Raw genomic sequence first — 57,671 nt, forward strand, 5'->3', positions numbered from 1 at the left:
GAATTTGGCGGATCGCGCCGTGCGGCCATAATGGCCACCATACCGGCCGCTGAACTGCGCCATGCGGCCCATCATGTCACTGACCGCACGCTGCGCCTCGGGCGGCAGCAGGTGACGTTCAAGGATTGCGCGCAGCCGGATGACATTCAGCCCGATGGTCATGGCCGACAGGATACCCTGCAGATACGCGTCGATAATCGTATCTGGCGTATTTTCGGCATTGGTCAGCAGGCGAACGAAACGGTCCACGTTATGTTCAACCACATACAGCGTGGTGGGCAGGTTGCGCGCACGCGCGATATAACGCAGCCCGCGCAGGATGCCGGTACGCATCTGCCAGCGCATGTCATTCGTATCGAACGGCAGGACCAGCCGGAACGACCACATGGCGTACCACAGCCCCAGCACAAGGGGCATGGCGGTATTGAAGAATGCGACTTCATCCAGTCGCGACTGGTTGCCCGGTCCCAGCAGGATGGGCAGGAACAGGTTGTACGACACCGCCCCCAGCACCAGCGCGGGATAGGCAAAGGCCAGCCCCCCCGCCAGCATGGGCAGGAACAGGCACACGGCCATGATTTCATACGTAGTGGGTTCAGCCAGGCGCCACAGCACCAGTATCCCCGCCACGATCGAGGCAATGATCGCCCCACCCAGGAACGCCCGCGTGGCCAGTGCCGGTTTTTCCAGCGTGGAGAACAGGCTGCACACAATGGAGACGAACATCATGAAGGTCAGCCCCGATGACCATGATGTCGTGACCCAGATTAGTCCCGACCCGAAAATGGTGACCGACGCCCGCAGGCTGTTGGTAAATGCCTGCTGCCAGTCACGGAAGGTCTTGAGCCGGTAGTGGAAATGGTCATGCAGCAGTGGATGGCGGCTGGCATCGAACTGGATCAGCGCCTGTTCCAGTTCATCCAGTATCTCGCCCAGCGCGTAATTGAGCATGCGCTGCTGCGACAGGATCTGCACCAGTTGCGGATCGGTGGGCGCGCTGCCGGGACTGCCCATTTCCTCATCCAGCGAGTCAGCCACGCTCTGCCGGCATGCGGCCTGAAGTGCTGCCAGGCGGGCAAGGACGGGATGGATGTCATCACTGGCTTCAAGCTGTGACGCCATGTCTTTGAGGAAGGCTTCCACCTTGCTTGATGTTGCGGAGAAAGCGGCATCGGGCATGCCGCATGGTCCCTGCATCAGGGCCGCCAGGTCCAGACCGCGTGACAGCAGCATGGCCACCCGGGCCAGGGCGGCGCGCGCATGGTCGCCTTCATGCCCACGGTGGGATCCCATCTCCACTTCCGCGAATTCGATCTGGTCGCTCAGGGTGGTGATATTGGAAAAGACGCCACGCGCCTTCTTGAGCACCTGCGTATCCCCCGACAGCAGGGAAGCAAGGGTCTGGGCCGCCCCGTTGATGGCCGTCAGGAAATTGGCGGCCAGGCGATCCTGCGCGCGCTCCTCCAGCTTGAACTGGAACAGGGAGGAGACGGTGCTCTCCAGAACGATGCCCAGCACGATATAGGTCGCGCGCGCCATGGCCGTCATGAAGATATGCTCGGGATCGGCAATCCCGTCGAGCGAGATGATGGCGTAGGTAAAGCCGCTCGCGCGCATGCCGTGGATACGGTAATTGGTCATGGTCGCGGGACCGGGCAGCAATGTCCCGATAAAGCAGAACGTGCCGATCCCGATCGCCAGCAGGAGAATGAACATGAGCGGCGCCTGTGGAAAGGCTGCCACCAGCAGCACGGCGCAGATCGTGCCGACCACCATGCCAAACAGGTGCCATCGCGCCTTGGCGACGCTCTTGCCACGCGTGCCCTGCGCCACCATCCAGACCGTAAGCGCCGCCCATTGCGGGCTGCCCAGTTCCCACCACAGGGCAATGCCCAGCGCGATGAGGGAGGTAATGGTGGTCCGCAGCGCGTAACCGAAGGTAAAGATGCCGGGCGCGTACAGCCAGCGCAGGTGATCCTGCCGCAGGGTCATGCCCGGCGGCCACAGGCGCCTGAAAAAATCACGGACCTGATTCTGAAAACGGATCAGGGAAAGCTCAAGACCTTTCATCCCGGCATCAGGCTCCCCTGTTCAGATACAATCCATCCACACTGTACATCATAGCGGCCCGGCGCACAGGCCAACAACCCGCTGGCAACATGGAAGAAAGCGCATGCCGCATACCATGTGCCCGGCGCTGCCGGTCTACTCGTCGTAGGAAACGAGGGTCTTGACCGGAACATCCAGCCGGCCGCGGCCACCAAGCCCCGTCAGTTCGATCATGGTGGCGGCCCCCACGACATCGGCCCCTACCTTACGCAGCAGCGCAACCGATGCCACCAGCGTGCCACCGGTGGCCAGCAGGTCATCCATGACCACCACGCGCTGCCCCGGCTGGATCGCATCGGACTGGATATGCAGCGAATCGGAACCGTATTCCAGGTCATAGCTGTGGGACACGGTCTCACCGGGCAGCTTGCCGGGCTTGCGCAGCATGACCAGCCCGCAGCCAAGGCGGCTGGCCAGCGGGGCCGCCGTCAGGAACCCGCGCGATTCGATGGCGGCCAGCATGTCCGGCGCCCACGGGGCGACCGCCGCGGCCAGACGGCCCATGGCAATCTGCCACGCATCCGCATTCCGCATCAGGGTCGAGATATCGTAGAACAGGATACCCGGCTTGGGAAAATCCGGGATGTTACGGATATATTGTTTCAGGTCGATCTTGGCAGTCGTCATGATCGGTGCGCAGTCCCCGTTGCGTGGTCATACAGATCCGGGACATGCCTGCCCCGTTCACGAAAATGTCGCCCCTGCGGACGGCCCCCCGCTGTAGCCGCCACACGGCGGGGCGACAACCCCAACCGGACGCGGGGCACATGCTTAGGCGCGCACGCCCGGGCCGTTGCAGACGGGGAAGACTTTATTCCTGCCCTGCCACCGTGCTGCCAGGGGGGCGTGCGGGACGCAGCAGCGCCATGACCAGCATGATCGCAGCCCCCATCAGCATGACGCCGGCCATGGGAATGGGGGAATTGGTCGGCAACATGCCGACGAAGGCCCCGGCCACCGCGCCCAGCACGTATTGCAACGTGCCCACGAATGCAGAGGCACTGCCCGCGAAACGCGGGTGATCGGCCAGCGCGCCGACCGTGGCATTGGGACCAATGATGCCCGTGGTGCCCAGCGACACCATCATGGTCAGGATCAGGCACCCCATCATCCACATCGGCGCATGGCCGCCGTGCTGCATGGCGAAGGCGATGACAATGGCCATGGCCGTCATGGCGATGGTCCCCACCAACGCGATCCCCACCGTAAATCCGAGGATACGGGTCGCGTCGATCCGCCCCACCAGCATGCCATTCAGCTGCGACGCCCCGATCATGCACACCGCGAATACGCCGAACAGCATGCCAAAATGCGCTGCCGACAGGCCGAACAGGCCACGGAACACCGACGGGGCCGCCGACAGGTAGGTAAAGGACATGAAGCACGAGAAACCGGCAATCATGGCATGCGTGATGAACCCGCGGTCACGCGCCAGCATCACGTAGCGGCTGAACAGGGTGACGGGCGAAAATTCACTGCGGTTTTCGGGTTTCAGCGTTTCAGGCAGCACGCGCCAGATCAGCAGGATGCAGATCAGCCCATATACCGCCGATGCCCAGAAGATCGACCGCCATGACGCAATCGACAGCACCATGCCCCCCAACGTGGGCGCCAGAATGGGCACGACCCCCATCACCAGCACCAGCCGCGACATGAGGCGGGCTGATTCATTGCCATGCGACATGTCGCGCACGCAGGCGCTGGGAATGATCAGGCTGGCCGATGCCCCAAGCGACGCGATCAGGCGGAAAAACGAAAAAGTGGGAATGTCGCGCGCCATCGCGCACCCGACCGATGCTAGCGTATAGACCAGCGTCCCCACCAGCATGGGCCTGCGCCGACCGAAACGATCCGACAGCGGCCCCATGGTGATCTGCCCGATCGCAAGCCCGACGAACCATATGGCCAGCGTCATCTGCGCCGAACCCGCGCGTCCGTGCAGCGTCGATTCCAGTTCTGGAAAGGCCGGAAGGTAGATGTCGGTGGAAACAGGGCCGACCGCGGTCAGGAACCCCAGCAGGATCGCAATCCACCCCAATGGGCGGACAGTCGTTTCCGGCACGGGCTTTTCCGCTGAATGGCCCGCCGTTGCGGATGAGCCCATGAGGCACTCCATATTGAAAGATCGTGCAGACTAGTAGACCAGCAGGGTCCACTTTTTCACCATCTAATTACGACATTACTGCAATTCGCTATCGCGATACCCATGCGGTGTCAGGGCGGCGCGCGCGCATGCGGTGCATAAGCCACAACCCCAGCAACGCGGACAGGGCGAACAGCATAACAGCCACCCCGATGCGCCATGGCCCCTCCAGCCGGATACCCGATCCCACCAGCACGAACACGACGGTCTGCGGCAGGCTGCCCAGCATGGTGGCCAGCACGAACGGCACGACCCGCACCCCCAGCATGCCCGAAGCCAGATTGAGGACAAGCGCCGACCCCACCGGCATGAGCCGCAACGTCAGCACGGATACAAAGGGTTCCTGACGCACGAAACCATCCAGCCGCGCCATGGTTGCCGCAAACCGCGCGGGCATGCGCGGCCGTCCCGCCCACCGTCCCCAGCCGTATCCGAACAGGCAGCCCGTAACAGTCGCCAGCGTGGCCAGCACACAGCCCGCCCCGATTCCATAGGCGGCACCCGCGGCAAAACACACCGCCTGACGTGGCAGGCCAGACGCACAGAACGCGCTGGCGGCCAGCACGAATATCGCCACCCCTTCTCCGCCCGCATGCATGGCGGGGCCAGCCGTCAGCATGGTGCGTACCCCCGGCAGGCGGCCCAGGACCACGGCCAGCCCGACAAAGGCCGCCAGCAGCACGATGGGCCGGACCAGCGCGCGCAACGCGGGCCGCGCAGGGGGTGCAGGCCGTGCGGCGTGCGATAATGTCATGCGTGCGTCCCGTTTTCCGACTGCGATTTGCTTCTTCGCGCCTAGCATCGCCTTGCGGCGGACTGCAAGGGCGGTCTAAATCCGGTTATGTCCGCATATTCCCGAAATGGCTCCCTGATGGGCCGTACGCCCCCGTCCGCGCAGGAGCTGCGCAACCGGCAGCGTATCTCGACGTGGCTGTTTGCAATCTGCTTCATGCTGGTCGGCATGATTGCGCTGGGTGGTTATACCCGCCTGACCGGATCGGGCCTGTCCATCATGGACTGGCGGCCCATTACCGGCATGATCCCGCCACTGAGCCACGCAGAATGGGAACGGCAGTTCGCGTTGTACAAAACCATTCCGCAGTACAAGATCCTGCATGACGGATTCGGGCTGTCCGGGTTCCAGCAGATATTCTGGGCGGAATGGACGCACCGGTTCTGGGGGCGGCTCATGGGGCTGGTCCTGCTGGTGCCGCTGGTCTGGTTTTCCATCACCGGCGCGCTGAACCGTGGGCTGGCGCTGCGGCTGGTCCTGTTTTTCGTGCTGGGCGGCCTGCAGGGCGCCATCGGCTGGTTCATGGTGGCGTCGGGCTTCAACCCCGACAGCACGGCGGTCGCCCCCGTGCGGCTGGTGCTGCACCTGTGCTGCGCCTTCGCGCTGTACATCGCCATCCTGTGGACGGCGCTGTCCGTGCGCACGCCGCGTCCCGCCTTCATTCCTGCAACGCCCGAGGTCGTGCGTGTTCACCGTCTGGTCTGGGCCATCTGCCTGCTGGTGGGCATCACGGTCATCGCGGGCGGCTTTACCGCAGGCACGCATGCGGGCTTTGCCTACAATACCTTCCCGCTCATGGACGGGCACCTGATCCCGCAGGGCTATGCGCGGCTGCACCCGTTCTGGCTGAACTGGTTCCAGAACATCCCGGCCGTCCAGTTCGACCACCGGCTGCTGGCCACCACCACGGCGCTGGTCATTGGCGGTACCATCGTGCTGGGACTGCGCACGCCGCAACTGGGTCAGGATGTCCATAATGCGCTGGCGGTACTGGGGTGGCTGGTGCTGCTGCAGTACGCACTCGGGATCACCACGCTGCTGCTGGTGGTGCCGGTATGGGCGGGAACGGTGCACCAGACCTGTGCCGCCATCGTGCTGACGGCAGCCATCATCACCCTGCATCGCCTGCGGGGGGTAGGCCACCCGTAACACCGCGTGTGTGGCGGCGCGCATGCCGCGCCACCACCGCCACGATCAGGGCGTTACGATGTAGGCCACGCCCTGCAGCCGTGCATGGGTATAGCGCGCGCGGATAATGCGCCACAGGTCCGTAAACTCCCAGACGTCTTCCTGCGTATCAAAGAGTGAATTGCTGACGAACGCCGCGATATCATGCCGGTCCACGACGCGCTCCAGCGCCGTGGCGTCATGCGTGACCGCGACATGCTGGGAATAATTGAAGAAATCCATCACCACCGGCTTGTGAGCCCAATAGCACAGGGCCAGCGTCTCACACGCAACATTGCCATCAATGGCGCGCACGGCGGCGACCGTTTCGTTCGATGCGTCGATATGCTCTGCGATGCTGGTCACGCTGACGCGGTACAAATAGGGGACATAGGCTGGCATGCTGACCATGACCGGCAGCAGGTTCAGCCCCACCATGCCGACAAGGACGGCGCGGGCGGGGACGCGGCCAGTCATCCGTGCCCCCGTTGCAAGGGACGACATGGCCAGCCCCGCGCATAGGCTGGCGGCGATCAGGGCCTCGAAACAGGCATTATGCGATACACCCATGCCCGTGCGCTGCACGATGGCCGATGCCGCCGCCAACCCCAGATACAGCCCCAGCAGCAGGCCGTACCGATGCCTCAGACGCCGCCAGGGCACGAATGCACATGATACCACCATGCCGCTCAGCCCCAGCACGTTACCCAGTCCCTTGAGCAGGCCATACGCACGGAAAATGCGCTTGTGACCAAGGACGCCCTGTACAAAATCCGGGCCGAAACTGGCGTAATACAGCCCCCCCAGCAGGCATAGCGACAGCAGGCATCCCCCCATCCACGCCACGGCATGACGCCGGTCGGTCAGCAGCAGCCACACCAGCACCGCCACGGGCAAGGCCAGTATGTTGTGCTTGAAGGTCAGTCCCGCCACCATGATGAAACCCGCGCAGAAAGGCCGCCACGCGCCAGACCGCCCCAGTTCGCGGCCATTGCCCAGCAGCACCATGAAGCCCGTCATGATGACGGCCTGCCCCAGCCATTGCGGATCATCCATGGCGACATAATCGCTGTAGAACACGGCGGAATAGATCATGACCAGCAGACCGGCCAGCCACGCCCCCGCCCGTGTTCCGCCACAGGCAAGAACGATGCGTCCCGTAGCCCAGGCACAATACAGCAGCGCCAGAAGCGAGATGATCCGCCCCGCCACGATCATGTCCCCCACAAGCCAGCCGAACAGGCCGACGACATAGAACGAGCTGGGCGGGTAATTATTGAACACCATCTGGTCCGATGGCGGGTATAGCGGCGCGTGGTCCAGCCCTATGGCACGCTGCGCCAGATAGGCATTCCACCCTTCATTGCTGGATAACGAGACATGCGCGGTAATAAACGCCACATGCGGGGCAAGAAGAACACATACAAAAAATACGCCAAGAAAAATCCATATAGAATTCTTGTTTCTTGTTTTTTCTACAACACGATTCATATTTTCTATATGGTTTTTATTGTTCATGGCACTTTAAATACATATGAATGCAGAAAACGGAGGGAATGTGGCGCATCCGGATATTTCTGTAACCCCACGGTGACAATGTCCTGATCCCGATATCCTGACAGATGCATGCGTGCCTCATGCTGACCCGAACCGGGTCCGATGGATACCGTTAGAACAGGCTGCAATAATTTCATATGCCACGTTGACCATTTTTTATGGTGTCATGCCCTGACCTGCGTACAGGTGCAAACCGGACGGAAAATACCTATATGGAGCACACGCTGCCCGGAACCGGACGGCAGGTATCAGGCAGCCCACCATGACGCCGGTTACCATGGGGCAATCCGGCCACGTGACAGGCCACGTCTTTTCCGGACGGGTGATTTTCTGCGATACATCGCATTCAGATATGCAGGAATGGAACATGCTCAAGCTGAAACATGTCATGACAGGTGCGCTGCTGGCACTGATCGCATGCGGACCGGTCGCCCATGCCGAACCGCATGGCGGGGGTGGGGGCGGCGGCTTCCATGGTGGCGGTGGCGGCTTCGGCGGCGGCCGGGGCGGCGATGGCTGGCACGGCGGCGGCCGGGGTGGCGGTGACTGGCGCGGTGGTGGCCGGGGCGGTGGCTGGCGAGGCGGCGGTTGGGGCTGGGGTGGATGGAGCGGCGGCTACTACCCCGCCTATGTCGGCTGGGGCTATCCATGGGGTGGATGGGGCGGCTGGGGTTGGGGCTGGGGCGGCTACGGCATGGGCTATGGTATGGGCGCCGCCATGGGGGCGGCCGCAGCCGGCGCCAGCTATCAGGCCGCGCCTGAAATCTATAACGGTACGGGCAATAACGCACCGGAAGATGATTCCGTTTATGACAAGGACCTGTCCACGCTCCTGACCGACCAGACTGCCCCGGCACAGCAGGGACAGCCGGCAACGGGCCAGCCCGCACCCGCCAGGTCCGTCACCTGCCCGAAGGGTCAGGTCTATAACACCCTGACCGAAAGCTGCGACCGGCCCTAAGGCCCGTGGTCAGGACGCAGCGCCCTGGCGCGGGACGACATTCGTACCCGCCCGGGGCACCCAGCCGCCAAGTTCCTGCCGCACAAGGGTTTCCAGCAGGTCGATGGCATCGGGGGAATCATTCAGGCACGGGATCAACGCCAGTTCCTTGCCACCAGCCCTGACAAAGGCATCCCCCGCCTCATTGCCGATTTCATCCAGTGTCTCGATACAGTCGGAAATGAAGCCGGGGGTGATGACGGCAATGCGTTCGATCCCGCGCGCGGGCAACGATTCGATAAAGGGCGCCGTATAGGGTTCCAGCCACTTCGCCGGGCCGAAACGTGACTGGAAGGTCAGCGGCATCATCTCCTCGTCATACCCCATGGCCTGACGCAGTGCCTCAATGGTGCGCTGGCACTCGGCGGCATAGGTGTCGCCTTTTTCCACATAGATTTTGGGCAGCCCGTGAAAGGACGCCACAATCATCTGCGGTCTGAAATCCAGCGTGGCCAGACGGGCCGAAATGGACCGGCCCAGGGCCGTAATATAGGCGGGATGATCGGCAAACGGGGGCAGTGTGCGGATGGCTGGCTGGTTGCGCATGCGCATGAGCGCGCGGAATGCCTGATCATTGGCGGTTGCCGTCGTGGTGGCGCTGTACTGCGGGTACAGTGGCGCCAGCAGGATCCTGTCGCATCCCTGCCCCACCAGGTCATGCAGCGCCTGTTTTATGGATGGCTGGCCATACCGCATGCCCCACGCCACCGGCACATCATCCGCCGCCAGCCGCGCCCCAAGCTGCTCGGCCTGTGCACGGGTGTATGTCCGCAACGGGCTTTCATTACGGTCATGGTGCCAGATGCGATGATAGGCCTCCCCCGACTTGCGGGGGCGAAAGGTCAGCACCGGCCCGTACAAAATGGGCTTCCAGATCAGCGGACTGGCTTCGATAATACGTCGGTCCGACAGGAATTCCGCCAGATAGCGGCGCACTGCGCCATAACCGGTGCCATCCGGGGTGCCCAGATTGCTCAGCAGCACCCCGGCACGCGACGGGGCATTTTCATGCCGTGCCGCACGATTTACGGTAATGAATGTCATGAAACGGCTGCTACATGAAGCCGTGCCGGGATGCAAAGAAACAGGCGGGCGTCATCCCCCGCCAACCCGCGCATGCCACGTATCAGCGGCGGGTCCGCACACGGACCGGCTGCAACGCGCGCGCCGGTGCGCGCAGGTAACAGGCAATGCCAGCAAGCCCCAGCAGGGCGACAACAGGGGAAAGCATCTGGACAAAAGTGAACATCACGGTCCCTTTCCTGATCGGACAATGATCAGTCAACCGCGCATATCATGCCCGCGTCAATCAAAAATATTGCTGTCCCGTGCCAGTTCCACGCATTTGCGCATAAGTGTGGGCAGCGCCACATCCACATCATTCCCGTAATGAATGAGCCCGCCCTGTCCGACCAGACTATTGGGAAAGGCAGATACGCGCGCCGCATAGACATCCACGATCAGCATGAAATGGGTAAAGACATGCTTCACCTGCCCGACCTGCTGCCATTTCGCGCGTAGCCGGGGTGCGGTAGGCGCATGGTCCAGTGCCTCCGCCCGTGGCCATGCCGCATCACGCCAGTGCGGGCCGGGCAGGCCCATCATGCCGCCAAGCAGCCCCTTTTCAGGCCGACGGACCAGCAGGATGCCGCCTGCCGCATCCACCATGCAGAAATGCACGCCATGCCTTACCGGCCGCGCCACCTTTGGCGCCCGGCATGGCAGTGTCGCGGCGATTCCCTGCCGGTTTCCGGCACATGCCTCCCGCCATGGGCACAGCACGCAGGCCGGGGTACGCGGTGTACAGACCCCCGCACCCAGATCAAACAGGGCCTGCGCGAAGTCGGACGGACGGGCGATGGCCGCCCTGTCCGCATTCAGCGTCATGGCCTGCCGGGCAATGGCCTTACGTGATCCGGGCAGCGGATCGGTCATGGCAAACAGCCGCGCCGTCACCCGCTCCACATTGCCATCCACCGGCACGACCGGGCGGCCAAAGGCGATGGCGGCAATGGCCGCAGCGGTATAGGGACCGATTCCCGGCAGTTCCAGCAGGCCCGCCACCGTATCGGGAAAGCGGCCGCCATTTTCCGCCACCGCCTGCGCACAGGCATGCAGGTTGCGCGCGCGGGCGTAATAGCCAAGACCGGCCCACAACGCCATGACCCGGTCCTGCGGCGCGCGGGCCAGGGCCGTCACATCGGGGAAGGCGTCCAGAAAACGCTCGAAATAGGGAATGACCGCAGCAACCGTGGTCTGCTGCAGCATGATTTCACTCAGCCACACGCGATAGGGATCTGCGCTCTGGCCCGGCAGCACGCGCCATGGCAGAGTGCGGCGATGCCGGTCATACCAGCGTAACAGATCGGTAGCAGAAGGTAACACGGACCCGTTTATGACGAACCCGCCGACCCGCAGCAAGCGAAAGAATGACGCCACGCCCCCCGAACCACCCCGCCGGGCCATGCGCACGCGCAGTCTGGCGGCCCTGCTGCCGCATATCAGCCGGCCTGTCTTTCGCAAGCAGTCCCCCGCCGCCATTCAGGTCATGACGGACTGGCCCGATATCGTCGGCCCTCACCTTGCCAGCATGACCGTGCCGCGCAGGCTGTCCGCCGGCACGCTGACGGTCGGGTGTCGCGGGCCCGTAGCCATGGAACTGCAGCACCTGGCCCCCACCGTCATCGCGCGCATCAACACCACCTGCGGACAGGGCGTGGTCAGGCGGCTGAAAATGGTCCAGGACCTGACCGCCCCACCGCGTCCTTCCACCCCGCCGCCAGGCCGCCAGGCCGCCCCCGCACCCGTGCAGATTGATGACATGCCTGATGGTCCGCTCAAGGACGCCCTTGCTCGTCTTGGTGGCTGGCTGACTGCACCGCGTGGCCCCGGCCGCCGATGAGATGCCCGGCACATTGCAAGGACATTTCTGGTGAAGCGTTTTCCAAAAAGCTGCGCTGAACGCCGCCTTTCCTAAAAAAGGCAGCACCCAAAAACTTTTATTTCCAGCACGCGGTTGCCTTGCGCAACCTTCTGGCATCCGCCAGCTGTCATTCCCCGGAACGAGGCGGGGTGACACACGGACAGCTTTCCCTTTTGTCATGTGCACGCCAGCGGGGAAGGCTGGATATTCCGCCTGAACGTGCCAATATCTGTTGGCACACTGTTACGGGAAAGGAACCGACCCGATGCGCAAGTTAGCTCTTCTGCTGGCTGTATCCATGGGATTGGTCGGCGTCATGCCCGCTCCCGCCGCCTATGCCTGGCGCGGTGGCGGCTGGGGTGGCGGCTGGCACGGAGGCGGCTGGCGCGGCGGTGGCTGGGGCTGGGGCTGGGGCGGCCTGGGCATGGGCCTTGCCGCGGGCACGGCCATGGGCCTCGCGATGTCGCCCTATCGTTACGGGTATTATGGCTATCCCTATCCTGCCTATGCCTATCCGCCGCCGCCCTACGTCTACGGGTATCCGCCGCCGCCACCGCCGCCTTATTACGGCTATTACCGCTAGGCGCGCGCGGCCTGCACGAACTGGCGGATCAGCTCGGGCGATTTGACACCGGGGGCGGATTCCACCCCCGAGGAGACATCAACCCCCCGAGCCCCGCTGCATTCAATGGCGCGCCGCACGTTATCGGGCCGCAACCCGCCCGCCAGCAGCCATGGCACGGGGGCGGTCCAGCCTGCGGTCAGGGTCCAGTCAAAGGCATGGGCATTGCCCCCGGGGCGGTCCGATCCCTTCGGGGCACGTGATTCAATGACCAGACCATCCACCGCGCAGAAGGCAGGCAGGTCGACCGTGCTGCCAATACCGGCGGCCAGCCAGACCGGCAGGGCGAACCTATCGCGGATGGCTGCCGCCCGGGACGCGTCATCGTATATCTGCAATCCGTCAAGCGGGACGTGATCCAGCACGGCACGGATCTCGTCATCCGTGGGGCGCACAAACAGGCCAATGCGTCCGGGACCGTCATTCGCGATGGCGCGGGCAAGGGGGGCGGCCACCTGTGCCGTGACACAGCGCGGCGAACGGCTGAAGAATACGAAGCCGACCCAGTCCGCCCCGGCCGCACATGCGGCATCCAGCCCCATCTGGTCGCGGATGCCACATATCTTGACCCTGACCGTCATATCCCCGTTCCCATCAGTCTGACAGTTCGGCGGCAATCGCGGCGGCAGCGGCAGCCGGATCTGCCGCACGGGTTATGGGCCGCCCCACCACGATCCAGTCCGCCCCTGCCGCACGCGCCTGTGCGGGGGTCATGATCCGCTTCTGATCCCCCACGGCACTTCCCGCAGGGCGGATACCGGGCACGACCAGCACCGGCGCCTCGCCCAGCGCCGCACGCAGGGGCGCAATCTCGTGCGAGGAACAGACCAGACCATCCGCGCCGGATTCCATGGCCAGTTGCCCGAGGCGGACGACCTGTGCCTCCACGCTGCCCTCCACGCCAATTTCATGCATGGCCTGCGTATCCATGCTGGTCAGCACGGTCACGGCCAGCAGCAGGGGACGCGCGCCGTCGGGAAAGGTCCCGTCAATCGCCTGTCGGGCGGCGGCGATCATTGCCCGGCCACCTGCGGCATGGATGGTCAGCATGGCGGGCCGCACGGCCTTCAGGCTGCCAATGGCCGACGCCACCGTATTGGGAATATCATGCAGCTTCAGGTCCAGGAACAGCGGGCTGTCCCCCGCCACGTCGCGCACAGCCTCCAGCCCCCGGGCATAGGTGAACTCCAGCCCCAGCTTGACCGCTCCGGCATGCCCGGCACTTTCGGCACGCCAGCGCATGGCCTGTGCCGTATCCTTGGTATCGAGGGCAACAATCAGGCGCGTGGACCGTCCGGACATTGGCGGTGCTCCATGGTCAGGCATGCAGGTAATGACAGGTTTCGGGGCGTAAGGGATCAGATGCCCGGTGGTTTTTCCGTCGTGCCCGCAGGTGGCGTCACCACGACGGGTTCCGACGCGGCGGGCGGTGCCCCCGCCTGTTCGGCCTCATATGCCTTCACCATGGGGGAACTGGCCGGGGCGGATGTCAGACCGGGGGCGCGGGGCGCGGCCACGTCATTTTCAGGCATGCGGGCGCGCAGGGTGCGCACTTCCTGTTCCGCGCGGCGGGCGCGGCGCATCTGGCGCAGTACCACGACCCAGACACTCGCAGACCCCGTGGCGTACAGCAGGGCAGCGACCAGCAGCGCCAGCACGCCGGGGGATGACGTCCATTTCCATTGCAGCCATGACAGTTCCACCGGCGCCTGATTACAGGCCGCGAAAATGATCAGTGCCACAATCACGGGCAGGGTGATGAAAAGACGTATCATGATCCTTGTTCCCTACCCCCAACACCCGACACCTGCAAGAAAATCAATTCATGCGGCGTGCCGCTTGCGCTGCGGGCCACAGCCATGCTTGCGTGCATGACAGACACCGTAAACCGGAACAGGGACAGAGCAATGGGCAAGGTTGTCACATTCCGGACCACTGCACGCCGTGATGAATCGTGGGCGGTCGTGGCGTTCAGCGGGCGCGGGACGCGCATCGCCAGCATCTACCCCACCCGCGCCGCGGCCGAGGCGGATTGCGAATGGCGGAACCGGCAGGTCGCCGCCTACCGCAATTTCCTTGAACGCAATGAAATCGCAATCCCCCGCCATACCATCCGTCCCTATCGCCGCGCGGACCTGCCGCGCGCGTGGCGCCCCCTGCCCGCGCTGGGGTTCCTGCACGGGCAATGTTAGACGCGCATGCCACCCGGCACGACAGGAGGGCCCGGTCGCAGTCCGTATGGAAAGCCGGCAGCCCCGATATGCAGGATTACTGCAGCCTGATTGGCTGGTCGAACACCAGGATATCCGCTTCAGGACAGTGCAGGACATGGGCAGGCGGCCCCATGTCGCTATACAGCGCCTTCAGGTCTTCCGTCCCATCATCAATAAAGTAATTGAATACGGGCATCTTATCGAAACCATGCACGTCATGCGTGTACAGGTCGGGATTGTTGCCCCAGATGAAAATATGGTTTCCGCCCGCCACCTGCTCGACCTGCAATGTCCAGTTCGAGGACGCCGCCACCTTTCTGGACAGCCAGTAATGCGTCAGCCCACCTTGCAGGCCCAGCCTGTCATGGTTCTGGGAGAGGCAGGTCTCAAGCGGGGAATGCCATCCATAGAGTCTGTTTTCATGTTTGCCGGTCAACACGAAATACATGGCCGCGCAGGGCAGGACCACCATGACATAATCTGATAATTTCCTGACGGAAACAGGATCAATGCATGACACGAGGAAGACGATCGACCACCAGGTAAGCGGCAGGGCATATCTGTAAAGTGATATGTCGACATACGTTATCGACAATATACATAACGCTATTACCGATGCCATATAGCCCTGGTAAAATAACAGTTCTTTATACGGCTCGATTTCATGTTTTGATATTTTCGCGCATATCCTGCTGAACGGGATGATGGAAAGCGCGAACAGGACCAGACAGCAGAAGGCCCGCATGCTGAAGCATGCGGAATATATAATTTCCGGCAGGGCAACCAGCGGGAAGTGCTTGAACATTCCCCCCAGGTTCTGCTTGTAAAGCAGTTCCTGCCCCATAAACCCGACGGTACAGGCCGCCAGCAGGAACACGGGGCCTGCAATCCCTTCCTTCAGGGCGTTCCACACCGGTGTCGTGTCCTTCCTGTGCACCAGCGCGAACACGCGGGTCGACAGGGCAAAGGGAACCGCGAATGTTGTCACGAACAGGGGATCACTGAAGGTGGCGACAAGGCACAGACAGGCTGCAGGATAGAAATTCGCAATCCTGCTGCCCCGGTCATATTCCATGTTTGCCATTGTCGCCGCCAGCAGCGACAGCATGAATGAACTGCCATGATAGGCGGGCAGAAACAGTTCCAGCAGGGCGGACATGTCCCTGAATCCCTTTACGTACACGCCAGCGGAAACGCATGCCACATAGGCCGTCAGCGTAACGGAAGACAGGAACAGGGACTGCAGCCAGAACAGGTTGCCCATGCGCCAGATAACGGACGCCATGCAGACAGTCATCAGACACAGCGAGAGAAGGAAAAAACCGTCCAGAGCGGCACGCCAGTCAAGCCCGACACGTTCGGCCAGAAAGAACCAGAGCATGTCCGGGAACAGGCTGGGAACGCGCGGCCACTGGAAATGCTGCCAGGCGTGCGGCACATGCCACATCTCCCACCCCATCCGGGGCAGGACAAGACTGTCCGAATTGATGATCATATTCAGGATGCCTGGGGCATTATAAAATATTCTGGTATAAAAAAAGTATGAAATAACAGTCGCACTAAAAGAAAGCGATAGGTACTTTACGTTTTTCCATAATGTCATATTGGCGGTTTAAAACCCTGTTCCGATCCTGACTACATAATAGATATTCACCGGGAACGATCAATTCCTCCATTGCCGATCGTGACCCGGTCGATTGAAAATATTTCTGCAGAAATAGCCGGTACATTTTCTTATGGTCGGGTGGATGCAGCCTGTGGTGCAGGGACACGTTGCTTTTGCTTCCATAACAGGCAAAATCCCATCATCCCCTCCGGGCTGCCCGATGCCTGTCACATGACGGAGAATGCATGACCAGTTTCCCCTCTTCCCTTTCTCCCATCCTGGAACAGGCGGACCGCACACTTGATGCGGCGCTGGAGCGACTGTTCGCGTTCCTGCGCATCCCCAGCATCTCCACCCAGCCCGAACATGCGGATGACTGCAGGCAGGCGGCGCTGTGGCTGCGTGACCAGCTTGACGAACTGGGGTTTGATGTGACCCTGCACGCGACGCCCGGTCACCCCATTCTGGTCGCCCATGACCGCACGCCACCTGCCGGCCCGCATGTGCTGTTCTATGGTCATTACGATGTCCAGCCCGTCGATCCGCTGAACCTGTGGGACAGCGGCCCGTTCGAGCCGAAACTGGTTACCGGTGCCGATGGGGCCACGCACATCGTCGCGCGCGGGGCGTCGGACGACAAGGGCCAGGTCATGACCTTCATTGAGGCCATCCGCGCCATCCGCGCCACGACCGGCACACTGCCGGTGCGCATCTCGCTGCTGATCGAGGGCGAGGAGGAATGCGGCGGTCCCAGCCTTGTTCCCTTCATGGAAACGCATCGCGAGGAACTGTGCGCCGATGTGGGGCTGATCTGCGATACCGCCATGCTGCCCGGCGTACCCGCCATCACCACCACGCTGCGCGGCATGCTGGGGGAGGAAATCCACCTGCGCTGCGCAAGCCGCGACCTGCATTCGGGCATATATGGCAATGCCGCGCGCAACCCGGCGGAACTGCTGTGCAGCGTGCTGGCCTCCATCCGTGATGCCAAAACGGGCCGCGTCGTGCTGCCCGGTTTCTACGCGGGCGTGGAAGACCCCGCCCCGGCACTGCGCGCGCGGTGGCGCGACATCGCCCCCGACAACGCCGCATTCCTGGGCGAGGTCGGGCTGTCCACCCCGGCGGGGGAGCAGGGCTATACCGCCATTGAACAGACATGGTGCCGTCCCAGCTTTGAAATCAACGGCATTTCCAGCGGCTATACCGGTGAAGGATTCAAGACCGTGCTGCCCGGTGAGGCCGTGGCCAAGGTTTCGTTCCGGCTGGTGGCAGGACAGGACCCGGTACGTATCCGCCAGGCCTTCTGCGCCCATGTCCGCGCCATGCTGCCCGATGATTGCACGGTTACGTTTACGCCGTGTGGCGGATCCGTGGCCTGCACGGTGCCCGATGATGCGTTTGGCCTGCAACCGGCCCTGCGCGCGCTGGGTGCGGAATGGAATACGCCCGCCGTGACCATTGGCTGTGGCGGGTCGATTCCGGTCGCGGGCGACATGCAGCGCATACTGGGCATGTCAGCGCTGCTGGTGGGCTTCGCGCTGGATGATGACCGCGCCCACTCCCCCAATGAAAAGTATGACCTGACGTCCTTCCACAAGGGCATACGGTCATGGGTCCGCATCCTGCACGCCATGGCACGCACAGATGACTGATGCGCCTCTTGCCCTGACCATGGGCGACCCGGCGGGAATCGGGCCAGAAATCACGGCGGGCGCGTGGCGGGCCCTGCGGGACGGCCCGGTGCGTTTTGCCGTGCTGGGCGATGCGGCGCTGATCGCACGCCACGACGTGCCGGTGCGCGAAATCGGGACCATTGCACAGGCGGCGGACACGTTCGTCCATGCCGTGCCGGTACTGCCGGTTGACCTGGCCGCCCCCGTGCGGCCCGGACAGCCGGACAGCCGCAATGCCAACGCCATAACCACATCCATCGCGCGCGCGGTGGAACTGTCGCGCAACGGACAGGCGGCCGGCGTGGTGACCTGTCCGATCAGCAAGATCGTGCTTAAAAAAGCCGGTTTTGCCTATCCCGGTCATACCGAATACCTGGCCGCGCTGTGCAACGTGCCGGGGCGCGAGGTCATGATGCTGGCCTGCCCCGAACTGCGGGTCGTGCCCATTACCATCCATGTCAGCCTGCGCCGCGCGCTGGATGAACTGGATACCGACGCCATCATCACCGCAACCCGCACCACCCATGCGGCCCTGCAGCGGGATTTCGGCATCATGACGCCACGTATCGCCATTGCCGGGCTGAACCCCCATGCGGGCGAGGACGGCAGCATGGGCACGGAAGAGCAGACCATCATCGCTCCCGCCATCGCGGCCCTGCGCGCCGATGGCATGGACATTACCGGCCCGTGGCCGCCCGATACCATGTTCACCCCCGCCGCCCGCGCACGGTACGACGTGGCGATGTGCATGTACCATGATCAGGCGCTGATCCCGCTCAAGACCATCGACATGACGCAGGGGGTCAACACCACGCTCGGGCTGCCGATCATCCGTACATCGCCCGATCACGGCACCGCCTTCGACATTGCGGGACGCGGCCTGGCCGATCCCTCCAGCCTTGTCGCGGCATTGCACATGGCCATGCAGATGGCCGAACACAGGAACAGGTCATGACAGCATCCCTTCCCGCCCCCATCCGGCTGGGTGTGAATATCGATCACGTCGCCACAGTACGTAACGCACGCGGTGGCACGCATCCCGATCCGGTCAAGGCAGCCCTGCTGGCGCAGGAAACGGGCGCCGACGGCATTACCGCCCACCTGCGCGAGGACCGCCGCCATATCCGCGATGCCGACCTTGAACGCCTGCGCGCGGAACTGTCGATCCCGCTGAACATGGAAATGGCCGCGACCGAGGAAATGACCACTATTGCCACCCGCCTGCGCCCGCATGCGTGCTGCCTGGTGCCCGAGCGGCGGCAGGAGGTCACGACCGAAGGCGGGCTGGATGTGCGGGGACAGGCCGAAAGCCTTGCCCCCCGCATTGCGCGCATGCGGGACGCGGGAATTCGTGTCTCACTGTTCATTGACCCCGATGCGGCGCAGATCGAGACGGCGGCGAAACTGGGGGCGGCCGTGGTGGAACTGCACACCGGTGCCTATGCCGATGCCATGGATGCGGCAGCCCGCGCCGTGGAGCTGGGCCGTCTGGCCACCGGGGCGGCACATGCCGCGCATTGCGGACTGGAGGTCCATGCAGGCCATGGGCTGACCTATGACAATGTCAGCCCGGTTGCCGCCCTGCCACAGGTCATGGAACTGAATATCGGGCATTTCCTGATCGGGCAGGCCATTTTTGACGGGCTGCCTGCCGTGATCCGTCACATGAAGGCGGTCATCGCCGCGGCACGGACGTAAAAAAGACGTTTTCGGTAAAGCTTCAAGCTTCGAAGCACGCCGCCTTTTTTCAAAAAGGCGGCGCCCGAAAGCTTTTATCCATCAGCCACCCGTGCCGCCTACGGTCAGGCCGGTCATTTTCAGGGTCGGCTGGCCCACGCCCACCGGCACGCCCTGCCCCGATTTGCCACAGGTGCCGATACCGGGGTCCAGCGCGGGTTCACCGCCAATCATGGTGACCCTGGTCATGGCGTCTGCGCCATTGCCGATCAGGGTAGCCCCCCGCACGGGGGTGGTGATCTTCCCGTCCTCGATCAGATAGGCCTCGGATGCGGCAAACACGAATTTGCCCGAGGTGATATCCACCTGTCCCCCGCCGAAATTGACCGCGTACAGCCCGCGCTTCGTACTGCGGATCATGTCATCGGTCGTGGCGTCGCCCCCCAGCATGATGGTGTTGGTCATGCGCGGCATGGGCGCATGGGCATAGGACTGCCGCCGCCCGTTCCCCGTGGGGGCCACGCCCATGAGGCGCGCATTGAGACGGTCCTGCAGATAGCCGGTCAGGATGCCATCCTCGATCATCACGGTACGTCCTGTGGGCGTGCCTTCATCATCGATGGTCAGGCTGCCCCGGCGCTCGGGCAGGGTGCCGTCATCCACCACCGTGACACCGGGGGCCGCCACGCGCTTGCCCATGAGCCCGGCGAAGGCGGACGTGCCCTTGCGGTTGAAATCCCCTTCCAGCCCATGGCCCACCGCTTCATGCAGCAGGATGCCGGGCCAGCCGGCCCCCAGCACCACTTCCATTTCCCCCGCGGGCGCAGGCCGGGCGTCAAGGTTGACCAGCGCCATGCGCAGGGCCTCGTCCACGGCGCCCTTCCACACCTGAGGCGACAGCAGGCGGGTGTAGGAATACCGGCCACCCAGCCCATGGCCGCCACTTTCGCGCCGACCATCGTGTTCCACCACCACCGACACGTTCATGCGCACCAGCGGACGGATGTCGGCCATGCGCTGCCCATCGGGGCGGATGATCTGGACCGCCTGCCATTCCGCGGAAATCGACGCCATGACCTGCACCACGCGCGGGTCACGCGCACGTGCATAGGCATCGAGTTCCGACAGCATGGCAGCCCGCGATGCAAACGCCCCTTCTTCCAGCGGGTTGATGTCGGGATACAGACGGTGGTTGGTCGAACGCGGGCCTGCCGCCAGCGTGCCCGACCGCCCGGCCCGGATCTGGCTGACGGTTTCAGCCGCGCGGCGGATGGCGCTTTCGCTTATGTCATCGGAATGGGCGAAACCGGTTTCCGTCTCCAGCACGGCACGCAGGCCGAATCCGGATGACGTGTCGAAGGTGGCGGAACGGATCACCCCTTCATCCAGCGAGATCCCTTCGCTTTCACGATATTCCAGGAAAAGCTCGCCATCATCCATTCCCTCCAGCGCATGCTGGACCAGACGTTCGGCATCGGGACGGCCAAGGCGCGCGCCCGCGCGTTCAAAGAACAGGGTATCGGTTGCAGCCAGCGGGGAAAGACCCTGAAGGGATAAGGGCATGAAATGGTGACTCCGGTTGGCGGAACAGGATTGAAGACGGGCACGATCAGGCCGCTGCGGGCCGGAAGGGCACGCAGCATAGACGGTTTTGCCCCCAGGGGAAAAGCTGGTCTGTCTTCATGACAGGTACCATGCGTGAAAATGAACTTCCCTCCATCTGGATGGTTTCCCTTTGTGGTAGGGACGCAAGGCAGGGCATTGTGCAAAAATCAGGTTTTCATTGTTTGGAGAAATGTCGTCTCGTGAAAGTTTCCCTCCTGTGCGGTTCTAGTCTGTCCCGGTCCGCGCCCCGTCAGGCCGGGCTGTTGCTGGCCAGCCTTCTTTACGCGGGTACACCCGCCCTGGCCCAGACAGCGCCAACCGCATCACAGGTGGCTCCCACGCCGTCGACCGCTGCTGTCCCCTCCTCGCCCCCCACGGGCACGGATGGGACAACAGCCGCGCCGTCCTCCTCCGCTGCTGGTGCGACACCCGCCGCACAGGCACCGGACCAGGCGGACCAGACCTATTCCGTACCAACGCCTGAACCCCTGTCGGGGAGCGGAAACATGCTGCCTGCCCCAACCAGCGTGACACCGGATGCAGCGCCGCAGGCCACACCTGCGCAGGCTCCCGCCACGCCCGCAGCCCAGACGGTACCCGCCGGCAACGTGACCACACCCCCGTCGCCTGCCACGACGGCCGATCAGGGCGCACCACCGCAGCAGGCCACCGCCCCGGCCACCACACCCGACACGAACACCCCGCCCGCCAGCACCGGCACATCCGGCCCCGCCATCACCCCGCCAGCGCCCGCGGGCATGCCTGCGGCGGGTGGTTCCGATCATGCAGATGCCGCGTCCCCTCCGCCCGCGCCGGGTACGGAACCCGTGCAGACGGTCCACAAGGACGGCCCCGCATCGACCGGCAGCAGCCCCGTACCGCCAGCCGACGCCCTGATGTCGGATGCGGGCGCGCCCGCGGCACTGGTGCAGGATCTGCGGCCACCTTCGGTCGTGCTGGACGGACTGTTCCAGGCGATCGGGGAAGCCCATATCTATACCGACGCCAAGACGGCGGCCGACGCCATTCCCGACGAAGCACCGGCGGACCTGCTGGCGGAATACAATGTCGCCAAGCAGCGACCCGATTTTTCCCTGAAGGACTTCGTTGCGCGGCATTTCACCCTGCCCGAGCGCAAGACGGTGTCCTACCAGCGCACGCCGGATGAAAACGTGCGCGACTACATCAACGGCATGTGGGAAGTCCTCAGCCGGCCGCCCGACATGCAGGTGGCGTATTCATCGCAGCTTCCCCTGCCCTATACCTATGTCGTACCCGGCGGGCGTTTCAGTGAACTGTATTACTGGGACAGCTATTTCACGATGATCGGGCTGTACGAAAACCAGAAGATCGACCTCATGCGCGACATGGTACGCGACATGGCGTCCATGATCGACCGGTACGGCCATATCCCCAATGGCAGCCGGACCTACTACCTCAGCCGGTCGCAGGTTCCGTTCTTCTCGCTGATGGTTGACCTGCTGGCCATGCATGACGGGCAGGTTGCCTACACCACTTTCCTGCCCGAACTGCAGGCGGAATATGATTACTGGATGGACGGGCAGGATTCCGTCCCGCCCGGTGGCGCGTACCGTCATGTGGTGCGCCTGCCTGATGGCACGCTGATGAACCGCCACTGGGATGATCTGGATACCCCGCGTGACGAAAGCTACCCGCAGGACATCGCCACGGCTGCCCAGTCGGGACGCCCGAAGGGAGAGGTCTATCGCGACCTGCGCGCGGGTTCGGAAACGGGGTGGGATTTCTCGTCCCGCTGGCTGGCGGACGGGCATACCCTGTCCACCATCCACACCACCGACCTGCTGACGGTCGAACTGAACTGCATGATCCCGCATCTGGAACAGACGCTGGCCCATGCCTATGACCTGAAGGGCAACAAGGACGCGGCCGCCCGCTACAACCGCCTGGCGCAGGAGCGTATCGACGCGGTGCAGCGTATCCTGTGGGATGAACGCCGGGCCGCCTTCATCGATTACGACTGGAAGAAGGGGGAATCGACCTCCATCCTGTCGGGTGCGACCGTTGTGCCCCTGTTCATGCAGATGGCGACACCGGAACAGGCCAAGGCCGTGTCCGAGACCGTGCGCAAAAATCTGCTCAAGGTGGGCGGACTGATCGCCACCGAACGCAGCGGCAGCGGACAGCAATGGGATTCACCCAACGGATGGGCGCCCCTGCAATGGATGGCGGTAAAGGGCCTGAACCAGTACGGCTATGACGAACTGGCCAGTGACATCGCGGCACGGTGGATGGGCCGCGTGATCGGTACGTATGAAAAATCCGGTGTGCTGCTGGAAAAATATGACGTGGTCAATCCGTTCATCAGCCCCAAGGGCGGCAAGGGTGGCGGCGAATACCCGATGCAGATCGGGTTTGGCTGGACCAACGGCACGCTGCTTGGCCTGATGAACCGCTATCCGCAGAACACGCGTGTCGTACTTGACCGCAACCCGGCGGCGGATCAGCCATCGCCCCAGCCCCTGCCGCCCATGAATCCCTATGGCGTGCAGAGTGATAATGATGCGCTGAGCCGCTACAGCCAGCCCACGGTCACCCTGACCCCGCGCCCGGTTGCCCCGACCCCGATCCTGCCGCAGATGTCGACCGTGGGAGCCAGCGCACCGTCATCGGCCACGCAGATCCCCCCTGCCGCACCTGCAGTGAACGCGCCATCCGGCACGCCCCCTGCGGCCCCGGCCGCAGCCGCCAGCACGGAGCAGCATGCGGACACGCCGTCACCGGCGGCGGACGGGCAGCCAGCGCAATCCGCACAGGCCGCGCAGCCGCCAGCAGCGGATCATGCCCCGGCAACAGAAACGCCGCCAGCCCCGGCATCCGTTGAAACGAAGTCGACGGAAACCCCGGCTCCGCCCGCAACAGGCGGCACACAGGGCGTTAGTGAGGCGCACGATAGCGGGACACCTGCGACGAAGGATGCGCCCGCAACAGCCCAACCCGCACAGCCAGCCCCGGCAGACACGCATGCCGGGTCCACCGACAAAACGGTGACAGGCGAAAATCCGCCTGCAACCCATTAAGGGAGCCATCCGGGAAGCCGCCATGTCAGCGCGGCTCCCGGTTTCCTGACGTCAGGTCCGGGCGTTCATGACCGCTGCCGTTACATCGCTGAGACAATCAGGGCATCCATCCTGTCCACCCGGCAGACAGAATGGATGGAAACCCGGTGCCTTTTATCTGTTCATTCTGACCACGGTACGGGAAAACTGGGTATAGTCCGGCGCCCCGTCACATGTTGAATTGACGTGGTACAGACAGACATCATTTTTACAGATTATCTTCTGTGAATCCTTGTTGAAAATATTATACCCATCGCCACCAATAACATAATTGTATTTCGTAGATGGGACATCGCCCTCTGTCGTATCGGTCAGCAGATAAAGCGCGCGGTTCGGTTTCATATGGCTGTACCCACCTGACAGCCACCAGCCCCCGTCCTGTCCAACCAGGGCAAGACCGCACATATCTGGCATTTTATTTGCCTTGACCTGTAGCGCCATGATCCGGTTGTTCTTATGTATCGCGTCAGCATAGGACGACGCCAGGACACCCAGTTCAACAATGGCCAGACTTCCGACCAGTAGTGACAGATGTATCGCACGACCTGACCGGGCCATTTTTGAAAGAGCAAACGATGCAACCAGAACAAGTATCGGAATGGCTGCGTAGACGAATGATATTTCCTTATGCGATATCATCGAATGATATAACAATATAAATAAGGGGATGGACGCCATATACCTGTGTTCTGGCATACCTTTCCAGAACAGCCAGCACAGCGGCAGGAATGCCGCCCCCCACAGATGAAACAGGCCGAACGGGTAAAAGACGGCAGGCATGCTGCCATAACGCAGGGCAACGCCTTCATTCACGTTCAGATAGAAGTTTTTATATATGGACTGAAAAGGATGGCCCAGCGTCTGGTAATCAACCAGTCCCAGCATACACACGGGAAGGAGCAGCCCGGCAGCAACCGGCAGCACGGACCGCGCGCCCGTCAGCCACACGACAATCATGACTTCGAGACAGAGCGCCGGGGCCAGATGAAACCGGAATGCGAATGACAGGCCGGTCAGCAGTCCGAATGCAAACAATATGGGAAAACCGACATGTGCCTTCCCCTGTTTCTTCATTGCTATGTAAATGAGCATTACGCTCAGCGCCATTATATTACCGCTGACGGTCTCACCCAACGTACGGAATGAATCATTGACCATATCCGGCCACAGGGCCGCTGACATGCCACAGATCCATGCGCCGCTTATGCCCTCCGTCACCCAGCCGGCATAAACAAAACCTGCGACAAGACCCAACGAGCAGAGCGCGAAGACAATCCTGACGAAAATGGTGGAATATCCCAGCCCCAGCGCGTGACCGGCCTTGAGTATCTGCGCAATCATATCCGGCAGCAGCCATGACCGGATTCCGGCCTGCCATTCCCATGTCAGGACGCCATGGCCCGTCAACTTATAATAGGCTGGCTCCATATACTGAAAGAATTCGTCCGCCCGTAACGGACCGGGAGACAGGAATATCATCAGGATCCGGACGACCAGCGCCACGAATACACAGACCACCAGTGGCAGGATTACACCACCGCGCAGTTTGTCGAAGTACGGTTTCATGCTGCTGTTCCTGCCACAACCGATCAAAAACGAAAGAGAAAGCCGCCTGTCCACATTGGGTTACGGGACAGGCCTGTTCATCAGGTCCGTCCGTATCAGGGCTTCACCAGCCACGGATCCTGTCCGCTGACCCGCTGGTTTTCTGCTCTGGTCACCATCTTTTCAAACTGGCTGTAATCGGGCGCACCGCTACAGGTCTGCGCCGTCTTGTACAGGCAATAGTACCCCTTGCACGCTACGGCATGGAGTGCATCACCGATCAGCCTGTAAGTTCTATACGAAACGACATAATTGTACTGGTGCGACGCATTCTGGATATCGGCTTTGTCATAATAGAAATAAAGCGGAATATCGCGTTTCGTGAACTGGCTGTATCCCCCTGTATCCCCCCATTCATCCGACCCGACCAAAACGGCAACGCCACACGAATCTTCCTGCCGTGACACCTTGTACAGCAGGGCCGGTATGCGACTGACCATGTTCATATGCTGTTTGAACGGAGACGCCGCCATGCAGCAGCACATGGCAACAACAGCTATGGCCGCCGCAAAAGCCTTGGGCTGCAGTTTTTCAAGAATGGAAGAGAGGCCCAGACTGGCCACAAGAACAAGCGGCGGCATTGCCGCGTAAATGAAGGATGTCTCCTTATGCGCAATCAGGCTGTGATAAAATATGATTACGGTTCCGATTACGGCAGGCATCCATGCCCGCTTCATCCCCTTCACAAACAGAAAAACAAACGCCAGAAAGGCAAACTGCCAGAAGGAGATGATACTTTCTACATAATAGTAAAACGGCATCACTCCGTAATTTTTTGATACTGATTTAAATATATTGACGTAGAAATTGTTTACAATGGAGGGATAGAACCCGCCCCAGGTCATGCCGTCCACAATGCCAAGTGCCAGAACCGGCAGAAGGCTGGTCAGGGCAATCGCAATCCGGTCACGCCATGTCGGCAGCCAGAACAGAACCCATAACATGGACAGCGCGACTGCAGGCGCCAATTGAAAACGCAGGACAACCGTAAGGCCGAGAAACGCGGCACACCCCAGATAGAGTTTAAGGTTGTCACGTCCCTGCAACTGTAATTGCCGACCAATCATGGCCAGCCCGATGGCCAGCCCCATTGTATTTCCTGCCTGGAATTCCCCGGCGGTTCGGTCTGCGCCAATCAGCAGGTCAGGCCACAGGGCCGCCATGACACCGCATGTCCATGCCCCTGCCCGCCCGTACAGCATTCCGCCCAGCGTTGCGAATACGGCAATAATCGATACGGACAGGACGGCGAACACCAACTTGACAGCCACAACTGGCAGGCCCAGGCCCATGGCCCGGGTTATTTCCCATATCCCGGCGATCGCCCCCGGAAGGACCCAGTTCCTGACGCCCGCCTGCCATTCCCATGTAACGACACCATGGCCCGTCAGCAGATGATGGGCGGGTTCAAGATTCTGGAAAATTTCGTCCGGTCGCCATCCCCCCCGATAGAAGAAGCAGATAACAACGCGAAAAATGAGCCCCAGAATACAACATAAAACAATTATATTCTTTTTATTCAAATCTCTCACAGCATCATCTTTCGCAATAAGAACTTCTATTTTCTATTGGTAGTTTTAAATATATTCCCCAAGACCACCATTATATTTTTATTATTCATGGACCATCTCACATAAGAAAAATGCAAAAGAACCCGGCCTCCCCACCCACCTGACAGGGCGGCATGGGGCAGCGGCTTTTATTTTTTCTTTTCCCATTCAAACAGACCGTGACACGACATGACCTTCTGCCGATCATATATGAGAAGCGAGAATTGATCATCCACCGGAACAATCTGGTCCGGCGCGCCCATATTGCTTATGACCGCGGCCTGTTTCAGATACTCATCATTTTTGGGAAAGGGTGGTGAATAGACCAGAAAGAAGATGCGCTCCGTGCCCTGCAGGTCAGCAGGCAGGTACCAGTCCCTTTTGCTCAGCCATGGACGGGATGCAAGATGGCATGCCGCTTTATCTGCGGCGGATACATCCTCGTTGACCATGATCGAACGCAGTTTCAGTTCGCCCCCGCTGGCAAGCGTCGTCAGGGAAGCGTGCCAGTAATCCGTATAACCATACGTAAGATGCTGCTGATGCAGCACAGCCATCAGGGGCCGGACATCCAGCTGGTGACCGACGTGATACGGATCGATATCCACGTCCTGCTCCGTACGGGGGTGCCATGTCAGCACACAGGCCAGTAATGACCACACGATCGCACCCAGGAAAATGCCGGATGTATCCCCCGCCCTGTCAGAACGGGCATAGGCAATGGTCGCGAACAGCAGGACAGGCAGGAAATAACGGATGATGTCTTCGCCGGGGATATGAAAATCCAGTATCGACGCCGCAAGGGCGTCCATGACCAGCCCGATGACCAGCATATCCGAAACGGAATCTTCCCCGGCAAAACACTGGTTCCGTCTTACGTCATCCACCCGCTGACGGACATAACGCCAGACATAAAGCGCAATGAACACAAACGGCACCAGACGCACGATATCTGTCAGGGAGTTATGATTGGCATGGCCGATAACGGTCTTGCCCCAGAAATTGATGCCGAACAGGTCCAGCACCGACATAAAGGCCAGCAGCAGATGTGAAGGCAGTTCCGGCAGTGCCATGAAATGGGCTACCACATGCAGGGAATGAAATCCCCCATCCACGTGGATAACAGTCTTGATGACCGTGGCCACTACAAAAGCCATGATCACAGGCACAAAGCAGCGCACGCCCCGTTCGGGATGATCATCCGTCCAGATCCGCCACAGGCTGACAAGACAGGCGGGCATGACAAAGCAGCAGACGGCAAACGGGTCGCTGATAAAAATTATGCTGACAAACACGAACAGGCTGGCCTGTGCCAGCTTTCCCCCTGTTCCATCCAGCACACGTCCGGCTGCGATAATGCCCAGAAGGGCCACGAACATCGTACCCACGTGATAGGGCGCGTACGTAATGAACGCGATGGCTGCCTGCTCATATAGCGGCACAAGGGCAATAAAACCCATGACAGGCAGCAGACATCGCCAGGACCGGTTGCGCCCTCCGCCCAGGGCAAGATAACAGGCAGCCCCAATAATGCCGCCCCACCATACGGCAGGCAGGATATGCAGCACCGCCGTACTGCCGGGCATGAGCCTGAGCAGGCCGGCCATGCCCAGCAGATCTATCAGCCAGAAATTGTCAGGGGAGTTGACCCACCCCTTGAGAAAAAAATTCCCCCGCGCCATGTCCTGCGCTTCGAACCACGCATTGGCCTGGTCTGAATCCGGCAGGAACCGCAGACCAAAATGATAACACAGGGCACCACCCAGAAACGACAAAATAATCGATAGTATAACAGTAATAAATTTTCTGCCCGCGTTCATGCCGCCATGCCCATTATGAAATAATATTATAATTTGCAAAATAACAACAATAACCCGAGAGTATATCATTGACATTCGGCATTATAAAGGAAGTACCCACTGTAATCGTGCGGCCTTCCCGGCCAGTCATGGGGGCGATATGGGTACAGACGTCATTCCGCCCCGCCTCCTGTTCAGGCGACGCATAATCTATGGGGAGTGCGGCATTGAGGGATTGCCTGCGCAAAATGGCCCCCCGCGCGGACAGACGGGGAACATCTGTCGTCCCCGTCGGGACAGACTTCATTGTATCGTGCATGATCAGGTCGTGGCGCCCCCCTGCGAAATGCGTCGGGCAGGCCACTTCATCATCACGATAAAGACATCGCAGATCTGACAACGGAAATATGAGCGACCTCCCGCATGGGACAGTTCCCGTGCATGGGGCGTGGCATGTCAGCCTGCCGTGCCACCACCTGATGCTGTTGGAAGAGATGTCTTTCTGCGCGTCAGCATATGGTGGGCAATCATCTGCCCGAACTGGATCAGCACCTTGCGGCCCATCTTGCTTTCCCCTTCATGACGCGACCGGAAAACAAAGGGCAGTTCAATCACACGCGGAGCGGTCTTCTGCACCATCAGCAGGTCAAGCAGGATCTTGAACCCGGTACCCGACAGGTCGCTCACCGATCTGACAAACAGATCACGCCGCACGGCGAAAAAACCGCTCATCGGGTCGCTCACCTTCACGGGCAGGCATAGCTGCGCGATCCGGATGCCCGCATTGGACAGGAACAGCCGCCACCAGTTGGCCAGGCCACTATTGTCGCCACCTTCCACATGCCGGCTGCCGATCGCCACATCGTACCCCTGGTTCCGGATGGCATCGAACATCTGGCCCAGCAGCCGTTCGTCATGCTGCATGTCGCCATCCATCACCGCCACAACCGGCGCCGATGACGACAGGATTCCCTCGATCACGGCGGAAGACAGGCCACGACGGCCCACCCGCAGGATGCCACGCACCCGGCTGTCAGCCTGCGCCAGCCGCCAGACTTCATCTATGGTGCCGTCAGGCGATGCATCGTCAACGAATATCAGTTCCCAATCGAGATGCACCAGCGCCTGCTCCACCGCGTGAAACAGGGGCTCGACATTTCCGCGTTCATTATAGCACGGGATGATGACGCTCAGGACCGGCCCCGGTCGGGATATACCTTTTTCATGCGACTCAGACTGCGAGGGGACTGAAGAAGCTTGCATGGTCGGTAAAAATTCCTAGGGCTTTACATGGATGGCGACGCGGCAGGACGTACCGCAGGCAGCCCCCCCATTACAAGAGGTCATGCGTAAAGGATTTCCCCTACGGCTGCAATATAAGCGGATATGCAGCCAGAAACAGAAACAGGCCGGTTACCAAAAGGCAACCGGCCTGCAAATCTGGTCGGAGTGAGAGGATTCGAACCTCCGGCCCCTGCGTCCCGAACACAGTGCTCTACCAGGCTGAGCTACACTCCGTTGCAGGCGGCTATACAGGGCTGCTGCATTTTAGGCAAGGGGATAGATGAAAGATTTACAGCGTGGTGACCCTGTCGCGTGCATCCGCCTGCACCGGCAGGGCAGCCAGCGCCGTCATCAGTGTCGCCACATCGGGCACCACCTCAAACAGGTTCCGCGCGGAGGGGGAGGCAAACCCATCCGCGATACAGCTGTCCACCATGGCCAGCAGCGGATCGGCCCACCCCGCCACATTGACGATATAGATCGGCTTGTCATGCTGGCGCAGCTGCCGCCACGTCATGATCTCGATCGTCTCGTCAAAAGTGCCCAGTCCCCCCGGCATCACCACAAAGGCATCGGACTGCGCGAACATGCGCGCCTTGCGGTCATGCATGCTGTCGGTCACGGTCAGGTCGGTGACACCTTCATGCATGATCTCACGAGAATGCAGAAAGGCGGGAATGACCCCCGTCACCGCCCCGCCCGCAGCCAGCACGGCGTCCGCCACGGTCCCCATCAGGCCAACATGCCCCCCACCATAGACCAGCCGGAGCCCGGCCCGCCCCAGCGCGGTGCCCAGCGCGCGGGACTGCGCCGCATATTCCGGCCGGGAACCGAAACGCGATCCACAAAAAACAGCAACGGATGAAATCTGCATCTATCCAGCTCAGCTCCCCACAGGATTATCGTTTCCCCACGCCTGTCAGCGTGGCAGGAATCTCAACATAATGGTTACACCCACACCCGCCAGCGTAAACAGGGCCGACACCAGAAACAGCGCGCCATAACCCATGGTCTGGATCACCAGCCCCAGCAGGGGGCCGGACAGGCCCACGGCAATATCAAGGAACACGGAAAACGCCCCCAGCGCGGCCCCCCGGTTTTCCGGCCCGACACGCGCCACCGCCAGCACGCCCATGGCCGGGAACACCAGCGAGAACCCCGCCCCGGTCAGCGCCGCCCCCAGCGCCGCCCCGCTGATCGAGGAACACCGCCACAGCACGACCAGCCCCAGCGTTTCCACCAGCAGCGAGATGAACGTGACCACCAGTCCACCCCGGCGGTCAATCTGCCGGGCGAACAGGAACCGCATGAGCACAAACGCCAGGCCGAATCCGGTCAGCGCCGTCGCGGCCCCGTTCCAGTGGTTATGGGCATAGAATAGGGCAAGGCAGGCCGAAATCGTCCCGAACCCTACGGACCCGCATGCCAGAACCGCCCCATGCGGCAGGACACGACGGAACACGGCATGGAACGGCATTGGCGGTGCCTTGCTGGGCACGGGCGGCACCGGGGCGTACTGCCGCGCCAGCAGGAAACCGAACAGGGTCAGCCCCGCCGAGAGCATGCCAACCACCGTCAGTCCACCATATGGCAGCGGCAGGCCCGACAGAAGCTGACCGATTGGCGCGCCCAGCGCGATGCCGCCATACGACGTCACCCCGTTCCATGAAATGACCTGCGCGGTACGCGCGGCACCCACCCGTCCGATATTCCACATGATGGCGCCAGTCGCGGTCCAGCTTTCCCCTATTCCCAGAAAAATACGGCTGGCGATCAGCAGGATGATGGACAGGGCCGCGAAATGCAGCAGTACGCCCGACAGCATCAGCGCCAGTCCCGACAGGGTACAGACCGCAAGACCGGTCACCACCGTGGGCTTGGCCCCACGACGGTCCGCCTGCCGCCCCGCCCCCGCGCGGGAGGCAAAGGTGGCAAGGTACTGCACGGATACCGCCAACCCCGCCAGCACCGTGTTATATCCCAGCACCTGGTGCACAAAAACCGGAATGACCGCCATCGGCAGGCCAATATCGATGTAACAGAGGAGGTTGAACAGCACGACGGGAAGTATCCGCCGTGTAGGAGACCCCGATACAGCCTGCGGCCCGGTCATGATACGCATAAACTCCGTAAATAAAAAACAAACGCCCAGATCAAACGCGGATACCAGCAATACGGCCAACCCCACAAAATCATTGTGGAGCCGAGGCACCATAGGGCTTATGGGAAAACGTGAAAAAACCAACCCATGACCATTCGTTCCCGCACGACAGCCCTGTGCGGGATGCATGCAGGCGTGATCAGGAAGGATGCAGGACCCCATGACGCAATCCCCCACCCCGGACGCAGGTGGCTATACAACCGTTTCCACCCGCACCGCCTATGAAAATCCATGGACCCGCGTGCGCGAAGACATCATCATCCGCCCAAATGGCAAAAAGGGGCTGTACGGCGTGGTGGAACGGGGGGATTTCGTCGTGGTCCTGCCCCTGTGGGACGGACCGGATGGCCCACGCGTCACCCTGATCCGCCAGTACCGCTATCCCATCGGCAAACGGATGTGGGAACTGCCCATGAGCATGTGGGAACACCGTCCCGACGCCACGCCCGAAGACGTGGCGCGCGGCGAACTGCGCGAGGAAACCGGCCTGCTTGCCGAGCATATGCGCGAAGCCGGCCTGCTGTATCAGGGTGCTGGATACACCACCCAGAAAGGTCGCGCCTATCTGGCCACCGGCCTGCGGCAGGGCCCGCACCAGCGTGAGGAAACGGAAGAGGACATTACCTGCCACGTCGTCACGCTGAAGGAGATGGAAGCCATGATCGTGGACGGGCGAATCACCTGCATGGTCACAATCGCGGCATTTGGCATGATCCGCGCGCGCGGCTGGATCTGACCGGGCCGGGACTCGCTGTTCGGGCGCCAACCCCGGGACGTTCTGTTCCGGGAGAGAAGATGAAGGCGGCCGGACAGTCCCCGATCGTCGCGGCGGCCCCGGGTTCAGATTGCATGCTGTCCGCACGACATGCCGGGGAAACGGCCCTTTTTGAACAATACGGCTGCGGCCCGATGGGCTTTGGGAAGGCACATCATCCGCCAGACAGGTTTGATCGGCCAACCATTGCGTAAGGGCCGCAGAAATCCGGTCAGATCTCCAGCATCCCCACCGGATGAAACTGTTACATGGGCCCCTGCATGGACCCTATCCTGGCAGGGCACTTTCCCCTGAAGACCGTTCCGGACCACAAAAACGATCCCGTGCGGTTCAGCAGGTCAACGGATCCTGCGCATGGCCACGGCGCAGCGGGGGCAGGTAACGCTCCAGCTTGACGCGCAGCGGCATGAGATAGGTATTGCCGCCCGCCTGCGCCACGGTCTCCATCATCTGCCGTGCAAAAGCGATGTTGGCGTCCAGCGTCGGCTCAAAATCATGGGGGAAAATGACGTGGTTCGTCGTTTCCCAGTATGAGCGTGACTTCGGGCCAATCACGGGGGAAATGCCCCAGAACACATTTTCCCCATGAAGCCAGTTCATGCACAGGTCCAGCATGCGCATGTCAAAAATGGGCTGGGTAAAGAAACCGGCGGCGCCGGCTTCCTTCTTGCGGGCTATGGCCTCCATTTCCTTGTACGGCGCACGGCGGTACGGATCGAAAGCGGCATAGACCGTCAGATGCGGCGCTTCACGCCGGTACCGGGCAATCATGCTCTCGCTGGTATTGGGATAGGTGCGGTGCTTCAGGTCCGATGGCGGATCCCCCTTCACCACCAGCACTTCCTTCAGGTCCGGGTCATCCGCACCCGGTAGCGGCGCGTCGGGCGCGATGTCGATGGCGCGGATATGGGGCACCACACGGGGGAAAATTGGACGGACCAGGGCCGCCGCCTCCCAGCTTCGGATGGAAAAACGCAGGAGGTCGGGAATATTGAGCATCTGCGCATCGGGAAACAGCCGGCGGACATCCTCGGCATCGCGTAGCAGCGTTTCCTGGTCGCGCGGAATCAGTTCAACGGATGTCAGCGTCATGTGTTTTCTCCTGAATGCGCCTTGCCCTCCACCAGCATGCGGGCCGCATCAAGGGTGTTGCGCAGCAGGCAGGCGATTGTCATGGGCCCGACCCCGCCGGGTACAGGCGTAATCAGGCCCGCGCGCCTGACGGCTTCATCAAACTTCACATCCCCGACCAGCCGCGTCTTGCCATTAGGCAGCGTCACGCGGGATATCCCGACATCGATCACTGTCGCACCAGGCTTGATCCAGTCGCCACGCACCAGTTCGCGCACGCCTGTCGCCACCACAACGATATCCGCCTGCCGGGCAAGGGATGCGGTATCGCGTGTATCGATATGGGCCACGGTCACCGTGCAGCCTTCACGCAGCAGCAGTTCCGCCATGGGGCGGCCCACCAGATTAGATGCCCCGATCACCAGCGCATCCCTGCCACGCATGTCACCCACGTAATGACGCAACAGCAGCAGGCAACCCAGGGGCGTGCACGGCACGATACCCGGCAGCCCCAGCGCCAGTCGACCGGCATTGACCACGCCCAGCCCGTCCACATCCTTTTCGGGAATGATCGCATTGGTCACCGCAACCGGGTCCAGCCCCGCCGGCAGCGGCAGCTGCACAAGGATACCATGGATTTCAGGATCAACATTCAGCCGTTCGATCAGGCCCAGCAGTTCCTTCTGCGATGTCGTGGCAGGCAGCATGTGCATGAATGAGCGCATACCCGCGCGATGGGTCTGCAGCGCCTTGTTGCGCACATAGACCTCACTGGCCGGATCATTGCCCACCAGCACCACCGCAAGGCCGGGGGTGACGTGATACCGGTCATAGAAAGCGCTGACATCGATCGCGATATCCTGCGTCATGCGGGCCGCGAAGCCCTTGCCGTCAATCAGGCGCGCGGCAGGGTGTTCCTGTGCATCGGATACTGCTGGACCGGTCATCATCCCTCCGGAAACGAACATGGCGATGCCAGCAGATAAGGCAAGAAACCATGGTGCGACAATCATCCCCCGCCAGTTTTCTGACCCATACCGTAAAAAAACCGGCTTTTTCCCGTCCGGATGCAAAAAAGGCCGGGGCATTCCTGCCCCGGCCCCCTGCCATCCGGTAATGGAAATGGCTTACTGGTCGTCTTCCTCGCTGCTGGCCGTATCCGAATCATCGCTGTTGGGGCTGACGGCCACAAAAACACTCTGCCCATTGCGCACGACCCGCAGCAGGACGGAATGGTTGGCCTGCAGTGCCTGCCGGATGGCGGACACCGTGGCGCGCGGGTTTTCAACCGGCACCTCACCCACGGACTGGATGACGTCGCCCGCATGGATCCCGGCCTGTTCGGCAGCGGAACCGGGCTGCACGTCACTGACCACCACGCCACGCACGTTTTCCTCCAGCCCGAGCTGCTGGCGCATGTCAGGCGTCAACGGCGCAAGTGTTACGCCCAGCTTGGGTCCCTTGTCCGCATCGTGGGAGGTATCGCCCACCGTGCCATCAGCCGTGCCACCCTTGCCAAGGCTGGAAATCTGGACACTGGCGGTCTGCGGCTTGTTGTTGCGCAGGTACGCAATCGTCGCCTTGGTGCCCGGCACGATGGTCGCCACCTTGACCGCAAGCGTATGCGGCGTGTCGATGGGCTGGCCATTCAGCGCGGTGACGACATCCCCCGCCTTCAGCCCCGCCTTTTCAGCCGGGCTGCCGGCACTGACGCTGGCTACCAGCGCACCCGTCGCCGGCGCACCAGAGGGCGATGGCTTCATGCCCAGCGCACTGGCCATGGACGGCGTGATCGCCTGCGCCGTCACCCCCAGATACCCACGGGTGACGTGACCGGTCTTTTCAAGCTGGTCCACAATGTTCTTCACGGTATCGGACGGGATGGCGAAGCCAATCCCGATCGACCCGCCAGAAGGCGACAGGATGGCGGTATTCACCCCCACCACCTTGCCATCCTGCGTGAACAGCGGGCCGCCGGAATTGCCGCGATTGATCGGGGCATCGACCTGAATGAAGGAATCATAGGGGCCATCGCCAATGTCACGCCCGCGGGCCGAGACGATACCGGCCGTCACCGTGCCGCCAAGGCCATACGGGTTGCCCACGGCCACAACCCATTCACCCGGTTCGACCTTGTCCGAATCCCCCAGTTCGATAAAGCGCAGCTTACCCGATGGCGAGACCTTGAGCAGCGCGATATCCGTCTTGGAGTCGCGCCCCACGATCTTGGCGGGCAGCGCGGTGCCATCATCCAGCGTCACGGTGACCTTGGTCGCACCCTTCACCACATGGTTGTTGGTCACGACATATCCGTCGGGCGAAATGACAAAGCCTGATCCACGGGCCTCAACGGTATGATGGGGCTGCTGCGGCATCATCTGGAAGGGAAAGGGGAACGGAAAACCGCCGGGCATGCCACCCGGGCCACCATCCTCGCCCGTATCGGCATCCTTGATCCGCGCCGTGATGGAGACAACGGCAGGTTTGACCTGCTTGACCAGGTTCACGAAATTCGGAAGCTGCTGGATCTGGGTATCAGGATGGATGACCCCGCTATCTTCCGCCCGCGCCAGAGGAGCCGAGAGCAGGCAGCCCCCCGCTACGGTGCTGGCGACGAGTGTGGCCAGCATCCGGTTCCGGAACCGGCGGGGGGAAAGGGTGTTCGACCGCAATACGTCTGACATGGCATCCCTGAACATGGTTGTCCTGCTGAAATCTCAAAACGACGGACGGGACCGACCGCCGGGGCTTACAGTCCCATTGCCTGCATTGTGCCGCAAGACAGCCGACCCGTGTTATACCGTTGCATGACAAATAGGTTAGGCGCGCAGCCGCTGGAAAAACTCCCGCAGCAGCCGTCCCGCCTCGCGCTCGCGCACGCCACCCACGATTTCGGGGCGATGCAGGCAGCGTGGCTGTGCAAACAGGCGTGGGCCATGTTCAACCCCGCCCCCTTTCGGGTCATAGGCCCCGAACACGATCCGGCCGACCCGGAAATGCGTGGCCGCGGCGGCGCACATCGGGCATGGTTCAAGCGTGACATACATCGTGCAGTCAGCAAGACGCAGCCCCCCGCGCTGCACACTTGCCGTCCGCATGACCTGCATTTCCGCATGAGCGGAGGGATCGCCCCATTCTTCCACCCGGTTGCCCGCGCGCGCCAGCAGCAGCCCGTCCGGCCCCGACAGGGCGGCACCCACCGGAACCTCCCCACGCCGGGCCGCGGCACGGGCTTCCTCCATCGCGATATCCATGAAATGCCCCGGCAGGGGACGTGAACGTGTCATGCGCATCCGGTCGCGGTCCCCTTCAGTCCCGATATGTCCGCCGTCGTCCATTTTTTTGTGGATCGGCACAACTCCCACCTGACAATATCGTTTCACATAGGTGGCAGTAGGGGCGGATTCCCCCTACTGTCCTTCTGGCAGACCGCAACTGGCCCATCCCATCCCGGGTCATGCAACCACCCGGGGCATGGGTGACCTTTATGGGAGTAAGGTGATGCATACGCTCACGCTTGTTCTTGCCACCGCTGCCATTGTAGCGGGGATGGCCGCCTCGGACGATCTGCGCCACAGGACCACGCAGGCAGGCGAACCCTGCGTCCTGACCTGCATGCTGCGCACGGACCAACGCTGACAGTTCCACGGCCCATGCCAGACCACACCCCGGCATGGGCCGTCCTTCATTTCCCCGCCGGGCCGCGCATGACCATGCCATGGTCACCTTCCGGGCTGGCCGCAGGGATCTGCGCGCGCCTTACGCCCGACCGGTTGCCGCGATGGCGGGCGAGTTCACGGTCGTCTCTTCATACCCGTCCTCCGCAGATGTGGGCAGCGGCATGGGCAATTCGTTGACCGTGACGATCCGCCACCCCTCCGGCAAGCGCTCGATCACGCTCAGCGCCAGGTTCTGCACGGAAAAATGCAACGCCGTTTCCGCATGGATACGCAGGGCATGCGCCAGGGCGGCGCGAATGGCCCCGCCATGGCTGACCACGACCATGTCCTGCCCCGCATGTTCCGCCGCCAGACGGTCCAGGCACGCGCCAACCCGGGCACAGACCTGCACCATGCTTTCCCCCTCCGGCGGCAGTTCGGTGGCACTGACGGACCAGAACGGGTGCGCGGGCAGGCTCAGCCTTTCGGGCAGGGTATCGTGGGTGATGCCGTGCCATTCCCCCATGGACTGTTCAGTCAGGTCCGGCTCAACCTGCCATTCATGCGGGCCATAGCCCGCCTGCTGGATGGCGCGCGCCGTCTGCTGCGTGCGTGACAGTGGCGAGGTGAACCACAATGCCGGATGCGGCAGGCGACGGGCCAGTGCTTCATACATCCAACGCTGGGCCACAAGGCTGTCGGGGCACAGGGGCACGTCCATCGCGCCATACAGCCGCATGCGGGCGTTCTGTTCCACCAGTGCGTGGCGGATCAGCCAGAATCGGGTCACCCCCCTCTGCAACTGGGGGGTATCAAGAAAATTGCTGTGGTTTTTCTGTATGGTCACGCTGGACATCCATTGAACGGGAAAGTCGTGAAAACTCAGGCTGGCAGGATGGCGCGCGCCTGCCAGCCATGAGGCAGATAGGTCTGTACCGGCGCGGCCATGCTCAGCCGCGACCAGTGCCGCAGGATCAGATTGATCTTGTCCACGATCCGTCCCACGTTACGCACTTCACGGCGCAGGCGTTCGGTCGGATCCATGCCTTCATGCGACGGCTCACCCGCCACAAGCCGGGCACCTGCGGAAATACGCAATGCCCCCGCGACCATACCGGGCAGGCCGGGATGCGCCAGCGGCACAGGCTGGCCCACATGACACAGCAGGCAAGCAAGGGCCACGTCGGGATCATCGGGCGGGATAAGGCCCGACAGGTCGGTGTTGAGCCACGCATAAAGCCGCCGCGCATCCGGCAGCGCCAGCGGACGGAAGCCTTCCCCGTCACAGTCGGGCGCACGCACGAAAAAACACATGATGGTCGGCAGGGTGTCCCACGCCCCTTCCATCGGCACGCGTTCTAGCCGGACAGGCGGCAGGAGTTCCAGAGCGGGTTCCGCCATGATGCGGGCCGAAACCGCAGACAGGAAACCGCGTAGCCGGTCATGGACCGTCGCACGGGGAATACGGCTGAACGCGGCCATTTCTGCCAGTGCCGCGCACCAGCGCAGGATCAGCCCGATGTTATGCCCCGCAGGCAGACCGGCCACCGCCCCGCCCCGCGGCCAGGCATGCCGATAGCTGTAATCCTCCAGCCCCACGGGCAAGGGACGGGGACCATCCAGCCTGCGGCGCACACCCACGGGCAGGAGCAGGGCCCCGCAGAACGGCGGCCCGGTAAAGAACTTGGACCCCGTGACCATGACCATCCAGCCCCTGTCCAGATAGTCGCGGACCCGCATCGGGTCCAGCCGGGCCTGACAGGCATCCACCACCACGTCCGGGCCATCCCCCATCCCGTCCATTGGTGCACAGGCCTGTTCCAGCGCCGGAAGCCCCGGCGCCAGCAGCCCGGTCTTGGACAGGTCGAGCCGGTGCAGCAGCACATGCCGCCCCGCAGCACGCATTTCATGGGTAAGGCGGCAGGTTTCGGCATCCACGTCCGCGACCGGGCGGACATGTCCCTCCGCATCGCGCATCGGCACGTTCACCACCAGCGTATCGATGGGGAATCCCGCAATCGGCGCCCCCCGCGTCACACCGTGGCCAAGGGCGGTATCATTGGCGAAATGGCACCCCATGGCGGCCAGCGGCACGCCGCTGCCGGTTTCCTCGGGCGCAAGCACGATATTGCTGAGGGGGCGCCCGCCCGGTGCAAGGGATGCAAGGGCCAGCGCATACAGTTCGCAATCCGTGCCGGAGGGGGCCAGCACGACCCCTTCCCCCGCCTCGAGGCCGAAATGCGCTGCGATATCGGCCTGTATGTCCGTATCCAGCGCGCAGGCCGCCTCTTCCCCGCGCCCATGCAGTGCACCGGCCAGCAGGGACAGTCGCGCTGTCTCCGCCCCCGCGAACCCCCGCTCGGACAGCGATGACGCCGTGGAGGAAGCAAAGGTAATGGCCCATGGCCGGGGCCGGTGCGAACAGCCGTAATGGTTCAGACCCGTTGCCGGGTCCACGGCCAGGCGGGCATCGCCGCCCGTGGCCATCAGGTTCTCGGTCGGTCCCAGTATGGGCCACAGGCCACGTAACGCGTCATGCAGCGCGGCAAACCGGTCGGTGCCGACGTGTCGCGGCACATCAGGCTGAAGCGGGGCAAGGACCTGCCATATCTGCCGCAGGGCAGATGGCGGGGGTACCTGTGCCTGCGCCATCTGTGGTACCCATGTCGCGGGCGCATCTGCATCCGACCGCCCGGTATCAAGGTACCAGAACAGGGCCGCCGTGCGCGCGGCACAGAAAGCGGCGCACAGCGCCCTGTGCGGCACGATTTCCAGCAGGGGGGCAAGTTCCAGTGCATGGCGCAGGAAAAAGGCCGTTTCCTCCTGCTGTCCCTGCGCTGGCAGCCCCAGCACGATGGCGCCCGTGGGCTGGACACGGAATGGCAGGTCCAGCGCCGGGTCCAGCGCGATCTGCCGCTCGCCCGCAATCACGCGCAGATCCGGCCGTTCCAGAACGCGCAGCAGTTCCTGCGTCAATGTGTGGGCGAACACCGTGCTGCTTCCTTTTCCACATTGTCAGGCGGCGCGGTCCAGCCAGCCTGTTCCATGATACGGCGCATATGCTCCGGTGGCATGGCCGTGGCGTGCACGGGCACATCCAGGGGTAAATGGATGCTCCGGCTCATAAGGTGTAGCGTCCCCGCGTCCCGGGCGCCATAGCGCGTATCCCCGCGTATGGGACACCCGATCGCAGCGCAATGCGCACGCGCCTGATGGGTCCGCCCGGTTTCCAGTACCAGTTCCAGCCAGCTTATGGGCTGACCCGCGCCGTCATGCCCCGTTCCCAGCACGCGCCAGCGCGTCCGGGCGGGCTGACCGCCGGTTTTCACGGGCTGCATCCGCCACTGCCTGTCGTGTTCCACCCGCGCAAGCGGGACATCGATCACCCCCTGCGCCGCATCGGGCGCGCCCTGCACGATGGCCCAGTAGGTCTTGCGCGCTTTCCCTGCAGCCAGACACGCCTGCACCGCCACCAGCGCCTGCTTGCGCAGGGCAACCACAAGACAGCCCGATGTATCCCGGTCCAGCCGGTGGGCCAGCCACGGGCCATTGCGATGCCGCGACAGGGCAGGAAACCAGTCCTCGACGCTTTGCCCCCCACCCCTGCCCGGATGGACCGGCAGGCCGGGCGGCTTGTCCAGCACGACCAGCCGGTTGTCACGGTACAGGACCGTAAACGGCAGGGTGGCGGAGGGCTGTTCCACCGCACGGGACATGGCGTGGGGTTTCATTCGTCTTCCGTCGGGCGGCGCATCAGGACTTCGCGGCGACCGACATGATTGGCCTCGCTGACCAGCCCTTCCTTTTCCATCTGTTCGATGATCTTGGCGGCACGATTATAGCCGATCGACAGATGGCGCTGGATGAAGGATGTGGACGCCTTGCCTTCGCGTGCCACGACCTCGACCGCCTGCGCGAACAGGCCATCTTCCTCTCCCCCGCCGGCAGGTGCGGCGAAGGGTTTGCCGGAACTGTCCTCTTCCTGCGGGGAAATGACGTCATCATCATAAATCGGCTCACCCTGCGTGCGCAGGAAGGCGACGACGGCCTCCACTTCATTGTCATCCACGAACGGGCCATGCACGCGCGTGATCCGGCCACCGGCCTGCATGAACAGCATGTCACCCCGCCCCAGTAGCTGTTCGGCCCCCTGCTCGCCCAGGATGGTGCGGCTGTCGAACTTGCTTATGACCTGAAAGGAAATACGCGTCGGAAAGTTCGCCTTGATGGTGCCGGTAATCACATCCACCGACGGGCGCTGGGTGGCAAGGATCAGGTGGATGCCCGCAGCACGCGCCTTCTGCGCCAGACGCTGCAGCAGGGCCTCGATTTCCTTGCCCGCCACGATCATGAGGTCGGCCATCTCGTCCACCACGATCACGAGATATGGCAGGGAATCGAGGGCAAGCTGCTGTTCTTCAAACGTAGGCTTGCCGGTTTCGGGGTCATAACCGGTCTGTACGCGCCGGGTCACGATCTCACCACGCGCCCGCGCTTCGGCCACGCGTTCGTTGTAGCTTGCGATGTTACGCACCTGCAGGTGCGCCATGGCCCGATACCGGCGATCCATTTCGCGCACGGCCCATTTGAGCGCCGCAACCGCCTTGGCCGGTTCCGTGACCACTGGCGTCATGAGGTGGGGTATCCCCTCATAGATCGAAAGTTCGAGGATCTTGGGATCGATCAGGATCAGGCGGCACTGTTCGGGCGAAAGACGGTACAGCAGCGACAGGATCATGGAATTCACACCCACCGACTTGCCCGACCCGGTGGTGCCCGCGATCAGCAGGTGCGGCATGGCGGCAAGGTCGCTGTAAACGGACTCGCCCGCAATATCCTTGCCCAGCGCCAGGTTCAGGCGCGCACGCGAATGCGCCCATTGCGGATCCATGAGCAGTTCGGAGAAATAGACCGTCTCACGCCGTGTATTGGGCACCTCGATCCCGATCACGTTACGGCCCGGCACGGTGGCGATACGCACGCTGAGCACCGACAGGGAACGCGCCACGTCATCCGCCAGACCAATCACGCGCGCGGCACGGATGCCGGGAGCAGGCTGGAGTTCATACAGCGTGACCACCGGGCCCGCATGATAGGCGACGATTTCACCCTGCACCCCATATTCCGACAGCACGGTGACAAGCTGCGTGGCATTGGCGTGCAGCAGTTCCTCGGTCGGCTTGGTCGCTTCAGCAGATGGTGGGGGCTTGAGCAGCGACAGCGGCGGAAACTGCCATTCCGGCTGCGGCGGAGGCGTATAGGCGTCTTCCGTCGGGGCCACGGGCGTTGCGGGGGCATAATCCGGGCCGCCCGTCGCCGGTTCTTCCGCTGCACGATTTGTACCCGAAAAAAAGCGCGACAGCAGGTTCGGGCGCGCAGGCTCCTTGGCAGCAGCCGGCAGGTCATCGGGGAGCGACGGAATGATGGGTGCCGCCTCCTGCCCCTCAGTCTCCTCATGCCATGGCAGCCGGTCCGATGCCGGCGTGGACCCGCCCGTAAGCAGGGGCTGGGTAATTTCCTCGTCCATGCCCGGCGGGTGCATCCAACTGGTCTGCAGCGAAACCTGCGCGGGTTTGCCCCCGTCCGCCTTGCGGCTGCCCAGCGCTGCGGGACGAACGACCGTTTCCGGTTTTTTGACCGGTGCGGGCATGGACTTAGGCACGGCAGCTACAGCCGTCTTGGGATCGGTTACCGGCATGATGCCCGTGCCGGGCATGGAGGGCTGTCCCGTGGACACGTCCGGGTCCGCCTGCATCACGCGACTGCCCGTATCCGCAAGCGGTGTCTGGAAAGGCGAGGCCTCAGCCGTGTCATGCCTTACGCCGGAAGCCGGGGACGCCGTGGGTCTGACCCGCTGCGACATGTCGGGATATGGGACCGTATTCGGCATATCCCGCGCCTGCGCCCTGTCCCCCGTTACGCGCCGCAACCAGATGGCCAGCACCATGGGCTGGCGCAGCAGAACCCGGATCCCCCGGCCAATGCCCCGCCATTCGGACAGGGACAGCGCAAGGGCCAGCAGCAGCAGCAGCCCGCCGAGCACCAGCCCCAGCAGCCAGACGACAAGCGGCCCCCCTCGCCCCACGAACACGGTGGCCGCCTGAATGGACATATGCGCCACCGACAGGCCGACAGCCCCGCCCGGTCCCGCCTGCGTGGGCCACAACGGGGCATGAAGCGCGGGCAGCAGCAACGGCACGGCAGCGATGTCAGCCGCGATGACCGGCAGCCCGCAGACCAGCGCGATGAAACGCAGCAGCGCCGATGTCAGCCCGTGGTGCCGGATCAGCCGCCATCCCCACGCCAGCAGGCAGAAAATGGCCAGTACGTCCACAATCCCGAAATTCTGGAGCATGAAATCGGCAATATACGCGCCCGGCCGCCCAAGCAGGTTGGCCGGGGGCTGGGCGCTGGACGTATTGGCTGATGGATCGCGTGGATCATAACTCCACAACGCAATGGCGAAACACAGCGCCAGACTCCACAACCCCAGCCCCCCCGCTTCGGTCAACCGGTCGCGCAGACGCGACCGTACCGGGCCGGAGGACAGCGAGTCAGGGACAAAACGGCTGAAAATCGCCAAAAATCCATATCCTGATCATAAGTCCCGGCATGGGGGTGCCAGCAGGGACCAAACGCACAAGGGAAACAGCCAGTACACTACACTCCATGCCTGTCATTTCCGTCAAACGATCCAACTATAACCCCGTCCGCCCCATAGACAGAAGGCCGCTGGCGAAAATACGGCAATCAATCATGCCGCCACGCATACAGGCATGCGGCCCCATGCCTGCGTTCCAGCAGCAGCCGGTCGGCAGGCACAGGCGCGGGTTCCGCCGCAGCCGTTTCCACCACCACCAGCGTTGCAGGGTGCAGCCAGCCCCCACGGCCCAGCACCGCCAGCGCCCGTGCAGGCAGGTCCTGGTTATAGGGTGGGTCAAGGAAAACCATGTCCACCGGCGCTGCCGCCCCACGTGGTGACAGGCGCAGCATGTCCTGTGCGCGGATTATGGCGCGATCCCCCATGCCACAGGTCGCGACATTTTCACGCAGGGTCCGCAGGGCGGCACGATCGCGTTCCACGAACACGGCGCTGGCTGCCCCACGGGACAGGGCTTCCAGCCCCAGCGCACCCGTGCCCGCGAATCCATCCATGACACGCGCGCCACGCATGGTGTCCACCCCCGCCCATGGCGCATGGGCCAGCGTGTCAAACAGCGCCTGCCGCACACGGTCCGCCGTGGGGCGTGTGGTCTGTCCCGGCGGCGCGCGCAGGGTACGCCCACGACAGTCACCCGCAATGATCCGCATTACGCCCTGCGCTGTGACGTGGCGGACGGAAGCCGGGGCACCTGTTCACGAATGACCTTGCCAGTGACTTCTTCCAGTTCGCCGCGCTTGAGGGTGCCAAGCTGGAAAGGACCATAAGACGTGCGGATCAGGCGGCTGACATGCAGGTTCAGTCCCCGCATGACCTTGCGGACCTCGCGATTCTTGCCCTCACGCAAGGACACGGTCAGCCACGCATTGTCTCCCTTTACCGAATCCAGATGTGCCTCGATCGGGCCATAGCGCACGCCCTCGAATTCACTGCCATGGGCAAGGGAGGCCAGCATCCGTTCGTCCACCACCCCGAACACACGCACGCGGTACCGGCGTATCCAGCCATTGCTGGGCAGTTCCAGCCTGCGGGCCAGTTCGCCATCATTGGTCAGCAGCAGCAGTCCCTCACTGTTCAGGTCCAGCCGCCCCACGCTTATGACGCGTGGCATGCCCGGTGGCAGGGACTCGAACACGGTCGAACGCCCTTCGGGATCGCGATGGGTTGTCACCAGGCCATCGGGCTTGTGATAGCGCCACAACCGCGTGCGGTCAGGCGCGCTGACCACGGTGTTGTCCACCTGAACGATATCGCCCGTATCCACGAACGTGGCCGGGTGGGTGACGACCGCGCTGTTCAGCCTGATCCGTCCTTCGGCAATCATGCGTTCGGCATCGCGGCGGCTGGCCACGCCCGAACGGGCCAGCCATTTGGCGATACGGTCGCCCCGTTCCGGTGCGTTGGATGGGGAATTGTCCTGTGTCATGTTCGTATCTGCCTCGCAGCGTCGATCAACCCTTCGAACAGGAGACGGTCCCCTGCCGATATGCCAAATTCCGGATGCCACTGCACCCCGATGCAAAATGGATGGCCAGGCAGTTCAATGGCCTCGACAACCCCATCAGGCGCTGTAGCACAGATCACCGCACGCCCTGCATCCGCTACCGCCTGATGATGGGACGAATTCACCGCCAGCCGCCCGCCCCCCACCAGGCGCGCCAGATGCGTGCCTGCGATCACATCCACCGTATGCCCGGCCTCATCACGCGGATTGGGCTGTTCATGCGCAAGGGCCGTGGGATAGGTGTCGGGAATATGCTGCACCAGCTTTCCCCCCAGCACCACAGCCAGAAGCTGCATGCCGCCACATATACCCAGAACGGGCAGCCCACGCGCCATGGCGGCACGGACAAGGGCCGTTTCTGCTACCGTTCGCCGTGGCTTGGTCTGCACGCTGGCATGCTGGTCCGATGCACCGTACAGATCGGGCGGCACGTCAAACGCGCCCCCCGTGACCACCAGACCATCCAGCCGCGCGACCATGGCTGCCGCCTGCTGCGCATCATGACCCAGGGCAACCGGCAGCCCACCGCACGCAGCAATCATATCCATGTAATTCTGCCGGATCGCGTACCACGGGAATCGGGAATAACCGTCCCGGTCATCCGTTGCGGGTGGTTCGCTGTCCAGAGTGACCCCGATCAGGGGGAAATGGGGTTTCATCCCGCCTGCCTAACGGAATATCCAGCCAAAAGGAATGGAGATGCCACGCTGTTCCCTTCCCTGATTGCCTGACAGAGTCGAAATGCTGGAGCCCCCCACGGAACAGAATACAAAAAATCCCCACCGGGCATGCCATGATGGGGATTTTCGTAAACCTGTTAAACCCTATGGTGGGCGCACAAGGGCTCGAACCTTGGACCCGCTGATTAAGAGTCAGCTGCTCTACCAACTGAGCTATGCGCCCACAGGGTTACCCGCTTGGGTGAGAGGGCTTCTAGCAGTCAGCCCATTGTCTGGCAAGGGGAATTTTTTATTTTTTTGAAATTCCTACCGCTGCAGCAGCCGCAGCACGCCATCAAACTGCTCCAGCGACCGGTAATCAATGCGGATGCTGCCCCCTTTTCCGTCAAAGGATATCTGTACCTTCAGCCCCAGCCTGGCCGCAAGATCGCGTTCCAGTGCAGCGATTTCAGGATTGCGGGCCGTTTTATCCGCCCTGTCGCGTGCACTCGCCGCCTTGCGCTCCTGCTGTTTGGCCAACGCTTCCGTCTGCCGGACATTAAGCCCCTGCGCCAGCACGGTTTTCAGCGCCGCAACCGGATCGGCATGCGCCAGCAGGGCGCGGGCATGCCCGGCGGACAGGCCGCGATGACGCACCGCGTCACGCACAGGCGGCGGTAGCTGCAACAGACGCACCATATTGGCGACATGTGGGCGGGACTTGCCTATGGCGCTAGCCAGTTCATCCTGCGTCAGGTCATAGTCATCCAGCAGGCGCTGCAGGCCCTCGGCTTCCTCAATGGCATTAAGGTCGGCACGCTGGAGATTTTCCACCAGTGCCGCCGCCATGGCGTCCCCGTCATCAAGCGGACGGATATGAACGGGCACGTCATGCAGGCCCGCGATCTGGGCCGCGCGCCAGCGGCGTTCGCCCGCAATGATCTGGTAAACCCCTTTCCGCCCCGGATGAGGACGGACAAGGATGGGTTGCAGGATTCCGCGTACGCGGATGGAACTGGCCAGTTCATCCAGCGCACCGGGCTCCATCTGCTGGCGTGGCTGGAAGGGGCTGGGCTCCATGACGTCAACCGGCAGGCTGGAAATGGCTTCCGGCGCCTTGCGGGCCTCTACCGCCGGGGCGGCGGGCAGCATGTTGACCTGCTCACCCAACAGGGCAGCCAGCCCGCGACCGAGACGGGGACGACCGGCATCCTTCTTGGTTTTCATCAGCTTGCCTTCCCTTTTCGTGCTGCGTGCAGCCCCAGACGGTCCACCACTTCACTGGCGAGGGCCTGATAGGCCAGGCTGCCAGATGAACGGTGATCGTAATTCATCACCGACTGCCCATGGCTCTGCGCTTCCGAAATCCGGATATTGCGGGGAATGAGAGTTTCCATCACCCGGTCACCGAAGAAGCTGCGGGCATCATCCGCCACCAGTTCCGACAGGTTGTTCCGCCGGTCATACATGGTCAGCACAATACCATCGAGCTTCAGCGCCGGATTGAGCGACTGGCGCACGCTGTTGACGGTACGGACCAGCTGGCTGATCCCTTCCAGCGCAAAGAACTCACACTGCAGCGGCACGATCACGGACTGCGCCGCCACAAGGGCATTGAGGGTCAGCAGGCCGAGGCTGGGCGGACAATCAATCAGGATGGTATCGTAATCCGCCCCGATCTGCGCCAGCGCATCATGCAGCCGGTATTCCCGCCGGTCCGCCATGACCAGTTCCAGTTCCGCGCCCGCCAGTTCCGTATCCGCCGCGATCAGCGACAGGCCAGGCACGGCGCTGGGCTGCACCACCGTGGCTGCCCGCGCGCCATCTTCCAGCATGGCGTAGGTACCGCTGCGCCGGGCATCATACCCCACGCCCAGACCGGTCGAGGCATTGCCCTGCGGGTCCATATCGACAAGCAGGACCTTCAGCCCCGATGTCGCCAGAGCCGCCGCCAGATTGATGGCCGTGGTTGTCTTGCCCACACCGCCCTTCTGGTTGGCCAGCGCAATAATGCGGGGGGAAGCGGCAGAGCCGTTTTCCGTATCATTCATTGTTGTGGTCTGTGACACGCCTGATATCGCTCAATTTTAGAATCACACCATCCGTATTTGTACGGCTTGGAATCCGGGTTGTCGCCATGTGCCAGTCGGTGCTGGCCGTCATCAATTCTTCTTCCGCATTCCGTCCTTTCAGAAACAGGCAGAAGCCATCTGGGCGCAGAAAACGCGTTCCCCATTCCAGCAGGCGCGGCAGGGGAGCCAGCGCGCGGGCCGTCACCACCTGCGCAGGCGGTACATCCGCTGTCTCCAGCCGCTGCGCGCACACGCGCACCTGCACGCCTGCGGTCCGTGCAGCTTCGCGCAAGAAAGCGGCCTTGCGCTGATCCGATTCAATCAGCGTGACCCGCGCATCCGTGGCGCAGGCGATCACCAGACCGGGGAACCCGCCACCAGACCCCATATCCACCAGATCAATGGGACCACACGGAATCATCTGCGCCAGTTGCAGACTATCAGCAATATGGCGCGACCATAAATGCGGCAGGTCATGCGGGGATACAAGATTGATCCGCTGGTTCCAGCGCAGCAGGATATCGGCATAGCGGTCCAGCCTGTCGCGTGTTTCACGTGAAACATCGGGCATGACGGGCCTCATACCGCAACCTGCCTTTGCCGCACATGCGCCAGCAGGGCAACCAGGGCCGATGGCGTAATGCCCGGGATACGCTGTGCCGCGGCAAATGTCATGGGACGAACCCGTGCCAGACGCTCCTGCATTTCCGTGCTCAGTCCTCCCACCCGCGCATAGTCCAGGTCTGGAGGCAGCGCCATGCGCCCTTCCGTGGCAAGCTGCCGGATTTCACGGTCCTGTCGGGAAATATAGCCGCTGTACCGGGCTTCGGTCGCCAGGTGCTGGGCTACGCGGGATGGCAGGTCGGCAAACCATGGCGCCACCCGGGCAACCGTTTCAGGCGATGCGTCCGTGGCCAGCACATCCAGCAGGGAGCGCGCGCGCCCGTCAGCCGAGACATTCACCCCTGCCCTGCGCAGGATATCGGGCGTATAGGTTTCGTTACGCGCGCGAGCGGTCGCAGCCTCAATCGCGGCACAGTCCCCACGGTAGCGCTGCGCACGCGCAGCCCCGACACACCCCCATTCCAGACCACGCGGCGTCAGCCGCAGGTCGGCATTATCCGCCCGCAGGGTCAGGCGATATTCGGCGCGGGACGTAAACATGCGATAGGGTTCGGACACGCCCTGCGTGGTCAGGTCATCGATCATGACGCCGATATAGGCATCCCCGCGATCAAGGGTGACACCGGGTTGCCCTGCCGCATGCCGGGCGGCATTGACGCCTGCAACCAGCCCCTGCGCGCCCGCTTCCTCATACCCGGTCGTGCCATTGATCTGGCCGGCCAGGAACAGGCCCGGCATGTTTTTCAGTTCCAGCGTGGGTGCCAGTTCGCGCGGGTCCACGTAATCATATTCCACTGCATAGCCCGGCCTGACAATCCGGCAGTTTTCCAATCCAGGTATGCTGCGCAGCATCTCTACCTGCACATGTTCAGGCAGGCTGGTGGAGATGCCATTGGGATACACCAGCTCTCCATCCGTGCTGCCGGGCAGACCTTCGGGTTCAAGGAATATCTGATGGGACTCCCGCTGCGCGAACCGCACGACCTTGTCTTCGATCGAAGGGCAGTACCGCGGTCCCCGCCCTGATATTGCCCCACCATACAGGGCAGAAAGCTGCAGGTTCTCGCGTATGATATCATGCGTGCGCGGCGTGGTGGCCGTAATGCGGCACGACACCATGGGGTTCGTGATGGCGTCCGTCATGCGGCTGAACGGCTCGGGCACGGCATCGCCCCTGTCTTCCGCCAGGGCGTCCCAGTCGATGCTGTCCCGTGCAATGCGGGCCGGTGTTCCGGTCTTGAGACGCCCCATGCGCAACCCCAGTGCGGCCAGACGTTCGCCCAGCGCATTTGCGGGCTGGTCCCCTACCCGCCCGGCAGGCTCGCTGTCATGTCCGACATGGATCGTCCCGCGCAGGAATGTACCAGTGGCCAGCACCACAGCCCCGCAGGCGAAGGTGCGACCGTCCTCACAGATCACGCCATCAATCCGCCCCTGCCCATCAAGCTGCAGGTCACCGGCCGCTCCTTCGACAATATCCAGCCCTTCGGTCTGCGCCAGCAGGTCCTGAATCGCCTGACGATAGAGCGAACGGTCAGCCTGCGCCCGTGGTCCATGCACCGCAGGCCCCTTGGAGCGGTTCAGCAGTTTGAAATGGATCCCGGCCCGATCCGCCGCGCGCGCCATCAACCCATCCAGCGCATCGATTTCACGCACAAGGTGTCCCTTGCCAATCCCGCCAATGGCCGGGTTGCAGGACATGATGCCAATCGTCTCGCGACGGTGTGTCAGCAGCATCGTCCGCGCGCCCATACGCGCAGCGGCTGCAGCGGCTTCGCATCCCGCATGGCCGCCGCCCACGACAATCACATCATATTCGCGATTCATCCCGGCGTCTCTCCTACTTGCCAATGCAGAACTGGCCAAACACGGTATCCAGCAAGGCCTCGACATCCACGGCCCCCGTCAGGCGCCCGAGCGCGCGCATTGCCAGCCGCATCTCTTCCCCCCGCATTTCCGGCCATGCCATCATCCGTGCCCGACCGAGGTGATGGACCGTCTCCTCTATCGCGGCGCGATGGCGTGCCCGGGTGAAGGGCGCGCTGGCCCGACCGGCCGTCAGGGCACGTGCCCGGTCAGCCAGAACGCTCCTTAGCACATCCATGCCCGCACCGGTGAGAACACTGATCCCTATTACGCCATCCGGTGCGGGAGACAGGTCCGTCTTGTTGCATACCAGCACCCCGTCCCCATCCAGCCGCTCTGCTGGCGGACCATCTGTAAACACATGCACCACGCAATCCGCCTGTTTCACGTGAAACAATGATCGTCGCACGCCTTCGGCTTCAATCTCATCATCGGTTTCACGCAGGCCCGCCGTATCGACCAGCGTAACCGGCACGTCCCCCATGACGACACGGATTTCAATCGCATCGCGCGTCGTGCCAGCCCGTGTGGACACAATGGCAGCATCGCGCCCCGCCAGGGCATTCAGCAGGCTGGACTTGCCAACATTCGGTTCCCCCACAATGGCGAAGACCAATCCACGCCGCAGGCGCGCGGCACCCTCGCCCGTAGCCAGGTAATCCTGCATGGTCGCGTGCAGCGCCTGCAGGCCATTCACCAGTTCCTGCTCGACTTCAGGCGGCAGTTCTTCATCAGGGAAGTCGATCAGGGCTTCCTGATGCGCCAGCAGCACGCGCAGCCTGTCGGCCCATTCCTGGTACAGTCGGCTCTGCGCCCCATCGACCTGCGCCAGTGCCTGTCGCCGCTGGGCTTCGGTTTCCGCATCGATCAGGTCGGCAATGCCTTCCGCCTGCATGAGGTCAAGTCGGCCGTGGGTAAAAGCACGACGGCTGAACTCTCCCGGCTCCGCCGGGCGGGCGCCCATAGCCACCAGCGTGTCGGCCACGGCACTGATCACCGCCGGTCCCGCATGCAGGTGCAGTTCCGCGCTGTCTTCCCCCGTATAGCTGTCTGGCCCCGGAAACCACAGCACCAGCGCACGGTCCAGCAGGACGGGCGCGTCCCCATCCCGCCGCCATAGCCCCCGCAGGGACGCACGACGCGGCGCAGGCAGGCGTCCGCACAGGGATTCCACAATCCTGCCCGTCCCCGGACCACTCAGCCGCATGACGGCTATGGCCGCACGGGACAGGCCGCTGGCCAGCGCGAAAATGACGGGGGGATGACGATCACTTTCCTGCACAAACATCTCCATGGTGGCCATCATCATTTTGTCAGTTCCGGGAACGGCGTTATCGTTCACCTCTTTGTCCTGATCAAGGTGACTCATGCCACAACTTTCAATGCATTCGCCACTCGCGCCCCTGACCATCTCTGTCGAGGATGGAAAAATCGTGGCGCTTGACTGGGGCTGGGGTCGGGATCAGGAAGAAACACCCCTGCTGCTGGAAGCGCGTGCCTGGCTGGATGCGTATTTTGACGGTGACGCCACGCTGTGCACCCTGCCGCTGGACCCATATGGCACACCCGAACAGATCGCTGCATGGCGTTTCATGCAGACCATTCCCGTGGGCCAGCAGGTCTCCTGGACGGATGCGGCGCGTCTGGCCGGTGTCTCCACCGATGCCATCATCAGTGCATGCATGGAAAATCCCATTCCCATCCTGATCCCCTGCCACCGCATCAATTTTGATGACTGTGCGCAGTATGATCCCGAAACCTATCCCGGTGATGAAGGTGCGCGGGACCGGCAGTTCCTGCATGATCTGGAAACCCTTTCCGCAAGCCCCCTGGCCTAATTTCCCCTGCACCAGCTACAGGACGTTCAGGACATGAATACCGTCATCCGCATTCATGAATATGGGGGGCCTGATGTCCTCCGCACCGAAACGCTACCCGTTCCCACCCCGGCAGCAGGCGAAGTCGTGCTGCGGCAGGAGGCGATCGGGGTCAACTTCATCGATACCTATTTCCGCACCGGCCTGTACAAATTCCCGGCCCTCCCCGCCGTACCCGGCATGGAGGGCGCCGGAACCGTCACCGCCATCGGCCCCGGCGTGGAGGACATCCGTCCCGGCATGCGCGTGGCCTATGTCACGACCCCGGGCGGCTATGCCACGTTCCGTACCATTGCGGCTGACAGGCTCGTGGTCCTGCCCGATGACATCCCGTCCCAGACTGCCGCCGCCATCATGCTGCGCGGACTGAGCACGCATATGCTGCTGCGCGAGGTCCATCGCGTCCAGCCCGGAGAGAACATTCTGGTCTATGCTGCAGCCGGTGGCGTGGGGCTGCTTATGTGCCAGTGGGCACGCCATCTGGGCGCACGCGTCATTGGCGTCGTCTCAACGGTTGAAAAAGCGGAACTGGCCCGGACCAATGGGGCGGCGGATGTCATCATTGGCATGGACCGGATACGGGAACAGGTCAGCGACCTGACAAATGGGCGCATGCTGCCGGTCGTGTATGACAGCATTGGCCGCGACACCTTTGAAACCAGCCTGTCCTGCCTGATGCCACGCGGTCTTATGGTCAGCTATGGCAATGCATCGGGGGCGGTGACGGGCGTTGATGTCGGCACGCTGGCTTCCCATGGCAGCCTGTACCTGACGCGCCCGGCCCTTACGACCTACATTACCAAACGGCCCGCGCTGCTGCATGCCGCCAGTGAACTGTTCAAACTGGTGCGGCAGGGCATCATCAAACCATGTATCGGCCAGTCCTTTCCCCTGACCGAAGCGGCAGAGGCCCAGATCGCCCTTGAATCACGCAAGACCACGGGCAGCACGATCCTGATTCCCTGAATTACAGCCGGAATAACAGAAGTTTCCGGGTACCGTCTTTTTTCAAGAAAGCAGCGCCTTCTGAAGCATTTTGAAAAAGCTGCACCAAAAACTTTTGCCTTTCAAAACAAAAAACCCCGGCCTTACAGCCGGGGTTTTTTCAATCCGTCACGAAGCAACCCGATCAGGTATTCATCGCATCGAAGAAATCGTGGTTGGTCTTGCTGTATTTCAGCTTGTCCAGCAGGAAGTCCATCGCATCCATGGTCCCCATGGGGGCAAGGATACGGCGCAGGACCCACATCTTGGCCAGATCGGCCCGATCAACCAGCAGTTCTTCCTTACGGGTGCCGCTCTTGGTGATGTCGATGGCCGGGAACGTACGCTTGTCAGCCAGCTTGCGGTCAAGGATCAGTTCGGAGTTACCGGTGCCCTTGAACTCTTCAAAGATGACTTCATCCATACGGCTGCCGGTATCGATCAGCGCGGTCGCGATAATGGTCAGCGAACCGCCTTCCTCGATATTACGGGCCGCACCGAAGAAGCGCTTGGGGCGCTGCAGTGCGTTTGCATCCACACCACCGGTCAGCACCTTGCCCGATGACGGCACGACGGTGTTGTAGGCACGGGCCAGACGTGTGATCGAATCCAGCAGGATCACGACATCACGCTTGTGCTCGACCAGGCGCTTGGCCTTTTCCAGCACCATTTCCGTAACCTGGACATGACGTGTAGCAGGTTCGTCAAAGGTGGAAGACACCACCTCCCCCCGCACCGAACGCGCCATGTCCGTCACTTCTTCCGGCCGCTCATCAATCAGCAGCACGATCAGGAACACTTCGGGATGGTTCGCGGAAATGGAGGAAGCGATGCTCTGCAGCATCACGGTCTTGCCGGTGCGCGGCGGGGCCACGATCAGCGCGCGCTGGCCCATGCCGATGGGCGAGACAAGGTCGATCACGCGCGATGTGAAATCGCGGTTCGGGGTCTTGCCCTTCCCCTTGCCATTGGCTGGCGGTTCCGTAGCGCCCCCCACAGCCGAGTTCTCGACTTCCATCTTCAGGCGGCGTTCGGGGTAAAGCGGCGTCAGGTTATCGAAATTGATCCGCTGGCGCACGGCCTCGGGCGGTTCAAAATTGATCGCGTTGACCTTCAGCAGGGCAAAATACCGTTCCCCATCACGGGGCGCGCGGATCTGACCCTCAACCGTGTCACCGGTGCGCAGGCCGAAGCGGCGGACCTGGCTGGGAGAAATGTAGATATCATCAGGTCCGGGCAGGTAATTGGCTTCCGGTGAGCGGAGGAAGCCAAAGCCATCAGACAGGATTTCAAGCGTGCCGTCCCCATAGATGGCCTGATCATTGTCGGCCAGTGTCTTGAGGATCGTGAACATCAACTCCTGCTTGCGAAGAGAAGATGCGTTTTCAATGTTCAGACTTTCAGCATATGCCAGAAGGTCTGCTGGGGATTTGGCCTTGAGTTCGGCGAGTTGCATGCAGGATATGCCTATAAGTGGGCAGTTCACGAAAGGAAAGGAAAAGCCGGCAATCAGTTTGAGAAGGCGCGTCGATGACGGACCCTGACCATATTCGGACGAAACGGTTTGATGCAGCTTAACGGATAGGTGGGAATCCCGAGCACGCCATGAAATGGCACCCTTCGGGACAGCGAAACCATATGCCTTTAATCATGCGCCGTCAAGCATCCGCACCTGTCCATGCCATGGAACCCTGCAGGCATGGGGATGATTATACTGTCTTCATGGCTGTAACGCCACGGCACGACACAATATTCACCTGGCCATTGCGGCGTTTCGATCCGGTTCCACTGCGAATTTCCAGCCTTTACCCATCGGGCGCCGGACAACATTCCTGACGGCTTCAGGATAAAGCGTTGATAAAAAATCAGCAGAGGCACCCTGCTGTTGCATTTTTGAAAAAAGCCCTGCCCGCAACGTCCTTATGATCTGCACGATGGTTCATATACCCGGCGTGTGACAACCGCACGCTCAGAACCCGATGACGGCATCCCCGCCAAAGGTGAACATGCCATTGTTCCGCCCGCCATTGAATGGCATGGTCCCGTTCAGTGCACGGTCAAAGCGGATTTCGGGGCGCAGCATGAACACCCCGATATGGTGGCCAAGTTGCGGGCGATAGCTGACACCCAGCGTCATTTCGCCATACGTCGTGCCATGGCTGGAGGCCGATGGCCCCGGTACGACCGTCCCCCCTGTGCCAGCCAGCGCTTCCATGTAGGAAGTGTTCCCCTGGAAGGTCGCAACCATGGCGTTGTTATTGTCGCGATATATTTCCCCACGGTAATTGAAGGTCAGGTCACGGTTGATACGGTAGCTGAGGAAACTGACGAAGCTTTCCGCATCCACGCCGGCAAACTGCCCCCGCGCGCCAATGCCGCGCGTGCCCTCGTCATGCAGGTAATTGAATTCCGCCGTCAGGTTCAGCCGGTCATTCACCTGATAATAGGCGCTGATATCGTTCCAGAACCGCTGGGAATGATCGGCTTCATAATGGCCGATGGCGCGCCATGAATTTTCCGGCCCGACGCGGCTCAGTTCCACGATACGCAGCCTGCCATGGGCCAGTCTGTTCAGGTTGAACCCGAAATACCCGGCTGGCGCACTGTTGTTGTCCGCATGCCCGAATGATGTCTGGTTCCCGGTATCAATGCCGAATGTCACATCCACCATGGGCGTGACATGCCAGTTGAACATGGCGCCCACATGCTGGAACGGCACGGAATATTCAGATGTATAGGCCAGCGTGTAAAAAGGCCGGGAGGTCGGATCAAGCCCTTCCACCCCCATCGGGGCCTGCAGGATGCCCGCCTGCATGTCCAGCCCGCCACGTGTCAGCCATGGCAGGTGAACATCCATGTGCGCCTGCGCGGGGATCAGCTGGTACCGGGCATTCCATTCCCGATCACTGATGCCCAGCACCTGATAGTACCGCGCATCCGATCCGTACATGCCCTCCAGCGTAAAGCCGACCTGATATCTGTTTACGGTGGGATCGATTGCCTTGTTCAGGGTGAACTCAGCCTGGTTCAGCTGGACCTGATTGGCATGGTCGGCAAGGAAGTCACCATAGTTGTAACCGGGCTGTGGACGGGCGGGATTGGCCATGATCCCCCCTTCGATCTGCGCGCTCAGGGTAATGTCACCCAGCCACCGGGCAAGGCCCGTGCTGCTGTCATGCCGTAGGCCGGAAAAGACATGAACCTGCGCGCGTGCAATGGCAGGCAGACCGCACAGCATGCTGGTGATGACCAGAAAACACCCCAGTTTACGGTTTGATTTCATGGTGGCCTTCCCCCTCTCCCGGTCTACCCGGGCAGGCACGGACAGTCTGCG

At 62.3% G+C, this 57,671-nt stretch carries 50 protein-coding genes and 2 tRNA genes (1 of these 52 cut by a window edge); 13 read left to right on the forward strand and 39 right to left on the reverse strand.

The genetic code is table 11. The features are described 5' to 3' along the window. The 4 genes from HNO79_RS02720 to HNO79_RS02735 all read right to left on the reverse strand — a co-directional run. A protein-coding gene (locus tag HNO79_RS02720; RefSeq protein WP_214164647.1) for an FUSC family protein crosses the window boundary here: on the reverse strand, positions 1-2,070 show its 5' portion. 165 nt of this gene lie to the left of the window's left edge; only the first 2,070 of its 2,235 coding nucleotides appear in the window; it begins with the start codon at positions 2,068-2,070; its stop codon lies off the left edge, out of view. Between the two features lie 135 nt (positions 2,071-2,205). After that, entirely contained in the window at positions 2,206-2,736 is a 531-nt protein-coding gene (locus HNO79_RS02725; protein WP_010514703.1) for an adenine phosphoribosyltransferase, read from the reverse strand. Positions 2,737-2,920: 184 nt separating this feature from the next. Next, complete coding sequence (locus tag HNO79_RS02730; protein ID WP_214164648.1) at positions 2,921-4,213, reverse strand: multidrug effflux MFS transporter; 1,293 nt, start codon at positions 4,211-4,213, stop codon at positions 2,921-2,923. 88 nt (positions 4,214-4,301) lie between these two features. Next, a complete protein-coding gene (locus HNO79_RS02735; RefSeq protein ID WP_214164649.1) occupies positions 4,302-5,006 on the reverse strand; it encodes a TVP38/TMEM64 family protein in 705 nt (234 codons plus the stop codon). Positions 5,007-5,123: 117 nt separating this feature from the next. Between HNO79_RS02735 and HNO79_RS02740 the strand changes: the two genes are divergently transcribed. After that, positions 5,124-6,194, forward strand: a complete 1,071-nt coding sequence (locus tag HNO79_RS02740) for a COX15/CtaA family protein (RefSeq protein WP_010514699.1) — start codon at positions 5,124-5,126, stop codon at positions 6,192-6,194. A gap of 45 nt (positions 6,195-6,239) precedes the next feature. Here the strand turns inward: HNO79_RS02740 and HNO79_RS02745 are convergent, their stop codons facing one another. Next, entirely contained in the window at positions 6,240-7,712 is a 1,473-nt protein-coding gene (locus tag HNO79_RS02745; protein ID WP_214164714.1) for a glycosyltransferase family 87 protein, read from the reverse strand. A gap of 424 nt (positions 7,713-8,136) precedes the next feature. Here HNO79_RS02745 and HNO79_RS02750 point away from each other — a divergent pair, with 424 nt between their 5' ends. Then, positions 8,137-8,730: a hypothetical protein gene (locus HNO79_RS02750; protein WP_244987402.1), complete on the forward strand. Its 594-nt coding sequence runs from the start codon at positions 8,137-8,139 to the stop codon at positions 8,728-8,730. A 9-nt stretch (positions 8,731-8,739) separates the two neighbouring features. On the opposite strand, the gene hemH is transcribed toward HNO79_RS02750, so the two are convergent. From hemH to mutY, 3 genes are all read right to left on the reverse strand, one after another. After that, positions 8,740-9,813, reverse strand: coding sequence for a ferrochelatase (gene hemH, locus HNO79_RS02755; protein WP_214164650.1), 1,074 nt, complete (start codon positions 9,811-9,813; stop codon positions 8,740-8,742). An 82-nt stretch (positions 9,814-9,895) separates the two neighbouring features. Further along, on the reverse strand, positions 9,896-10,021 hold the full coding sequence (locus tag HNO79_RS17375; RefSeq protein WP_258367809.1) for a hypothetical protein: 126 nt from the start codon (positions 10,019-10,021) through the stop codon (positions 9,896-9,898). A 53-nt stretch (positions 10,022-10,074) separates the two neighbouring features. After that, the gene (gene mutY, locus HNO79_RS02760; RefSeq protein WP_214164651.1) at positions 10,075-11,235 is read right to left on the reverse strand and encodes an A/G-specific adenine glycosylase; all 1,161 of its coding nucleotides are present in this window, start codon (positions 11,233-11,235) and stop codon (positions 10,075-10,077) included. Between mutY and HNO79_RS02765 the strand changes: the two genes are divergently transcribed. Continuing rightward, complete coding sequence (locus HNO79_RS02765; protein WP_010513560.1) at positions 11,234-11,671, forward strand: DUF721 domain-containing protein; 438 nt, start codon at positions 11,234-11,236, stop codon at positions 11,669-11,671. The genes mutY and HNO79_RS02765 overlap by 2 nt on opposite strands. Positions 11,672-11,957: 286 nt before the next feature. After that, complete coding sequence (locus tag HNO79_RS02770) at positions 11,958-12,275, forward strand: hypothetical protein (protein ID WP_010513561.1); 318 nt, start codon at positions 11,958-11,960, stop codon at positions 12,273-12,275. Here HNO79_RS02770 and HNO79_RS02775 read toward each other — a convergent pair. From HNO79_RS02775 to HNO79_RS02785, 3 genes are read right to left on the reverse strand one after another with little or no spacing between them, the layout of a single operon-like run. After that, positions 12,272-12,895: a phosphoribosylanthranilate isomerase gene (locus tag HNO79_RS02775; RefSeq protein ID WP_214164652.1), complete on the reverse strand. Its 624-nt coding sequence runs from the start codon at positions 12,893-12,895 to the stop codon at positions 12,272-12,274. The two genes, HNO79_RS02770 and HNO79_RS02775, sit on opposite strands and share 4 nt — an antisense overlap. 13 nt (positions 12,896-12,908) lie before the next feature. Continuing rightward, a complete protein-coding gene (gene pyrF, locus HNO79_RS02780; RefSeq protein ID WP_010513564.1) occupies positions 12,909-13,616 on the reverse strand; it encodes an orotidine-5'-phosphate decarboxylase in 708 nt (235 codons plus the stop codon). A 56-nt stretch (positions 13,617-13,672) separates the two neighbouring features. Continuing rightward, positions 13,673-14,089, reverse strand: coding sequence for a LapA family protein (locus HNO79_RS02785; protein WP_214164654.1), 417 nt, complete (start codon positions 14,087-14,089; stop codon positions 13,673-13,675). A 132-nt stretch (positions 14,090-14,221) separates the two neighbouring features. Between HNO79_RS02785 and HNO79_RS02790 the strand changes: the two genes are divergently transcribed. Further along, a complete protein-coding gene (locus HNO79_RS02790) occupies positions 14,222-14,506 on the forward strand; it encodes a hypothetical protein (RefSeq protein WP_214164655.1) in 285 nt (94 codons plus the stop codon). Positions 14,507-14,582: 76 nt separating this feature from the next. Here the strand turns inward: HNO79_RS02790 and HNO79_RS02795 are convergent, their stop codons facing one another. Continuing rightward, positions 14,583-16,022: a hypothetical protein gene (locus HNO79_RS02795; RefSeq protein ID WP_214164657.1), complete on the reverse strand. Its 1,440-nt coding sequence runs from the start codon at positions 16,020-16,022 to the stop codon at positions 14,583-14,585. Between the two features lie 356 nt (positions 16,023-16,378). Between HNO79_RS02795 and HNO79_RS02800 the strand changes: the two genes are divergently transcribed. From HNO79_RS02800 to HNO79_RS02810, 3 genes are read left to right on the forward strand one after another with little or no spacing between them, the layout of a single operon-like run. After that, positions 16,379-17,785: a M20/M25/M40 family metallo-hydrolase gene (locus tag HNO79_RS02800; RefSeq protein WP_214164658.1), complete on the forward strand. Its 1,407-nt coding sequence runs from the start codon at positions 16,379-16,381 to the stop codon at positions 17,783-17,785. Beyond that, entirely contained in the window at positions 17,778-18,761 is a 984-nt protein-coding gene (gene pdxA / locus HNO79_RS02805) for a 4-hydroxythreonine-4-phosphate dehydrogenase PdxA (RefSeq protein WP_048856113.1), read from the forward strand. The genes HNO79_RS02800 and pdxA overlap by 8 nt, the downstream gene beginning before the upstream one ends. Continuing rightward, entirely contained in the window at positions 18,758-19,504 is a 747-nt protein-coding gene (locus HNO79_RS02810; RefSeq protein ID WP_048856112.1) for a pyridoxine 5'-phosphate synthase, read from the forward strand. Before pdxA ends, HNO79_RS02810 begins: the two co-directional genes overlap by 4 nt. Positions 19,505-19,585: 81 nt before the next feature. On the opposite strand, the gene tldD is transcribed toward HNO79_RS02810, so the two are convergent. After that, positions 19,586-21,046 (reverse strand): metalloprotease TldD, encoded by a 1,461-nt coding sequence (tldD, locus tag HNO79_RS02815; RefSeq protein ID WP_200410225.1) that lies wholly within the window; start codon positions 21,044-21,046, stop codon positions 19,586-19,588. Between the two features lie 548 nt (positions 21,047-21,594). Between tldD and treF the strand changes: the two genes are divergently transcribed. After that, positions 21,595-24,147 (forward strand): alpha,alpha-trehalase TreF, encoded by a 2,553-nt coding sequence (gene treF, locus HNO79_RS02820; RefSeq protein ID WP_214164716.1) that lies wholly within the window; start codon positions 21,595-21,597, stop codon positions 24,145-24,147. 153 nt (positions 24,148-24,300) lie between these two features. Here treF and HNO79_RS02825 read toward each other — a convergent pair whose 3' ends face one another. From HNO79_RS02825 to HNO79_RS02855, 7 genes are all read right to left on the reverse strand, one after another. Next, entirely contained in the window at positions 24,301-25,806 is a 1,506-nt protein-coding gene (locus tag HNO79_RS02825; protein ID WP_214176801.1) for a glycosyltransferase family protein, read from the reverse strand. Positions 25,807-25,847: 41 nt separating this feature from the next. Then, on the reverse strand, positions 25,848-27,323 hold the full coding sequence (locus HNO79_RS02830; protein ID WP_244987403.1) for a glycosyltransferase family protein: 1,476 nt from the start codon (positions 27,321-27,323) through the stop codon (positions 25,848-25,850). Positions 27,324-27,490: 167 nt separating this feature from the next. Then, the gene (locus tag HNO79_RS02835) at positions 27,491-29,116 is read right to left on the reverse strand and encodes a hypothetical protein (RefSeq protein ID WP_244987404.1); all 1,626 of its coding nucleotides are present in this window, start codon (positions 29,114-29,116) and stop codon (positions 27,491-27,493) included. Positions 29,117-29,596: 480 nt separating this feature from the next. Then, positions 29,597-30,403 (reverse strand): polyprenol monophosphomannose synthase, encoded by an 807-nt coding sequence (locus HNO79_RS02840; protein WP_148371092.1) that lies wholly within the window; start codon positions 30,401-30,403, stop codon positions 29,597-29,599. Positions 30,404-30,581: 178 nt separating this feature from the next. Continuing rightward, a tRNA-Pro gene (locus HNO79_RS02845) sits at positions 30,582-30,658 on the reverse strand. 55 nt (positions 30,659-30,713) lie between these two features. Continuing rightward, positions 30,714-31,298 carry an LOG family protein gene (locus HNO79_RS02850; protein WP_048856106.1) on the reverse strand — a complete coding sequence of 195 codons (585 nt, stop codon included), beginning with the start codon at positions 31,296-31,298 and terminating at the stop codon, positions 30,714-30,716. Positions 31,299-31,343: 45 nt separating this feature from the next. Continuing rightward, positions 31,344-32,546, reverse strand: coding sequence for an MFS transporter (locus HNO79_RS02855; RefSeq protein WP_048856128.1), 1,203 nt, complete (start codon positions 32,544-32,546; stop codon positions 31,344-31,346). 199 nt (positions 32,547-32,745) lie between these two features. Between HNO79_RS02855 and HNO79_RS02860 the strand changes: the two genes are divergently transcribed. Further along, a complete protein-coding gene (locus tag HNO79_RS02860) occupies positions 32,746-33,321 on the forward strand; it encodes an NUDIX domain-containing protein (protein ID WP_214164662.1) in 576 nt (191 codons plus the stop codon). A gap of 369 nt (positions 33,322-33,690) precedes the next feature. Here the strand turns inward: HNO79_RS02860 and HNO79_RS02865 are convergent, their stop codons facing one another. The 4 genes from HNO79_RS02865 to HNO79_RS02880 form a co-directional block, all read right to left on the reverse strand. Continuing rightward, positions 33,691-34,452 (reverse strand): methylenetetrahydrofolate reductase, encoded by a 762-nt coding sequence (locus tag HNO79_RS02865; protein WP_010513590.1) that lies wholly within the window; start codon positions 34,450-34,452, stop codon positions 33,691-33,693. After that, the gene (folD, locus tag HNO79_RS02870) at positions 34,449-35,378 is read right to left on the reverse strand and encodes a bifunctional methylenetetrahydrofolate dehydrogenase/methenyltetrahydrofolate cyclohydrolase FolD (protein ID WP_214164663.1); all 930 of its coding nucleotides are present in this window, start codon (positions 35,376-35,378) and stop codon (positions 34,449-34,451) included. Before folD ends, HNO79_RS02865 begins: the two co-directional genes overlap by 4 nt. Positions 35,379-35,558: 180 nt before the next feature. Further along, a complete protein-coding gene (locus HNO79_RS02875; protein WP_048856105.1) occupies positions 35,559-37,130 on the reverse strand; it encodes a Do family serine endopeptidase in 1,572 nt (523 codons plus the stop codon). A 120-nt stretch (positions 37,131-37,250) separates the two neighbouring features. Beyond that, positions 37,251-37,724 carry a nucleoside deaminase gene (locus HNO79_RS02880; protein ID WP_082071119.1) on the reverse strand — a complete coding sequence of 158 codons (474 nt, stop codon included), beginning with the start codon at positions 37,722-37,724 and terminating at the stop codon, positions 37,251-37,253. 208 nt (positions 37,725-37,932) lie between these two features. On the opposite strand from HNO79_RS02880, the gene HNO79_RS17195 reads away from it, so the two are divergent. Beyond that, positions 37,933-38,070, forward strand: a complete 138-nt coding sequence (locus HNO79_RS17195) for a hypothetical protein (protein WP_232275600.1) — start codon at positions 37,933-37,935, stop codon at positions 38,068-38,070. A gap of 120 nt (positions 38,071-38,190) precedes the next feature. Here HNO79_RS17195 and HNO79_RS02890 read toward each other — a convergent pair whose 3' ends face one another. From HNO79_RS02890 to mnmE, 13 genes are all read right to left on the reverse strand, one after another. Further along, on the reverse strand, positions 38,191-38,937 hold the full coding sequence (locus tag HNO79_RS02890; protein WP_214164664.1) for a histidine phosphatase family protein: 747 nt from the start codon (positions 38,935-38,937) through the stop codon (positions 38,191-38,193). A 35-nt stretch (positions 38,938-38,972) separates the two neighbouring features. Next, positions 38,973-41,081, reverse strand: a complete 2,109-nt coding sequence (locus HNO79_RS02895; RefSeq protein ID WP_214164665.1) for a hypothetical protein — start codon at positions 41,079-41,081, stop codon at positions 38,973-38,975. Then, on the reverse strand, positions 41,063-41,821 hold the full coding sequence (locus tag HNO79_RS02900; RefSeq protein ID WP_010513597.1) for an RluA family pseudouridine synthase: 759 nt from the start codon (positions 41,819-41,821) through the stop codon (positions 41,063-41,065). The genes HNO79_RS02895 and HNO79_RS02900 overlap by 19 nt, the downstream gene beginning before the upstream one ends. Then, positions 41,818-44,673 carry a DNA translocase FtsK gene (locus tag HNO79_RS02905; RefSeq protein ID WP_214164666.1) on the reverse strand — a complete coding sequence of 952 codons (2,856 nt, stop codon included), beginning with the start codon at positions 44,671-44,673 and terminating at the stop codon, positions 41,818-41,820. The genes HNO79_RS02900 and HNO79_RS02905 overlap by 4 nt, the downstream gene beginning before the upstream one ends. Positions 44,674-44,840: 167 nt before the next feature. Beyond that, complete coding sequence (gene rsmD, locus HNO79_RS02910) at positions 44,841-45,401, reverse strand: 16S rRNA (guanine(966)-N(2))-methyltransferase RsmD (protein WP_214164667.1); 561 nt, start codon at positions 45,399-45,401, stop codon at positions 44,841-44,843. Further along, positions 45,401-46,177, reverse strand: a complete 777-nt coding sequence (locus HNO79_RS02915; RefSeq protein WP_214164668.1) for a pseudouridine synthase — start codon at positions 46,175-46,177, stop codon at positions 45,401-45,403. The genes rsmD and HNO79_RS02915 overlap by 1 nt, the downstream gene beginning before the upstream one ends. Then, positions 46,174-46,914, reverse strand: coding sequence for a gamma-glutamyl-gamma-aminobutyrate hydrolase family protein (locus HNO79_RS02920; RefSeq protein ID WP_214164669.1), 741 nt, complete (start codon positions 46,912-46,914; stop codon positions 46,174-46,176). The genes HNO79_RS02915 and HNO79_RS02920 overlap by 4 nt, the downstream gene beginning before the upstream one ends. Before the next feature lie 168 nt (positions 46,915-47,082). Further along, positions 47,083-47,158 (reverse strand) — tRNA-Lys (locus HNO79_RS02925). A gap of 83 nt (positions 47,159-47,241) precedes the next feature. Then, entirely contained in the window at positions 47,242-48,141 is a 900-nt protein-coding gene (locus HNO79_RS02930; protein ID WP_048856100.1) for a ParB/RepB/Spo0J family partition protein, read from the reverse strand. Continuing rightward, entirely contained in the window at positions 48,141-48,965 is an 825-nt protein-coding gene (locus HNO79_RS02935; protein WP_214164717.1) for a ParA family protein, read from the reverse strand. The genes HNO79_RS02930 and HNO79_RS02935 overlap by 1 nt, the downstream gene beginning before the upstream one ends. Continuing rightward, positions 48,958-49,557 (reverse strand): 16S rRNA (guanine(527)-N(7))-methyltransferase RsmG, encoded by a 600-nt coding sequence (rsmG, locus tag HNO79_RS02940; RefSeq protein WP_214164670.1) that lies wholly within the window; start codon positions 49,555-49,557, stop codon positions 48,958-48,960. Before rsmG ends, HNO79_RS02935 begins: the two co-directional genes overlap by 8 nt. A gap of 8 nt (positions 49,558-49,565) precedes the next feature. Continuing rightward, positions 49,566-51,437, reverse strand: a complete 1,872-nt coding sequence (gene mnmG / locus HNO79_RS02945; RefSeq protein WP_214164671.1) for a tRNA uridine-5-carboxymethylaminomethyl(34) synthesis enzyme MnmG — start codon at positions 51,435-51,437, stop codon at positions 49,566-49,568. A 13-nt stretch (positions 51,438-51,450) separates the two neighbouring features. Then, positions 51,451-52,785 carry a tRNA uridine-5-carboxymethylaminomethyl(34) synthesis GTPase MnmE gene (gene mnmE, locus HNO79_RS02950; protein ID WP_042658795.1) on the reverse strand — a complete coding sequence of 445 codons (1,335 nt, stop codon included), beginning with the start codon at positions 52,783-52,785 and terminating at the stop codon, positions 51,451-51,453. 73 nt (positions 52,786-52,858) lie between these two features. Here mnmE and HNO79_RS02955 point away from each other — a divergent pair, with 73 nt between their 5' ends. Together HNO79_RS02955 and HNO79_RS02960 are read left to right on the forward strand one after the other, a co-directional pair. Beyond that, positions 52,859-53,314, forward strand: coding sequence for a methylated-DNA--[protein]-cysteine S-methyltransferase (locus HNO79_RS02955; protein WP_200410296.1), 456 nt, complete (start codon positions 52,859-52,861; stop codon positions 53,312-53,314). A 33-nt stretch (positions 53,315-53,347) separates the two neighbouring features. Then, positions 53,348-54,319: a quinone oxidoreductase family protein gene (locus tag HNO79_RS02960; protein WP_214164672.1), complete on the forward strand. Its 972-nt coding sequence runs from the start codon at positions 53,348-53,350 to the stop codon at positions 54,317-54,319. Positions 54,320-54,482: 163 nt separating this feature from the next. Here the strand turns inward: HNO79_RS02960 and rho are convergent, their stop codons facing one another. Together rho and HNO79_RS02970 are read right to left on the reverse strand one after the other, a co-directional pair. Then, positions 54,483-55,793 carry a transcription termination factor Rho gene (gene rho, locus HNO79_RS02965; protein WP_010513610.1) on the reverse strand — a complete coding sequence of 437 codons (1,311 nt, stop codon included), beginning with the start codon at positions 55,791-55,793 and terminating at the stop codon, positions 54,483-54,485. A gap of 513 nt (positions 55,794-56,306) precedes the next feature. Continuing rightward, positions 56,307-57,620 (reverse strand): outer membrane beta-barrel protein, encoded by a 1,314-nt coding sequence (locus tag HNO79_RS02970; protein ID WP_010513611.1) that lies wholly within the window; start codon positions 57,618-57,620, stop codon positions 56,307-56,309. Between the last annotated feature and the right edge of the window lie 51 nt (positions 57,621-57,671).

This window comes from Komagataeibacter oboediens, assembly GCF_018491655.1.
GTDB classification, from domain to species: domain Bacteria; phylum Pseudomonadota; class Alphaproteobacteria; order Acetobacterales; family Acetobacteraceae; genus Komagataeibacter; species Komagataeibacter oboediens.

Excerpts from the sequence above, each read along its gene's own strand:
- HNO79_RS02740 (WP_010514699.1), top strand. The coding sequence starts at position 5,124 with ATGGGCCGTACGCCCCCGTCCGCGCAGGAGCTGCGCAACCGGCAGCGT.
- HNO79_RS02790 (WP_214164655.1), top strand. The coding sequence starts at position 14,222 with ATGGGCAAGGTTGTCACATTCCGGACCACTGCACGCCGTGATGAATCG.
- HNO79_RS02900 (WP_010513597.1), bottom strand. The coding sequence starts at position 41,821 with ATGAAACCCCACGCCATGTCCCGTGCGGTGGAACAGCCCTCCGCCACC.
- mnmE (WP_042658795.1), bottom strand. The coding sequence starts at position 52,785 with ATGATGATGGCCACCATGGAGATGTTTGTGCAGGAAAGTGATCGTCAT.
- HNO79_RS02915 (WP_214164668.1), bottom strand. The coding sequence starts at position 46,177 with ATGACACAGGACAATTCCCCATCCAACGCACCGGAACGGGGCGACCGT.
- folD (WP_214164663.1), bottom strand. The coding sequence starts at position 35,378 with ATGACCGGTCCAGCAGTATCCGATGCACAGGAACACCCTGCCGCGCGC.
- rsmG (WP_214164670.1), bottom strand. The coding sequence starts at position 49,557 with ATGCCCGATGTTTCACGTGAAACACGCGACAGGCTGGACCGCTATGCC.
- HNO79_RS02795 (WP_214164657.1), bottom strand. The coding sequence starts at position 16,022 with ATGATCATCAATTCGGACAGTCTTGTCCTGCCCCGGATGGGGTGGGAG.
- treF (WP_214164716.1), top strand. The coding sequence starts at position 21,595 with ATGCTGCCTGCCCCAACCAGCGTGACACCGGATGCAGCGCCGCAGGCC.
- HNO79_RS02935 (WP_214164717.1), bottom strand. The coding sequence starts at position 48,965 with ATGAATGATACGGAAAACGGCTCTGCCGCTTCCCCCCGCATTATTGCG.
- HNO79_RS02970 (WP_010513611.1), bottom strand. The coding sequence starts at position 57,620 with ATGAAATCAAACCGTAAACTGGGGTGTTTTCTGGTCATCACCAGCATG.
- hemH (WP_214164650.1), bottom strand. The coding sequence starts at position 9,813 with ATGACATTCATTACCGTAAATCGTGCGGCACGGCATGAAAATGCCCCG.
- HNO79_RS02880 (WP_082071119.1), bottom strand. The coding sequence starts at position 37,724 with ATGCGCATGACACGTTCACGTCCCCTGCCGGGGCATTTCATGGATATC.
- HNO79_RS02800 (WP_214164658.1), top strand. The coding sequence starts at position 16,379 with ATGACCAGTTTCCCCTCTTCCCTTTCTCCCATCCTGGAACAGGCGGAC.
- HNO79_RS02810 (WP_048856112.1), top strand. The coding sequence starts at position 18,758 with ATGACAGCATCCCTTCCCGCCCCCATCCGGCTGGGTGTGAATATCGAT.
- HNO79_RS02920 (WP_214164669.1), bottom strand. The coding sequence starts at position 46,914 with ATGAAACCCCATTTCCCCCTGATCGGGGTCACTCTGGACAGCGAACCA.
- HNO79_RS02955 (WP_200410296.1), top strand. The coding sequence starts at position 52,859 with ATGCATTCGCCACTCGCGCCCCTGACCATCTCTGTCGAGGATGGAAAA.
- HNO79_RS02735 (WP_214164649.1), bottom strand. The coding sequence starts at position 5,006 with ATGACATTATCGCACGCCGCACGGCCTGCACCCCCTGCGCGGCCCGCG.
- HNO79_RS02840 (WP_148371092.1), bottom strand. The coding sequence starts at position 30,403 with ATGCAAGCTTCTTCAGTCCCCTCGCAGTCTGAGTCGCATGAAAAAGGT.
- HNO79_RS02960 (WP_214164672.1), top strand. The coding sequence starts at position 53,348 with ATGAATACCGTCATCCGCATTCATGAATATGGGGGGCCTGATGTCCTC.
- HNO79_RS02930 (WP_048856100.1), bottom strand. The coding sequence starts at position 48,141 with ATGAAAACCAAGAAGGATGCCGGTCGTCCCCGTCTCGGTCGCGGGCTG.
- HNO79_RS02860 (WP_214164662.1), top strand. The coding sequence starts at position 32,746 with ATGACGCAATCCCCCACCCCGGACGCAGGTGGCTATACAACCGTTTCC.
- pdxA (WP_048856113.1), top strand. The coding sequence starts at position 17,778 with ATGACTGATGCGCCTCTTGCCCTGACCATGGGCGACCCGGCGGGAATC.
- mutY (WP_214164651.1), bottom strand. The coding sequence starts at position 11,235 with ATGGCCCGGCGGGGTGGTTCGGGGGGCGTGGCGTCATTCTTTCGCTTG.
- HNO79_RS02730 (WP_214164648.1), bottom strand. The coding sequence starts at position 4,213 with ATGGGCTCATCCGCAACGGCGGGCCATTCAGCGGAAAAGCCCGTGCCG.
- pyrF (WP_010513564.1), bottom strand. The coding sequence starts at position 13,616 with ATGTCCGGACGGTCCACGCGCCTGATTGTTGCCCTCGATACCAAGGAT.
- HNO79_RS17195 (WP_232275600.1), top strand. The coding sequence starts at position 37,933 with ATGCATACGCTCACGCTTGTTCTTGCCACCGCTGCCATTGTAGCGGGG.
- mnmG (WP_214164671.1), bottom strand. The coding sequence starts at position 51,437 with ATGAATCGCGAATATGATGTGATTGTCGTGGGCGGCGGCCATGCGGGA.
- rho (WP_010513610.1), bottom strand. The coding sequence starts at position 55,793 with ATGCAACTCGCCGAACTCAAGGCCAAATCCCCAGCAGACCTTCTGGCA.
- HNO79_RS02875 (WP_048856105.1), bottom strand. The coding sequence starts at position 37,130 with ATGTTCAGGGATGCCATGTCAGACGTATTGCGGTCGAACACCCTTTCC.
- HNO79_RS02770 (WP_010513561.1), top strand. The coding sequence starts at position 11,958 with ATGCGCAAGTTAGCTCTTCTGCTGGCTGTATCCATGGGATTGGTCGGC.
- HNO79_RS02750 (WP_244987402.1), top strand. The coding sequence starts at position 8,137 with ATGCTCAAGCTGAAACATGTCATGACAGGTGCGCTGCTGGCACTGATC.
- HNO79_RS02785 (WP_214164654.1), bottom strand. The coding sequence starts at position 14,089 with ATGATACGTCTTTTCATCACCCTGCCCGTGATTGTGGCACTGATCATT.
- HNO79_RS02725 (WP_010514703.1), bottom strand. The coding sequence starts at position 2,736 with ATGACGACTGCCAAGATCGACCTGAAACAATATATCCGTAACATCCCG.
- HNO79_RS02865 (WP_010513590.1), bottom strand. The coding sequence starts at position 34,452 with ATGACGCTGACATCCGTTGAACTGATTCCGCGCGACCAGGAAACGCTG.
- HNO79_RS02765 (WP_010513560.1), top strand. The coding sequence starts at position 11,234 with ATGCGCACGCGCAGTCTGGCGGCCCTGCTGCCGCATATCAGCCGGCCT.
- HNO79_RS02855 (WP_048856128.1), bottom strand. The coding sequence starts at position 32,546 with ATGCGTATCATGACCGGGCCGCAGGCTGTATCGGGGTCTCCTACACGG.
- HNO79_RS02850 (WP_048856106.1), bottom strand. The coding sequence starts at position 31,298 with ATGCAGATTTCATCCGTTGCTGTTTTTTGTGGATCGCGTTTCGGTTCC.
- tldD (WP_200410225.1), bottom strand. The coding sequence starts at position 21,046 with ATGCCCTTATCCCTTCAGGGTCTTTCCCCGCTGGCTGCAACCGATACC.
- HNO79_RS02775 (WP_214164652.1), bottom strand. The coding sequence starts at position 12,895 with ATGACGGTCAGGGTCAAGATATGTGGCATCCGCGACCAGATGGGGCTG.
- rsmD (WP_214164667.1), bottom strand. The coding sequence starts at position 45,401 with ATGCGGATCATTGCGGGTGACTGTCGTGGGCGTACCCTGCGCGCGCCG.